Genomic DNA, 56220 nt, shown 5'->3' with positions numbered 1-56220 from the left:
AGCGCCTGGATCACCGCCTGGGGCCGCACGTTGCAGAACAGCGCGATCTTGCGCCGCTCGCTCTCGGGAAGCTCGCGATCGCAGCGGCACAGGAGGATATCGGGCTGGATGCCAAGGCCGGTCAGTTCGCGCACCGAGTGCTGCGTCGGCTTGGTTTTCAGCTCGCCCGCGGCGGCAATGTACGGCACCAGCGTCACGTGGACGAAGCAGGTCTGCTCGCGGCCCAACTCGTTGCGCAACTGGCGCATGGCCTCGACAAAGGGCAGGCCCTCGATGTCACCGACCGTACCGCCGATCTCGCAAAGCACGAAGTCGAGGTCTTCGGTCTCCGCAAGCGCGAAGTCCTTGATGGCGTCCGTGACGTGGGGGATCACCTGCACGGTGGCGCCCAGGTAATCGCCGCGGCGCTCCTTGGCGATGATGTCGCGGTAGATCCGGCCTGACGTGATGTTATCGGCCTGGCGCGCCGATACGCCTGTGAAGCGCTCGTAATGTCCCAGATCCAGGTCGGTCTCGGCGCCATCGTCGGTGACGAAGACCTCGCCGTGCTGGTACGGGCTCATCGTGCCCGGATCGACGTTCAGGTAAGGATCGAACTTGCGGATGCGGACCTTGTAGCCACGCGCCTGCAGCAAAGCCGCGAGGCTTGCCGCCATGAGACCCTTGCCCAGCGAGGAGACCACGCCGCCGGTGATGAAAATATGCCGCGCCATGGGAGTCGGGCCTTAAATTGCATGGGGGCCCTCAGGCAAGCGCCCGGAGCCTCATTCCACAGATCAAACACAAGGAAATGCCGTCTGACAGCGCCAGACGGCATTCCGGTTACGGTGAAGCGCTCGAGAGCGCTTGCGCGGGTTACTGCTTGGCAGCACCCGAAAGCGGGTCGGCCGGGACGTCGCCGCCGGCCGGAGCCGCGGGCGCAGGAGCCGGAGCAGCGGGATTCGCCGCGCCGCCAAGCGGGTCGACCGGCTGCGCCGGAGTTGCGGGCGCAGTATTGCGCTGCAGAGACGTGTCGATATCCCGGCCCGTGGTCTCGTTGACCGCCATGGCTGCGAGCACGATGCTCAACACCACGAAGAGAGTAGCCAGCACCGAGGTTGCCCGCGTGAGGAAATTGGCAGCGCCACGCGCGGACATCAGGCCCGAGGGGCTTCCCCCCACGCCCAGGCCGCCGCCCTCGGACTTCTGCACTAGGATGACGCCAACCAGCATGGCGGCGATTAGCGCCTGGACCACGGTCAGAAAAAGGAACATCTTCGTTTCAGCCTTCCAGCGGGGCGCCTGCCCCGCATCGTTCGCCGCGCAGATAGGCGCTCGAAGGCGAGCGCGCAACCCGGCAGGGCGGCGGCCGGTCCGGACAGCGGCCCTAGCCGCTGCCCTGCCGGCGCCAACTTGGTTTACTCGCCCAGCGAGGCAGCCGCGCCGACAATGGCGAGGAAGCTTTCTGCCGTGAGGCTGGCGCCGCCCACCAGGGCGCCGCCCACCTCGGGCACCGCCAGCAGCTCGGCCGCGTTCTCCGCCTTCACCGAGCCACCGTAGAGGATGCGCACCTCGCCCCCGCCTTCGCCGTACAACTCGACGAGCTTGCCCCGAATCGACGCGTGCATCGCCGCCACATCCTCGATCGAGGGTACGCGGCCAGTTCCGATGGCCCACACCGGCTCGTAGGCGACCGACAGCTTCTCGGGCGCGCCATCGGCTTTCGGGCAAGAGCCTTCGAGCTGCGCGCCCACTACGGCCTCGGCGTCGCCGGCATCCCGCTGGCTCTCGGTCTCGCCCACGCAAAGGATCACCGCCAGCCCAGCCGAGAGTGCCGCCTCGGCCTTGGCCTTCACATCGGCATCGCTCTCGCCGTGGTACTCGCGACGCTCGGAGTGGCCGACGATCGTGAAATCAGCGCCCGCGTCCTTGAGCATTGGCGCGGACACGTCGCCGGTGAAAGCGCCGCTGTCCTTGGCGTGACAGTCCTGCCCACCGACGCCGATCAGCTCGACCGCATCACGGACGCGGTAAAGCAGCGTCGCGGGCGGGGCGACGCCCACCTGCACCTTGGGAAAGCGCGCCGCTGCGCGATCGATGGCGCGCGCCTCGTTCAGCATGGCGCGCGTGCCGTTCATTTTCCAGTTCCCGACGATGTAAGGCAATCCGGCCATTTCAATCCCTTGATCAATGCTGGCGAACCCTCGGGAACGCCCCCGCGGCTCCCCTCGCAGACTCCCGCATCCGTTGCCGCGGACAGGGAATCAGGTCATCGCTGTTGCCCGGCAGCTAGGCCAGCCGGAGAGCAGTTGTCAAAATTCATCCATTGTTCAGGCGCAGGATTCCCACGCCTGTCGTCAGAATGCCACGGCCCTCGGATTTGCCCGAAGGTGGCGCGAGCGGCATTGCAGGAAGCGCCGGAGCCCCCTAAAGCCTGCGGCCGTTTACAGGCGAAGCTGCGGCTTCGCGAGGCAATCGCTGATCGGCACGGTTTCATGCTCAATTTCTTCCGTTCGTTCCTCAAGTCCAAGGTCGGCGCGATCGTCGGCCTGCTGGTGCTGGCCGTCATCGCCATTGCGTTCGCCAGCGGCGACATCGCCGGCCTGCGCAACTCCGGCGGCATCGGATCCGGCGGTGCGGTGGCGACCGTGGGCGACGAAAGCGTCACGCCCGACGCGCTCGACCAGGGCGCCAAGCGCGCGCTCGAACGGGTGAAGCAGCAGAGCCCCACCGCCACGATGAAGCAGCTTCTGGCAGAAGGCGGGCTCGAGCAGGTGCTGCGCGGGCTGATCGAGGGCAGCGCGTTTTCCGCCTTCGGCACCGCCCATGGCATCGCCGTCAGCGACCGCCTGGTGGATAGCGAGCTGACGCAGATCCCCGCCTTCCAGGGCGTGGACGGCAAGTTCGACCAGACCGTGTTCCGCCAGGCCCTGGCCCAACAGCGAATCTCCGAGCAGACCCTGCGCGATGACATCCGCAAGAACCTGGTGGCGCAGCAGCTGGTGGTGCCGGCGCAGATCGGGTCGTTGATGCCGCAGTTCGCGGCGCGGCGGTACGCGGCGTTGCTGGACGAGACACGCAGCGGCACCGTCGTGGCGCTGCCTTCGCTCCTGTTCGCGCCCGAAAAGCAGCCGACCGACGCGGAACTGAGCGCTTTCTACAAGAGCCACACGAGCGCTTTCGTCCGTCCCGAGCGCCGCACGATCCGCTATGCCCTGTTCAGCGACGACACGCTGAAGGCGCCCGCCGCGCCGACCCAGGCCGAAATAGCGGCGCGTTACGAGGCCAATAAGGAGGCCTTTGCGGCCAAGGACAACCGCCGCATCACCCAGCTGGTGGTGCCGACCGAGGCGGCCGCGCGCGCGATCGTGGCCGAAGTCGACAAGGGCAAGTCGTTCGAAGCCGCGGCACAGCAGAAGGGCCTGTCGGCCGCCCGGCTTGAGTTCTTTAGCCGCGAGCAGCTGTCGAGCCAGTTCTCCCCCGCCGTGGCCCAGGCCGTGTTCGCCGCGCCGCTCGGCAAGCTGACCGCACCGCAGAAAAGCGTGCTGGGCTGGCACGTCATCCGGGTGGACGAGGAGCAGAAGACCCCCGCGCGCACGCTGGACCAGGTGCGCGAGGAGATCTCCACGCAGCTCGCCGCCGAGAAGCGCCGCAAGGCGTTCACCGACACGCTCGCGAAGATCGATGAGCAGTTCGGCGACGGCGCCAACCTCAACGAAGTCGCCCAGTCGCTCGGCGGGCAGGTCCAGCGCACGCAGCCGCTGACCGCCGGCGGCGCGGTGTACATGAAGCCGGGCGAGACGATGCCGGCGGAGCTGCGGCCCGTGCTCGCCACCGCGTTCGGCATGGACCAGGAGCAGCCGCAGGTCGCCGAGCTGGAGCCGGGCAAGACCTTCGTCGTGTTCGACGTCACCGACATCCAGCCCTCCGCCCCCGCTCCGCTGGCGCAGATCCGCGACGACGTGCGTCTCGCCTGGTCCATCGACGCCGGCTCCAGGGCCGCCAAGGCCGCGGCGCTGAAGATGCAGGCCGAGATCCGCAAGGGCCGGACCATCGAGCAGGCGATCGCGGCGTCGGGCAAGAAGCTGCCCCCGCCTCAGCAGGTCTCGATGTCGCGGCCCACGCTCGCGGCGGCGCTGCAGGCGGGTCGTCCGGTCCCGCCGCCGGTCTCGCTGATGTTCCACATGTCCAAGGGCACCGTGAAGGTCCAGTCCGCGGCCGGAGAGCGCGGCTGGTTCGTGGTCCTCCTGCGCGACATCACCCCCGGCAAGGTCGAATCCGAAGCGATGATCCGCAGTGCGCAGACCGAGCTCGGCCAGCAGCTGGGCCAGGCCTACGCCACGGCCCTGGGCGCCGCCGTCCGCAAGGACGTGGGCGTGAAGCGCAACGAAGCCGCGATCAAGGCCGTGCGCGACCAGCTCGCCGGCACCGCCAACTGAGCCCGGCGCGGCAGGCAGGCATGGAGCGCCAGTCCGATCGGTCCGCGATTCTGGCCCAGCTCGCGAGCGGCGGGCCGGCGCTCGTCTGGCGCCGCCTGGTGGTGGACACCGAGACCCCGGTGGGCGTGGCCGCGAAGCTGATCGAGGACGGGCGCGGCGACTTCCTGCTCGAATCGGTCGAGGGCGGCGAGACGCGGGGGCGCTACAGCCTGCTGGGCCTCGACCCCGATCTGGTGTTCCGCGCCAGCGGGCGCGCCTGCGAGATCAACCGCAGCTGGCAATCCGACCGCGCCGCTTTCGCCCCGCTCGAGGGCGACCCGCTCACGCAGCTGCGCGCGCTGGTCAAGAGCTGCCGGTGCGATGTGCCCGAAGCCCTGCCCCGCGCGCTGGCCTGCATCGTCGGGTACTTCGGGTACGAGACCATCGGCCTGGTGGAGAAACTGCCGCGCGCACCGCAGAGCCGGCTCGAGCTGCCGGACATGCTGTTCGTGCGGCCCTCGCTGGTGCTGATCTTCGACCGGCTTTCGGACGAGCTGTTCTGCGTCGCGCCCGTGTGGCCCGGGAACGGCGACCCCGGGCAGGAGGCGGACCGTGCCGCCGAGCGGATCGACGAGGCGCTCCGCCGCCTTGCCGCACCCGCCCCGGTGCCCCTTGCCAGCCCCGTGCCCGCGATTGGGGCTGGCGCCGTGGACGCCCCCGACCTGCCGCAGCCGGTGCAGAGCGCCGTGGTGGCGCCCGACGACTATCGGGCGATGGTCCTGCGGGCCAAGGACTACATCGAGGCGGGAGACATCTTCCAGGTGGTGCTGGCGCAGCGCTTCACTTGCGCGTTCCCCCTGCCACCGCTGGCGCTCTACCGGGCGCTGCGCCGCGTGAACCCCTCGCCCTTCCTCTACTTCCTCGACCTGCCCGGCTTCGCGCTGATCGGATCCAGCCCCGAGATCCTGGTGCGCGTGCGCGAGGGCGAGGTGACCATCCGCCCGATCGCCGGCACCCGCCCGCGCGGGCGAACCGCGGCGCAGGACAAGGCGAACGAGGTCGAGCTGCTGGCCGATCCCAAGGAGCGGGCCGAGCACCTCATGCTGCTCGACCTCGGCCGCAACGACGTCGGCCGCGTCGCGGCAGCCGGGACGGTCGAGGTGACCGACAGCTACACCATCGAGCGCTACAGCCACGTCATGCACATCGTCTCCAACGTGGTCGGCCGGCTCGATACCGAGGCGCACGACGCCATCGACGCCGTGCTGGCCGGCTTCCCGGCGGGCACCGTTTCGGGCGCGCCCAAGGTCCGCGCCTGCGAGGTCATTGCCGAGCTCGAGCCCGAGACGCGCGGCCCTTACGCCGGCGGGGTGGGCTACTTCGCCCCCGACGGCTCGGTCGACAGCTGCATCGTCCTGCGCACCGGCCTGCTCAAGGACGGCGTGCTCCACGTCCAGGCCGGTGCCGGCATCGTCGCCGACAGCGATCCGGCGTACGAGCAGCGCGAGTGCGAAGCCAAGAGCGGCGCCCTCTTCGCCGCCGCCCGCGAAGCGATCCGTGTGGCGGGAGAAGCCGGGTTCGGGCAGTGAGCGGACAGTTCACGATCACCCTGGATTTCGACGAATACCTGGCCGCCAACTGGCTGATGGTGCGCCGGCGGATGCTCTGGCGAGGCGCTGCCAAGTTCGTGGCGACCACTTCCGTCCTCTATTCGCTCATGTTCATCGCCATCCGCTTCGTCGATGAGGGGCCGAGCCTGATCGGAGCGCTTTCGGAGATGGCGACCGGCGTCGCACTGGCGTTGGTCGTGATGGCGGTTCTGGGCGTCTACTGGCGCTGGTGCATTCCCAGGTCGGCACGCAAGACGTGGCCCCAGCTCCACCTCGACGGCCTGCCAACTCATCACGAGTTCGATAACCGGGGTATTCGCATCGCCAACGAGCTGGGCAGCTCGAATCTCGAATGGCAGATGCTGTCGAGCTGGACCGAAGACGAGCGGCTCTTGCTGATGTTCCGGACCAAGGCGATGTTCCATGCGGTGCCCAAGGCCCAGGTCCCGGCCGATCGCCTGGCCGCCTTGCGTGCGGAACTCGTCCGCGCCGGCGTGGCGACCCGGTGCTGAGGGCCGGCCTCGCGTGCGCGGGGGCCGCCCTCCTTCTCGCCGCCTGCTCCTCCGACGCCGCGCCGGACCGCACCGCGCCGCCCCCGCCGCCCTGCGAGGGTGCGACGTTCGAGGGCACGAGCTTCACCCACTGCACCGCCGTCCCCGGGCGCCACGCCATCCATGCGGTGCTCGGCCCCAAGGGCGGTGCGCCTTACCGCAGCCTGTCGCAGCTTGCGGTCGACCGCCCGGCCAGGAGCCCCGAGGTCGCCTTCGCCACCAATGGCGGCATGTTCGACGCCGAGGGCCTGCCCATCGGCTACTACGTCGAGGAAGGCCGCAAGCTCCACGCGCTCAACACCAAGGAAGGCTGGGGCAACTTCCACCTGCTCCCCAACGGCGTGTTCTACGGCGATGCCGGAGGAAGCTGGCACGTGCGCACCACGCAGGACTTCGCGAAGTCCGTGACCGACCGGCCGGACTTCGGCACCCAGTCCGGCCCGATGCTGGTGATTGGCGGGAAGCTGCACCCCGGGATCGACGCCAACGGCGCCTCGCTCAAGCTGCGCAACGGCGTCGGCGTCGACGCCAAGGGGCGGGCCCACTTCGTTATCTCGGACGAGCCGGTCTCGTTCGGCCGGCTCGCACGCTACTTCCGCGATCGCCTGCGCTGCCCCAACGCGCTGTTCCTCGACGGCAGCGTCTCCTCGCTCTGGGACCCGGAGCACGGACGGGTGGACGGCGGGCCGCCGCTCGGGCCCTTGATCGTCGTGGAGAAAACGGCAATGGGCGGGAAAACTGGGACGAAACCATGATCCTCGTCATCGACAACTACGACAGCTTCACCTGGAACCTGGTCCACTACCTGATGGAACTGGGCACGAAGGTGGAGGTGGTGCGCAACGATGCGCTCTCCGCCGGCCAGGCGATCGCCAGCGGCGCCAGCGGCTTCCTGCTCTCGCCCGGCCCTTGCACGCCCAACGAGGCCGGCATCAGCCTGGACCTGGTGGGCGCCGCGGCCGACGCGGGCAAGCCGCTGCTGGGCGTGTGCCTGGGCCATCAGTCGATCGGCCAGTACTTCGGCGGCAAGGTCGTTCGCGGGGGACTGATGCACGGCAAGACCTCGCCCGTGACGCACGACGGGTCCGGCGTCTTCGCCGGTCTGCCCTCGCCCTTCACCGCCACGCGCTACCACTCGCTGATCGTCGACGACATCCCGGAGCAGCTCGTCGTCAACGCGCGCTCCGACGACGGCCACGTGATGGGCTTCCGCCATGCGAGCCTGCCGATCCACGGCGTGCAGTTCCACCCCGAGAGCATCGCCACCGAGCACGGCCATGCGATGCTGGCGAACTTCCTGAACGCCTGCGGGCTCGAGGCGAAGCACCCCGAGCGGCCGGCGGCGGCATGATCCTTCCCGACCCGCAGCACCCCATCGCCGAGGACGAGGCGGAAGCCGCCTTCGGTGCCCTGCTGGACGGCGAAGTTCCCGAGGAGGAGGTCGCCGGCTTCCTCATCGCGCTGGCCGAGCGGGGGGAGACCGCGAGCGAGATCGCCGGCGCCGCCCGCGCGATGCGGACGCGCATGGTCGCGGTCCGGGCGCCCGAGAACGCCATCGACGTCTGCGGGACGGGCGGCGACGGCTACCACACGCTCAACGTCTCCACCGCGGTGTCGCTCGTCGTCGCCGCGGCGGGCGTGCCGGTCGCCAAGCACGGCAATCGCGCCGCCAGTTCCAAGTCGGGCGCGGCGGACACGCTGGAGGCGCTCGGCCTCGATCTCGACCGCGCGGTGGAGACCGCCGAATCGACGCTGTCCGAGATCGGCATCGGCTTCCTCTTCGCCGCGCGCCATCACCCGGCGATGGCGCGCCTGATGCCGCTGCGCCGGTCGCTGGGCCGTCGCACGATCTTCAACCTGATGGGACCGCTCGCCAATCCCGCGCAGGTGCGCCGCCAGCTGGTGGGCATCGCCCGGCCCGCCTACGTCCCGATCTATGCCGACGCGCTGCTGCGCCTGGGCACCGACCACTCGATGGTGGTCTCGGGCGACGAAGGACTGGACGAGCTGAGCCTGGCCGGCGGCAACGAGGTCGCCGACGTGCGCGGCGGCGAGCTGTCGATGCGGCGCGTGACCCCGCAGGAGGCGGGCCTGGCCGCCGCTCCGGTGGAGGCGATCCGCGGCGGCGATCCGGCGCACAACGCGCAGGCGCTCCATGCGCTGCTGATGGGCGAGCGCGGCGCGTACCGCGATGCCGTGCTGCTCAATGCCGCCGCTGCCCTGCTCGTCGCCGGAGAGGTCGCGAGCTGGGCCGAGGGGGTCGAGGAAGCGGCGGAGACGATCGACAAGGGCCTGGCCAAGGGCCTGCTCGACTGCTGGATCGCCGCGACCCGCGGCTGACGAGGAACCGATGTCCGACAAGCTGACCGAGATCTGTGACACCAAGCGCGCGGAAGTGGCCGACCGCAAGGGCTACGCCACGATCGCCGACCTCGACGCCCGCGCCGCCGTCCACGACGCGCCGCGCGGCTTCGAGGCGCGGCTGCGCGAAAGGGCAGCGGGCGGATTCGCGCTGATCGCGGAGATCAAGAAGGCGTCGCCCTCCAAGGGCCTGATCCGCGCCGATTTCCGCCCCGCCGAGCACGCGGTGGCCTACGCCCGCGGGGGCGCGGCTTGCCTGTCCGTGCTCACCGACGCCCCCTACTTCCAGGGGCACGAGGCGTTCCTGATGGACGCACGGGCCGCTTGCGCGCTCCCCGTGATCCGCAAGGACTTCATGGTCGATCCCTGGCAGGTGGCGGAGGCGCGCGCGATCGGCGCCGACGCCATTCTCATCATCGTCGCCGCGCTCGACGACGTGCTGATGGCGGAGATCGAGGCGGCGGCCCTGGAGCGGGGCATGGACTGCCTGGTCGAAGTCCACGACGAGGCCGAGATGGAGCGCGCCGCGCGGCTGCGCTCGCGGCTGATCGGGGTCAACAATCGCGACCTCAAGCGCTTCGTCACCGACATCGGCACCACCGAGCGCCTGGCCCCGCTGGCACCTGAAGGCACGCTGCTGGTCAGCGAGAGCGGCATTAACGGGCATGCGGACCTCCAGCGGCTGTCCGGCTGCGGCGCCCGCACCTTCCTGGTGGGCGAAAGCCTGATGCGCCAGGAGGACGTGGAGGCGGCCACCCGCGCCCTGCTCACCGGGGGCTGAGGCCGCGCCCCGAAAACTTGCGGCCTGGCTCTGTCCTACACGCGCCGAATCTGCCATCCCGGTGAACTGCACGCGCGGCCGTGCCGTTCGTACAACCTCTTCCGGGATCGCAAGCCACCCATGAGCAAGTCCCTCACCCACATCGATTCCGATGGCTCGGCACGGATGGTCGACGTCGGCGCCAAGGCCGAGACGCAGCGCCTGGCGGTCGCCTCGGGCCGCATCGCCATGTCGGCGAAGGCGCTGGCCGCGATCCGCGCCGGAGACGCACCCAAGGGCGACGTGCTGGGCACCGCCCGCATCGCCGGGATCATGGCCGCCAAGCGCACCGGCGAGCTCATCCCGATGTGCCACCCGCTGATGCTCGATGCCGTGAACCTCGACTTCGCGTTCGAGGCGGATGCGGTGCGTGCCACGGCCACGGCCTCGCTCACCGGCCGGACCGGCGTGGAGATGGAGGCGATGGTCGCCGCCTCGGTCGCGCTCCTGACGATCTACGACATGGCCAAGGCGCTCGACAAGGGCATGGTCATCGGCGAGGTCCGCCTTGTCGAGAAGCGCGGGGGCAAGTCCGGGCACTGGAAGGCGGAGGATCACCGCGCATGAGCCTGCCGCCGCCGATGCCGCTGGAGGACGCCCAGGCGCGCCTGCTCGCCCTCGCCGCGCCGCTCCCGATCGAGCGGGTCGACGTCGAGGGCGCGCTCGGGCGCTACCTCGCCGCGCCGCTGCATGCCCGCCGCACCCAGCCCGCGGCGGATCTGTCGGCGATGGACGGCTATGCCGTGGCGCACGGCGACCTCGCCGGGCCGTGGCGGATTGTCGGTGAAAGCGCGGCGGGGCACCCCTTCGCGGGCGCGGTGTCGGGCGGCACCGCAGTGCGGGTCTCGACCGGCGCGGTGCTGCCGCAAGGGACCGGCGCCGTGATCCTGCAGGAGGACGTGGCGCGCGACGCGGAGCGCCTGCACCTCTCGGGCGAAGCGCCGCATCCGGCGCACAAGCACATCCGGCCCTGCGGCATGGATTTCGCCGACTCGCACGAAGTCATTGCCCAGGGCACCCTCCTCGGCCCGGCGCAGGTCGCCCTCGCCCTCGCCGCAGGGCACAAGCACCTGCCCGTCTGCCGCCTGCCGCGCCTGGTGGTGATCGACAGCGGGGACGAGCTCGCCGCCGATCCCGAAGCTTGCGCCCCGCACCAGGTGCCGGCCAGCAACGGCGCCATGGTGCTCGCGCTCGCCCGCGCGCTCCCGGTCGACGCCCGGCGCCTCGGTCCGGTCGAGGACACGCTGGAGGCGATCACCGCGGCGCTGGAGGCCTCGGCCGAGGCGGACGTCATCGTTACCAGCGGCGGCGCTTCGGTGGGCGACCACGACCTGGTCCGCCCGGCGCTGGAGGCGTGGGGCGCCAGCCTCGATTTCTGGCGCGTGGCGATCAAGCCGGGCAAGCCGATCCTGGTCGCCACGCGCGAGCGCGCCGGGCGGCGGCAGATCATCCTCGGCCTCCCCGGCAATCCGGTGTCGAGCTTCGTCACCGCCTACCACTTCCTGATGCCGCTCCTGCGCGCGCTGCTGGGCGCGCGTGACGCGGTGGCGCGCCAGGTCACGACGCGCCTGGCGGCCCCGGTCCGCGCCAATGGGCCGCGCCGGGAGTTCCTGCGCGCGCAGTGGGACGGCGCCGCGGTGACGCCGCTGACGCTGCAGGACAGCGGCGCCCTGTCCTCGCTCTCGGCCAGCAACGTGCTGATCGACCGACCGGCCCTCGCCCCCGCCGCCGCGACCGGCGACGAGGTGCGCGTCTATCTGCTGGCAAGCGGCGGGATCGCTTGAAAAAATGCGCATCGTTGCTTGATTGTTCTCCCAATGTTCACTAGGAGAACATGGGTGGTCGGGGCGTCCCCGGCGCGGCGTTCATGAAAGGGCAGCGACAATGTTGACGCGCAAGCAGCACGAACTGCTCCGGTTCATCCAGACCCGGCTGGAGGAGAGCGGCATCTCCCCCAGTTTCGAAGAGATGAAGGAAGCGCTCGACCTCAAGTCGAAGTCCGGGGTGCACCGCCTGATCTCCGCGCTCGAGGAGCGCGGCTTCATCCGCCGCCTGCCCAACCGCGCCCGCGCGCTCGAAGTGCTGCGCCTGCCCGACGATACCGGCACCAAGGCGGTGCGTCCCGCCCCTGCCTCCGGCAGCGCTTCGGTGGCAGCGGCAGCGGCAGCAGCAACCGGGGCAGGCAAGGGCCGGTCGCCGCAGCGGACGCCGGCGCCCGCCAACGACGTCATAGAACTGCCGCTGCACGGCCGCATCGCCGCCGGCGTCCCGATCGAAGCTCTCGAAGGCCAGTCGACGCTGCCCGTCCCTGCCGCCCTGCTCGGGTCGGGCGAGCATTACGCGCTCGAGGTGTCCGGCGACTCGATGATCGAGGCCGGCATCCTCGACGGCGACTTCGCGCTGGTGAAGCGTACCAACACCGCGCGCGACGGAGAGATCGTCGTGGCCCTGGTGCGCGGCGAGGAAGCAACGCTCAAGTACCTGCGCCGGGAGGGCGGTCTCGTGCGCCTCGACCCCGCCAACGCCGCCTACGAGCCGCAGATCTACGGTCCCGACGAAGTGGAAGTCCAGGGCAAGCTGGCCGGCCTGCTCCGCCGCTACCACTGATCGCGCGCCGACTTCGCGGAAGCGGAGGCGGAGACGCGGCAGGGATTGGCGGCGCACTTCACGTTGCGTCTCCTTATCGCACCTCGCCGGCATCGTCCTGTCCGCCCATCCTTTGCGAAGGCCACTTCGACCAGCTTGAGGGCTGATCGCGGTCCTGTCCTGTGGCGGCGGCGGCCCCCTGCCCGCGCGCGCGCCGCAGCTTGCCTCTCGATCAACGCGGGCCGACTATAGCGCGGCCACCGGTTCGGGCAGGCGTTCACACAGGTTTCGCGGGACTGCGCAGACAGCCACGAGCCGCTCCACCGCTCTCCTGCGGGGCAGGGAAGCGCTGCGCAGGCAGCGAAGCGGCGCGGCGGCAGGGGGTCGGCTCGGCGGGACGCCACCAGCCATGCTCGCCCTGCCCAGCGGCCACCGTATGAATGCGCCGGGCGTCGACCCGGATCGCCAGTCCGCCGGTGCGGCCGAGCATGGTCCGGTCGACCTTCAGCCAGCGCGGATGGCAGCTTCGCGGCAGCCAGCGGTCCGAGATGACGATGTCCGCCCGGTCGCATGCGGCGGCGAGTGCGCGTTCGGGCACCGCATCGCGCCCGCGCGAGACGAGCACTTGCACCGTCCCTTTCCCCCGCTCCATCGCAAGCACGCAGAAGTCCCGATTGCAGCGTGCGCCCGGCCAGCGGTCGAGAGCGGCCGGTTCTCTCTCCAGCCCCGCCAGCTCCATCATGTTGTCCCGCGCGTAGCCTTCGCCGCCGTCCCGCAGCACGAAGACGCGGTCGCCTCCTTCGGTCACGATCCCCACGTGCCGCCCGTCTCCCGAGACCAGGATGTCCGGATGCGGGGCCAGCGCCAACAGGGCGGCGCCCGCCGCGGCCAGCGGGGCACCGAGCCAGCGTACCCGCCCGCTCCAGATCCCGATCCACAGGGCTCCAGCGACGAACGCCACGTAGGGCAGCGGACCCGCGGCCGGCAGCGTGGTGACCGCATGCGGCAGCGAGGCGAAGGCGTGCGCTATGCCGGTCAGCAGGTCGATCGCCCGGCCGGCGAGCCACCACAGCGGCCAGCCCGCGCCCACCACGTCGAGCAGGAGCGCGCCGGCGAGCAAGGGCATGACGGCGAAGGTCGTGAGCGGGATCGCCAGCATGTTCGCCAGCGCCCCGTAGACGCCGGCTCGGTGGAAGTGGTGCAGGCCGATGGGCATGAGCGCGAGGTCGATGACAACCCCGGTCAGCAAGAGCATGGCCAGGTGTCGCAAGGCCCGCGTGCCGACCGGCTCGTCGCGCGGGGCGAGCAACCGCCGCGCGGGTGCGGACGTGCTGACGGCGACGAGCGCCAGCACCGCGCCGAAGCTCATCTGGAAGCTCGGCCCCATCAGCGTCTCGGGCCAGAGCAGCAGGACGCACCATGCCGCCATCGCCAGCATCCGTAGCGACAGCGGCTCCCGCCCGAGCGCCAGGGCGGCCAGCACCAGCAGCGCCCCGATGCACGATCGCACCGTCGGCACCTCGGCGCCGGAGAGCAGCGTATAGCCCAGCCCCGCCAGGGCCCCGGCGCCGGCGGCCACGACCGGCAGCCGCACCCGCAGCGCCAGCCAGGGAAACAACGCGAGCACCCGCACCACCAGCAGGTACACCGCACCCACCACCGCGGACACGTGAAGCCCGCTGATCGAGAGCAGATGCGCCAGACCGGAATCGCGCATGGCCTCGGCGTCGGCTTCGGGGATGCCGCCCTGATCGCCCGTCACGAGAGCGATGGCGATGCCGGCGCCGCCCCCGGCCCCCACCTCGGGCCCGTTCCGGCCCGCGGCCCGGTCCTCCCCGCCGATGCCCTGCCGGATGTGATCGGCCAGCCCCTGCCGGAGCGCGGCGAGCCGTCCGCGCGAGCCGTCCCCCCTTTCGATCACCTCCAGCGGACCAAGGGCGGTACCGCTCGCAGCGATGCCCTTGAACCAGGCGGTCCGCGCGAAGTCGTAGGCGCCGGGCAGCATTGGCGCCGCGGGCGGCATCAGGCGCGCCCGGAACCGCACCAGGTCGCCAAGGGCCGGGCGGCTCGACAGCCCCTCGGCCGGCACGTTGATCCGCACTTTCAGCGCCCGTCCCGTGCCCGGCTCGCGCACCGCCATGACGAGGCGGTCGCGGGCGAGCGCAGGCTGCGGCTCGACGTCCAGGAGGCGCCCGACGAACACGCCGGAAATGGGCCGCGCGAGCGCCGACTCGCCCACCGCCGCGGACCGCGCCCAGACGGTTAGGCAACCCGCCGCGACCATCAGCGGCAGCACCGCCAGCGCGGCGGCGAGGTACGGCCACCGGTCGCGTCCGGACCACGGCGCGAGCGCCGCAGCGGCCACCAGGGCGCACCCCGCGCACAGGGCGATCCAGTGCGCCGCGGACGGCAGCGCGAACCACGCCGCGATGCCGCTGCCGAAGGCCACTACGAGCCACGGCGCACGATCGAATCCGGCCTGCGAAAGAAATCGCTCGAGGGCGGCCAAACCCCTCGACAAGTCGGCTCCGCTGTTCCATGGCCCCTGCTGCAGTGCAGCGGCACCCGCAGGAACCCGGGGCCGGTCAGAGAAAGTCGCCGCCTGGCTCGCCATGGCTGGCATAGGACAGGAAGGTTGGGTCGATGGCAAGCGGCAGTGCATCGGGCGGAGCGGCGGGCACGAAAGCCGTCGTCACGCGCTTTGCCCCCTCGCCCACGGGTTATCTCCATATCGGCGGCGCCCGCACCGCTCTGTTCAACTGGCTCTTCGCCCGCCACCACGGCGGCAAGTACCTCCTGCGGATCGAGGACACCGATCGCGCCCGTTCGACCGAGCCGGCCATCGAGGCCATCTTCGACGGCCTCTCGTGGCTCGGCCTCGGCGGGGACGAGGAGCCCGTCTTCCAGTTCGCGCGGTCCGACCGCCATGCGCAAGTGGCCGCGCAGATGCTCGACACGGGGCACGCCTATCGCTGCTACCTGACGCCCGAGGAGCTCGCCGAGCGCCGCCAGAAGGCGCAGGAAGAGCGTCGCCCGTTCCGGATCGACAGCGAGTGGCGCGATGCCGACCCGTCGACCTGGCCCGCGGACGCCCCGTGGGTGGTGCGCATGAAGGCGCCGCGCGCGGGCGAGACCACGATCGAGGACCTGGTCCAGGGCTCGGTGACGGTGAAGAACGAGGAAATCGACGACTTCGTCATCCTGCGCAGCGACGGCACGCCGACCTACATGCTGGCAGTGGTGGTGGACGACCACGACATGGGCGTCACCCACGTTCTGCGGGGCGACGACCACCTCAACAACGCCTTCCGCCAGCTCGTCATCATCGAGGCGATGGGCTGGGACGTGCCGGTCTATGGCCACGTTCCGCTGATCCATGGCTCGGACGGCGCGAAGCTGTCCAAGCGGCACGGCGCGCTCGGCGTGGACAGCTACCGCGACGAGCTCGGCATCCTGCCCGAGGCGCTGTTCAATTACCTGCTGCGGCTCGGCTGGGGCCACGGCGACGACGAGATCATCTCGCGCGAGCAGGCGGTCGCGTGGTTCGACATGGCCGATGTGGGCAAGTCGCCGTCGCGCTTCGACCTGGCCAAGCTGCAGAACCTCAACGGGCACTACCTGCGCGAGGCCGACGATGCGCGCCTGGCCGAGCTGGTGGCGGCCCGTCTCTCGGCTTCCGGGCAGGGCGTGGACGCAAGCGGCGCCGCGCTGCTGGCGCGCGCCATGCCCGTGCTCAAGGTCCGTGCCAAGGACCTCAACGAACTTGCAGAAGGCTCCGGCTTTCTGTTCGCCAAGCGCCCTCTCGCCATGAGCGAGAAGGCGTCGGCGCTCCTGACCGACGAGGCGCGCCAGCGGCTCGGCACGGTTCACGAGCGCCTGTCCGGTTCGGCTGACTGGACGCTCGAGGGACTGGAAGACAATCTGAAGGCATTGGCCGGGGAACTCGAAGTGGGTCTCGGCAAGCTCGCGCAACCCTTGCGGGCAGCCCTGACGGGTCAGACGACATCGCCGGGGATTTTCGACGTACTGGTATTGCTCGGACGGGAGGAAAGCCTGGCTCGCATCGGCGCGCAGGCGAACGTTTCCGCCGGGTCGCAGGCATAAGGAGAAAGTACTGGTGGGTGATCAGGCAAAATTGAGCGCTTCCGGCGCGGACTACGACTACCCGATCCTGAAGGGCAGCGTGGGACCCGACGTGATCGACATCCGCAAGCTCTACGGCCAGACCGGCAAGTTCACGTTCGACCCCGGGTTCACCTCGACGGCGAGCTGCGAGTCGGCGCTGACCTACATCGACGGCGACGAAGGCGTGCTGCTGCACCGCGGCTACCCGATCGGCCAGCTGGCCGAGAACTCGTCGTTCATGGAAGTGAGCTATCTGCTCCTCAACGGTGAACTGCCGAGCAAGGCGGAGCTCGAGAAGTTCGAGACCACCATCACCCGCCACACCATGGTGCACGAGCAGCTCGCCACCTTCTATCGCGGCTTCCGCCGTGACGCGCACCCGATGGCGATCATGTGCGGCGTGGTCGGCGCGCTCTCGGCGTTCTACCACGACTCGACCGACATCGCCGATCCCGAGCACCGCAAGATCAGCTCGCACCGCCTGATCGCCAAGATGCCGACGATCGCGGCGATGGCGTACAAGTACTCGGTTGGCCAGCCCTTCCTCTACCCGGACAACAAGCTCAGCTACACCGGCAACTTCCTGCGCATGACCTTCGGCGTGCCGGCGGAAGAGTACGAGGTGATCCCGGCGGTCGAGAAGGCGATGGACCGGATCTTCATCCTCCATGCCGACCACGAGCAGAACGCCTCGACCTCGACCGTGCGCCTGGCCGGCTCCTCGGGCGCCAACCCCTTCGCGTGCATCGCGGCGGGCATCGCCTGCCTGTGGGGCCCGGCGCATGGCGGCGCCAACGAGGCGGCGCTCAACATGCTGCGCGAGATCGGCACGCCCGACAAGATCCCGCACTACATCGAGCGCGCCAAGGACAAGAACGACCCGTTCCGCCTGATGGGCTTCGGCCACCGCGTCTACAAGAACTACGACCCGCGCGCGACGGTCATGCAGTCGACCGTGCGCGAGGTGTTCGAGGCGCTCAAGGTCGACGACCCGCTGTTCGAGACCGCGCTGCGGCTCGAGGAGATCGCGCTCAACGACCCGTACTTCGTCGAGAAGAAGCTGTTTCCGAACGTCGACTTCTACTCGGGCATCATCCTCTCCGCGATCGGCTTCCCGACCACGATGTTCACCGTCCTGTTCGCCCTGGCGCGCACGGTGGGCTGGGTCGCGCAGTGGAACGAGATGATCTCGGATCCAGGCCAGAAGATCGGCCGTCCGCGCCAGCTCTACACGGGCCCGACGCAGCGCGACTACGTGCCGCTCGACCAGCGCTGACGACAGGCCGCGCGCCGTCGCGGTCCTTAGGGAAAGCCCTCGCGCAAGCGGGGGCTTTTTCTTATGGCGCGGCCTTCGCCTTCCCGCCACAATCCCGCCGCATCCCGGGATCATCCTGTGGCAAACGGGGCGCGAAAACATGCTGTTCATTCGATTTCTGGCGATGATCCTGGGCCTGCTGGCGATAGCGCTGGGCCTCCTGTGGGTCGGCCAGGGCACCGGCGTCGTGCTGTGGCCCGAGGACAGCTTCATGCTGGCGGACCGCGGCTGGGCGGTTCGGGGCGCGGTTCTCGTGGTGGTCGGCGGGATCGTCGTCTGGCTGGCCCGCAAGGGCTGACGATCAAGCCTCGGCGTCGGCAGGAACCTCGAGGATGAAGCGCGCGCCCTCGCCGGGTGTGCTCTGGACGGTGAGGTCGCCCCCCATCGCCCGCGCCAGGCTGCGCGAGATGTAGAGGCCGAGCCCCGAGCCGCCGTCGCCGCTGCGGCCAAGCCGCTCGAACTTCTCGAACGCGCGGACCTGCTCTTCGGCGCTGAGGCCGGGACCCTCGTCCGCCACGATCACGCGGGCGCGATTCTCCGCAGGCTCCAGCGCGATGGCGACTCGCGAGTGCTCGGGCGCGTAGCGGATCGCATTGCCGACGAGGTTCAGCAGGACCTGCAGCACGCGCCGGAACTCGGCGGTCGCGGGAAGGGTCTGCTCGGGCGGGGGCGCGATCACCACGATGCCCTTCTCGCGCGCGCGGACGCCGAGGATGCCCGCCGCCTGGCGAGCCACCTCGGACAAGTCGATGCGGTCGGGCACGGTCGCGAACCCCTCCGCCTCCACCACTTCGAGGTCGGCCATGTCCTGGAGCAGAGCGAGCAGGAGCGCGCCGGCGCTGGCGATCTCGCCCGCATAGTCGGCATAGGCGTCAGGAAGGGGCCCGGCGAGCCGGGTGCGGATCGTCTCGGCATTGGCGACGATCCGCGCGATCGGCTGCTGGAGGACGGGGGCGAGATCCTGCCCGACAAGGCGGCGGGGCAAGGGCGCGATGCCGCCGACCGCCGCCGCAGGTGCAATCTCCGCCGGGGCCTGGTCGGACAGCAGGAGGAGCTCGAAGCCGGACGGCTCGAAGCCGGGGCGGCGGTGCGGGACCAGGGTGACCCGCCACTTGCGGCGCGATCCGGGCACGGCCACCGCCGATCCGTCGAGCAGGCGCCAGTGCAGCGGCTGCTGGTGGATCCCCTTCTCGGGCTGCAGGAAATCGGTCCAGTGCCGTCCGGTGCCTGCCGCCATCGCTGCCGTCACCTCACCCAGCTCCGGCACGTCGGAGAGCACCGCGATCAGGCGCTGCCCGGCGTCGAGCCAGGCGGAAAGCTCCGCCAGGTGGCGGTCGATCGACAGCCTGCGCCGCTCGGCCGCGGCGTCGTCGCCCAGCGGCAGCGGCGCCGCCTGCCAGCTGTGCACGCGGATGGCGCAGCCTGACCCGCCCTTGGCCGACCCGTCCTGGGCCGGCTCGACCTCGACCCAGGCGGAGATCGCGTCGCTGCCGTCGTGCGCGTGAATGGTCCGCGCCAGCCCCAGGCCCGAGCGGCGCACCTGGCGCACCAGCTGCAGGAGATCGGGAATGGCGATGGTGCCCGGCAGCTCGCCCCCGCAGCGCAAGTGGAGCCCGGCCAGAGGATCGTCCGCCGCCAGCAGCCGGTCGTCCCCGTCGCTGAGTCCCGATGCCAGGATGCTGCCGTTGGCCAGCATCACGTGTGCGCCGGAACGGGGGCCGCCGGGGCCAGGACGGGTGCGGCCGCGAGGAGCGCGCGCGCCTGCTCGGGTTGCAGCGGGTCGAGCGGTGGCAGCGGGACACCCGCGGGGTGAAGGGCGAGCAGCGCGCGGGTGATCGACGCGGAGGGCAGCCCCACGGCGCGCAGCATGAGGGCGAAGCGCGCCGCCTGCCGTTCGTGCGTCGCGCCGATCACCGCATCGCGCGTCGCGCCGCAACCGCCAGCCACGGCCGAGAGGAAGAGCGCGAGCCCGGCATGGGGGAGCGACAGTGCGGCACCCGCCGCTGCCAGCGCGGTCACCAGGCGGGCGGCCAGCGCCTCCCGCGACGGTTCCAGGCCAGACGGGCCTTCGGCGGCGTGCAGCCGATCGAGCCGGTCCGCAAGATCCCCGTCGCGGCCGACCAGCTTGCGCAAGATGGCGAAGACGCCCTCGCGCACCGCCTCCGGCAGATCGCGCAGGGGCAGGCTCATGCGCCGCTGCACCTGGCACCAGCGCCCCTGCGCCGCCAGGAAGGCCGAAGCGAGGTGCCGGACCGCGGGATCGACCGAGGCCATGCCCTCCTTCAGCAGGGGCGAGAACACCGGATCGAGGCCCAGGCGCAGCTGCAGCCGTTCGGTCAGCTGCCATTCCACCGCGAGGGCATGGACGTGCGAGAGCAGCGCCGCATCGTCCACGAAGGCGCGGGTCAGCACGTCGACGTCGCCTCCCACGTGGCCACAGGGGCGGGCCTCTCCGGCGAGGGCGTGCAGCACTTCTGCGGCGAGGTCGGCGATCATGCCGCGCACGCGGGCCAGGACATCCTCCCCGAACAGGCAGTCGTCCTCCAGCGAGACCAGGTAGCGCAGGATCGGCAGAGCGGTTCCGGCCACGGCATCCGCCCGCGCCAGTTCCTCGCGCAGTGCCGCTTCGACGCCCTCTGGGCCGGCCTTATGGACCGCTTCCTCGATCATGGGACGGGTCTAGGCGCCATATGGTTAAACCTGTGTTAGCCGTGACGCCGGGGTGGCAGCAGCAACGCCGCCGCCAGCAGCCCCACCGACAGCAAGCGCACCACCAGCAGGACCTGCCCGAAGCCCGAGGCCGCCGCAAGCACGGCGCCGAGCACCGCCCGGTCCGCGATCCACGCCGCGGCCGTGCCACCCGACACCCGCGGCACCAGGACCAGCAGCAGCATCAGGATCACCGGGGTGCAGAGCCAGGCAAGCACCGGCTCCCCCACGAAGCGGGAGGTATCGAGCAGCACCATCGCCGTGAACACGGCGTCCACCAGCCACACCAGTGCGTCCGCCCTCGGTATCGCGGGGGCCGGTTGCCCCAGCGCGTGCCGCTCGGCTGCGCGCAGCAGCCTACTGGCTTCGGTCAGCACCCAAGCGATCGCCACGAATGCGAAGCCCGCGGCCGCCAGCTCGAACCAGCCCAAACCCAGGGCGATCGCTAGCGCCGCAAGGACGGCGGCCGAAACGATGTTGCTGGCATTCCCGGCGTGAAGCAGCGAGGAGCCGAAGCTGAGCACCGCAAAGCGGGCCACCGCCCGGCCGGGAGGGCTGCCCCCCGGCTCGGCGAAGCGCGATCGCAGCCACTCGTTCTCCAGCGCATAAGCCTCGGCCTCGCTGCGGATCATGCGCCACCCCGAACCGGAGCGGATGTTCACCGGCACTTCGCGCATGGCCACGCCCGACTGGAGGGCGATCCGCGTCAGCGCGGAGGGCACGTCGCAATCGGCGGGCAGTTCGTGGAGCCGCTCCACCAGGTGTCCCGGCGCGCGCATGAGCCCCGCGCCGGCGCGATTGATGTCGATCCGCTCGAACCCGGCGGCCAGCGCTCCTTCCACCGGCTGGACCAGCACCACCGGCGCGCGGCCGTCCAGCAGCGCCACGGCGTCGGCCGGGTCGGCGAACAGCCCCTCCGAGATGACGACGAGTTCGTCGCCCGCCGTCACCAGCCCGGCGAGTTGCGAGGGACCGGTGGCGATGGTGAACTGGAGCCCGGCGTTCTCCGCGTCATGCTGGAGGGCGATCAGTTCGGGAGAGGTGCCGCGCGCCATGCACACGATGCGCTGGCAATCGAGCGCGAGCGCGAGGCCGAGCTGGTGCTGCGCGATGCTCGCACCCGCGACTCGCAGGAATGCACGCGAGAACGGCTGCCCCGCTCCCGCGGGCTCCGTCATGGCCAGCAACGCTATCCGCAAAATTCAACTCCAGCACCCTGCCCCGGTTTAGGCAAGGCCGGCGCGGGTGCCAAGCGAAAGGGGATGTCAGCCTCCGGAAAACGCCTGGAGATACGCCTTGAGCCTGCGCACCACCGTCGGCTCGCCGGGCGCAGCCTCCAGCGCGGCCTCCGCCAGTTCCAGCAGCTCGGCCGAATGGAAGCTGGCGGCAAGGCCCTTGAGCCGCATCGCGGCCATGTTCCAGTTGCCGTCGCAGCGCGCCCGGCCCAGCAGGTCGACCTGCCGTGCGACGCCTTCGCGGTAAGCGGCGCGCAGGTCCGCCGCAAGCGCGGGATCCCCGCCTGCCGCGGCAGCGAGCGTCGCTTCCAATGCGCCTGGTTCATAAGCCATTTCCCCAGGATAGTGGCGGGAGCGTTAAGCCGGGGTTTATTGATGCCCGGTCCGTGGTAACGTGGTTGGATGGTCGGGGAAAACAGGATCATCGCTTTCGGAGCCAACACTGGCGACACCGCCGGGGCCGAAGAGGACGCGCCGTCGTCTCCGACGCCCTCGGACTGGGACGACGCCTGGGTCGCCGCCGAAGACGGGGAGCCTGCGGCAGAGCCTGCCGCAGAGCCTGCCGCCCGCGCCTGGGTCCTGCCGACGCTGGCCGCGGTCAGCGTCGCGGGCTGGACGGTGCTGTTCGTGCTGGCCCAGCTTCCGGCACTGCGCGCCGGTCTCCCGCTCGCCCGAGTGCCCGAACTGGTGGCCCAGTGGAGCGCGCCCGTGCTGCTGATCGGCGTGGTCTGGCTCCTCGTGCTGCGGAACAGCACCCGCGAAGGCCGGCGCTTCGCCGACGCGGCAAGGCTGCTGTCGAACGAATCGACGCTGCTGGAGGCGCGGCTGACGACGGTGAACCGCGAGCTCAGCCTCGCTCGCGAGTTCGTGGCCGCGCAGTCGCGCGATCTGGAGGCGCTGGGCCGCATGGCGGCGGAGCGACTGTCGCAGAACGCAAGCCGGCTGCAGGAACTGGTGATCGACAACAGCGCGCGCGTCGAATCGATCAGCGCGGTGAGCACGGCGGCGCTGGACAACATGGAGAAGCTGCGCGGGCAGCTTCCGGTGATCGCGAGCTCGGCCAAGGACGTCAGCAACAACATCGTCCACGCCGGGCGCAACGCGCGTGCCGAGCTCGACGACATGATCCACGGCTTCAACCGGCTGAACGAGTTCGGCTCTGCCAGCACGCGGCAGGTCGCGCAGCTGCGCGACCAGGTGAACGAGACGTTGGATGGCTTCACGGCGCGGGGAGAGCAGCTCGAGCGTGTCGTCGCGGATCGCTTCCGCGACCTGCACCAGCGCAGCGAGGCATTCAGCGTCGAGCTCGACCGGCGCGAGGTCGACGCCCTCGCCGCCATTCGCAGCCGGGCCCAGGCACTGAACGGGGAAATCGAGGAGACCCGGCGGCAGCTGGACCGCGACGAGGCCGAGAGCCTCACCTCGCTGCGCGCGCGGCTGGTCGCCCTGCGCGACGAAAGCGACGTCGTTTCGCGCGCCCTGCACCGGGCCGAGGAGAATGCCGTCGAGGCTCTCAAGGGCACTCTCGCCGCCCTCGCCGAAGAGCAGTCCGCCACCGGCGCCGCGGTCCACCAGGCGCAGGAGGCCGCGGTCGAGGCGCTCGCCGCGCGTCTCGCCACCATCGCCGCCGAGGCGCGGCAGATGGACGAATCCATCGGCCTGCGCGCCGAACGCCTGGCGGCCGAGGCCGAGGAGCGGCAGGCGCGCCAGGTGGAGCAGGAGCGCCATGCCGTCGCGCGGATCGAGCACATGCTGGGCGATCTCGACGCCGCCATCGCCGAACGCCTGGAGCGTCACCGCATCCAGGCCGCGGCGCTGGCCGAACGCGCCGGCGCGGTGACGGGCGAACTGGCCCGCTACGACGCCCGGCTCGAGAGCATCGCCCACGGCGCGGCCCAGTCCGAAACGCGCCTCGCCGGCAGCCTGGGCGCGCTCACCGATCGGCTTGCCGCCGCGCGGGCGACGCTCGCCGCCACCGACCACGACGTCGCCAAGCTGACCGAGGACAGCGTTCGTCTTCTGGAGCTGATCCAGGCCAGCGCCCGGCACACGCACGAGGCCTTGCCCGAGGCGCTGGCGCTCTCCGAGGACCGCCTGCGACGGCTCCACGAGGGCCTGGGCGAACTCTCCGCCAAGCTGCGCGAGGCGGGCGAGCGCGGCGACGTGCTGGGCGCCGGCCTCGCGGCCTCCGGTGGCGTTCTGGACGCGCTGATCGCCGATCTGGCCAGCGCGCAGGACGCGATCGGCGCGCGGGGTGCCGACAACGCCGCCGTCCTCGACCGCCTGCTCGGCACGCTCGGCCGGATCGACGGCGCCCTGGACGCCACGCGCGGCAAGGCGGCGCAGGCGCTGGAGGGCGCGATCGCCGACCTCTCGGCGGGCCTGGTCACGACCGTCGCGGCGATCGAGGACGACAGCGCCGCGCGTATCGCCCGCGTCGCGCAGACGCTGGGGGCAGAGAGCGCGCAGGCCATCGACAAGGCCATGCGCGGCAAGGTCGCGGAGGTCACCGGGCAGCTCGAGCAGGCGGTCGCCCATGCCGCCGGGGTCACGCGCGAAGCCACGGTGCAGCTGCGCGACCAGCTCGCGAAAGTGGACGATCTCGTCGCCAGCCTGGAAGGTCGCGTGGCCGAAGCCCGCAACCGCGCCGAGGAGCAGGTGGACAACGACTTCGCCCGCCGCGCCGCGCTCATCACCGAGGCCCTCAACTCCAACGCGATCGACATCGCCTCGGTGCTGTCCAGCGACATCGCCGACACCGCCTGGGCCGCGTACTTGCGCGGCGACCGCGGCATCTTCACGCGCCGCGCGGTCAGCCTTCTGGACGCCAGCGAGACCAAGGCCATCCAGCAGATTTTCGAACGCGACGATGCCTTCCGGGCCAACGTCAGCCGGTACATCCACGATTTCGAATCGATCCTGCGCGAAGTCCTGTCCACGCGCGACGGTAATGCCCTAGGGGTGACGCTTCTCTCCTCAGACATGGGCAAGCTCTACGTGGCGCTGGCGCAAGGGATCGAGCGCCTGCGCAACTGAGCGTGAATTGGTCATGCCGCGGGACGGCGGGCGGGCCCCCGCGATGCTCATGCCGGGGGGTTACGGGCAGGCACCCTGCCACCGCGCGTAAGCAGCCGCACCGGTGGTTGGGGGGAAGGCCCTCCCACAAAGCAACGTCACATGCGGATAAGGCGGCTCAGGCAGGGAATGCCGGTAGAACCACCAATGTGCCGTCGCCTCCCCCCCGGAGGCCGATGTATATTGGGAAAATAGACTTGGTAAAGACCTGATAAGGATAAAACCCGATCAATATCCCAAGTCATCCACCGGTGGCTTTCCGAAGACGTTCAGGTCCTCCACGGTAATCCACTGATAGGCATAGTTGGCATAGTAGAGCCCGAAAAGGACAAGCGCGAGAACCGTGGCGCGGCGCGCGATCAGTCCCGGCCGGAAATTGACCGGCGCGCTGTCTGCATGCCCCTTCCCGACCTGATGGCCCTCCACCTGGTCGGGCGTGCGCAGTCCGAACGGCATCACGAGGAACGCGCTCAGCACCCAGAACAGCGCATAGATCGCCACGATCGAGGTCCATCTCATCGCCATAGGGCTCAGTCCTCCAGCAGCAGCACCTGGACCTGCGGCTTCTTGCCCGACCAGCGGGTGGCGGCGCGCCGAGCGGCCAGGCGGGCGGCTTCGATCCGCGCATCGCGATCCCCCCTTCGGGCGCGGTTCAGCGCCTCGGCGACGTCGCGCTTCGTCTCCGCGACGTAGTCGGCATAATCCTCGTCCAGTGGTAGCCCGATCGCCGACACCTCGACATGGCCGCGGCGGTCGGCCGCGACCGAGACGACGCCGTTCCAGGCGATCCGCCGGCGCATGACCATGGCATCGCCGTCAGCCGGAGCGATGATGTCCCCGTCGAGCACGAGCCGCCCTGCTCGAACTTCGCCGAACTTGCCGGGGTGTTCGGGAGCAAGGCGCACGAGATCGCCGTTCTTCTGGAAGATGGCCTTGGGGATGCCGCAGGACAGGCCGAGGCGCGCCTGCTCTTTCATGTGGCGGATCTCGCCGTGGACCGGCACCAGGATCTTCGGACGCACCCAGCTGTAGAGCGCCTGCAGCTCCGGCCGGCCCGGGTGCCCGGAGACGTGGATGGGGCTTTGGCGGTCGGTGACGACCACCACGCCGGCTTCCGCCAGGCGGTTCTGGATGCGGCCGATCTGGATCTCGTTGCCGGGGATCTGCCGGCTGGAGAACAGGACGACGTCGCCCTTGTCCAGCTTGATCGGATGGTTGCCTTCCGCGATGCGGGCCAGCGCCGCGCGCGGTTCTCCCTGCCCGCCGGTGGCGACGATCAGGACGTCGCCGCGCGACAGGTCCATCGCGGTCTCGGGGTCGATGAGTGCGGGCAGGTCCTGGAGGTAGCCGCAGGACTGGCCGGTCGCGATGATGCGGTCGAGCGATCGTCCGGCCACGCAGAGCTGCCGCCCCGTCCGGCGTGCCACTTCGCCCAGCGTCTGGAGCCGGGCGACGTTGGAGGCGAAGGTCGTGACCAGCACGCGGCGCCCTTCGTGGCGCTTCACCTCCTCCAGCAGCCCGCGATAGACCTCGCCTTCGGACCCGGACGCCTCGGGATTGAAGACGTTGGTCGAATCGCAGACCAGCGCGAGCACACCCTCGTCGCCGATGGCGGTGAGTTCCGCCTCCGTAGCGGGAGTGCCCACCTGCGGTTCGTCGTCGATCTTCCAGTCCCCAGTGTGGAAGATGCGGCCATAGGGCGTGTCTATCAGCAGCGCGTTACCCTCGGCGATCGAGTGCGCCAGCGGCACGTAGCGCACGCCGAAGGGACCGACCTGGAAGGTCTCGAGATCTTCGACGACGATCAGCTCGACCTCGCCCAGCAGGCCTGCTTCCTCCAGCTTGGCCGCGACCAGCTTGGCAGTGAACGGCGTCGCGTAGAGGGGGACGCCCAGCTCCTCGGCGAAGTAAGGGACCGCGCCGATGTGATCCTCGTGCGCGTGGGTCAGCACGATGCCGAGCAGGTTCTCCCGCTCCGTCTCGATGAAGTCGAGGTCGGCGAAGACGAGGTCCACGCCGGGGTACTCGTTGCCGGAGAAGGTCATGCCAAGATCGACCATGAGCCACTTGCCCTGGCATCCGTACAGATTGACGTTCATTCCAATCTCGCCCGAGCCACCCAGAGCGCAGAAGAGAAGTTCATTACCAGGAATCACTGAAACGTTGCCCTTTCGGCAAGAATGGCGAGGCCCTCGATGGTGAGGTCCGCATCGACGGCGTCGAAGATCTGCGTGGCTTCCTGGAACAGCACGGCCAGGCCGCCGGTGGCGATCACCTGGGCGGGGCGGCCGATCTCGGCGCGGATGCGGGCGATCAGGCCCTCCATCATCGCGACGTAACCCCAGAACACCCCGATCAGCATCTGGTCCTCGGTGTTGCGCCCGACCACGCTGGTGCTCTTGGGTGCCTCGATGGCGATGCGCGGCAGCTTGGCGGTGTTGCCGACCAGCGCATCGAGCGAGAGATTGATGCCGGGCGCGATGATGCCGCCCTTGTAGGCTCCGTTGAAATCGATCACGTCGAACGTGGTCGCGGTGCCGAAGTCCACCACGATGAGATCGCCCGGGTGCTTGGCATGGGCGGCGATGGCATTCACCGCGCGATCGGCGCCGAGCGAGCGCGGCTCGTCCACGTCGATGTCGATGGCGTACTCCGCAGCGCCCTGGCCCGCGATGAGCGGCTCCACGTGGAAATAATGACGCGCCAGTATCTCGAGGTTGTGCAGCGCGCGCGGCACCACCGTGGAGATGATGATCCGGTCGACCGCCTTGGCTTCTACCCCGCGGATGGCGAGCAGCTGCATCAGCCAGACGGCGTATTCGTCGCCGGTCCGCCGCGGATCGGTGGCGATGCGCCAACGCCCTCGGATGGTCCGCCCTTCCAGCAGAGCGAAGACGACGTTGGTGTTGCCGGCGTCAATGGCGAGCAGCATGGCTCTTCATGTTCCTCATACTAGCAGGACGTCGCCGGCATGGATCGTGCGCAGCGAGCCGTCCTCGAGGGTCAGCCGCAGGTTTCCGTCCTCGGCCAGTCCCGCGAAGGCTCCGTGCACTTCCCCCTCCCCGGACGGCAGCACCCGCAGCGGCGTTCCCAGCGGGTGCGCGGCACTTTGCCAGCGACGCAGGAGCGGAGCAAGGCCGGCCGAGCGCCAGCGCAGGAGTTCGCGCGCGAAGGTCTCGGCCAGCGCCCCGGCGAAACGGTCGCGACCGGGCGCCGCGCCGTGGTCCGCCAGCGCGGCGACGGACCGACCCGGCACGTCCGGAGCACTGGCCAGGTTCACGCCGATGCCGACGATCACCACTCCGCCGATCATCTCCAGCAGGATCCCGGCGACCTTGGCGCCCTCGCGCAGCAGGTCGTTGGGCCACTTCAGCCGCAGGTCGCGGACACCCAGCTCGCCGATCGCCTCATGGACGGCCAGCCCGGCCAGCAGCGCCAGCGTCGCGGGAGCGGGATCGCCGGTCCCGGGGCGCACCACGGTCGATCCCATGAAGTTGCCGGCACCGTCGTTCCAAACCCGGCCGAGCCGGCCCCTGCCCGCCGTCTGGCGATCGGCGACGAGCCAGGTGCCTTCGGGCAGGTACTCTCCGGTGGCGAGCCGGCTCGCCACATCCGCGTTGGTCGAGCCGGTCTCGTCTACGACTTCGATCAAAGCGCGTGGAACAAGGCGGTGGCGGCGGTGTCGGTCAGGCCCTGCAGCCATCCGCTGAGAAGGTAGCCCAGCGGCGAGATGAACAGGCAGGTGACCACCAGGATCGCCTTGTGCCACACGTCGCTCTCACCCTTCACCACGTCGGCCGGCTCGTCGAAGTACACGACCTTGACGACCTTGAGGTAATAGAAGGCGCCGATCACCGAGGCTGCGAAGCCGATGAACGCCAGCGCCATCATGTCGGCCTCGACGGCGGCCTGGAAGACCAGGAACTTGCCCCAGAAGCCGAACAGCGGCGGGATGCCGGCGAGGCTGAACATCACGATCGCGAGCGCCAGCGCCAGCCCCGGCCGGGTGCGCGACAGGCCGGCGAAGCTGGAGAGCTCCTCCACCGCGCGGCCGTCCGCGTCCTTGAGCATCAGGATGGTCACGAAGCCGGCGACAGTCATCGCCACGTAGATCACCATGTAGAACAGCATGGCGGAGGCGCCCTGCGCATTCGCGGTGGCCAGGCCGACCAGAATGAAGCCGACGTTGTTGATCGACGAATAGGCCATCAGGCGCTTGATGTTCTTCTGCCCGATCGCACCCAGCGCACCGACCACGATCGAGGCGAGCGCGATGAACACGATGATCTGGCGCCACGCCGCGGCCTGGTCTCCGAAGGCATCGAGCATGACGCGCATCGTCAACCCGACCGCGGCGACCTTGCCGGCCGTGGCGAAGAACTTCGTCACCGGCGTGGGGGCGCCTTCGTAGACGTCCGGCGTCCACATATGGAAGGGCACCGCGCTGATCTTGAAGGCGAGGCCGGCCAGCATGAACACCACGCCGAACAGCGCGCCGTTCGACAGGTTGTTCGACAGGGCGGCGTCGATGCCGCTGAACGCGGTGGTGCCGGTGAAGCCATAGGTCAGGCTCATGCCGAAGAGCAGGATGCCCGAAGCCAGCGCGCCCAGCACGAAGTACTTGAGGCCCGCTTCCGCCGAACGCCCGTCGGTCCGCATGAACGCCGCCAGCACGTAGGCGGCCAGCGAGTTCATCTCCAGGCCGATGTAGAGCGCCAGCAGGTCGCCCGCCGAAACCATCAGGCCGCTGCCGAGCGCCGCAAACACCACCAGGATCGGGAATTCCGCGCGCATCGCGCCGAGCCGGTCGAAGAAGGCCGGCGCGAGCACGAGCGTGGACGCCGCCGAAAGGTAGATCAGGATCTTGGCGAAGCTGGAGAAGGCATCAGCGCGGACCTGGCCGAAGAACGCGGAGGTGTCCGGTCCCATCGCGCCGTCGCACAGCGCCGGCGCGACGAGGAAGGTGGCCCCGACCAGCGCCGTGACGGCGAGGATCGAGATCAGGCGGCTTGCCTTGTCACCGCCCCAGGCGGCGATCAGGAGCAGGACGAGGCCTGCGATGCTCAGCGTTTCTTCCGGCGCGATCAGGCGCAGGGAGTGCGACCAGTCCATCAGTGTGACCCCCCGTGCGCAGCGGCTTCTTCGTGCGCAGGCTTAGCTTTTCCAGGTGTAGGCTTGCTGTCGCTGGCCGGCTTCGCACGGGCGAGGCGGGCGTCGAGCGCAGCAATGTCGGCGCGCATCGGCGCAATGAAGCTCTCCGGGTACACGCCCATCCACAGCACCGCGAGGCCGAGCGGAACCACCATCAGCAGTTCGCGCGCGTCGAGGTCCGGCATGGCGGCGGCATCGGCGTTCTTCTGTTCGCCGAAGACGACCCGGCGATAGAGATAGAGCATGTAGGCCGCGCCCAGGATGATGCCCGTCGTGCCGATCAGCGCCGCCGAGGTCGAAGCCTGGTAGATGCCGCCCAGGCTCAGGAACTCACCCACGAACCCGCTGGTGCCCGGAAGGCCGATCGAGGCCATCGTGAACAGCAGGAAGAACAGCGCGTAGCGCGGCATGTTTATGGCGAGGCCACCGTAGCGATTGATCTCGCGGGTGTGCAGCCGATCGTAGATGACGCCCACGCACAGGAACAGCGCGCCCGAGACAAGGCCATGGCTCAGCATCACCAGCATCGAGCCTTCCAGGCCCTGTACGTTGAACGCGAACAGGCCGAGCGTCACGATCGCCATGTGCGCGACCGAGGAGTAGGCGATCAGCTTCTTCATGTCGCTCTGCACCAGCGCGATGAGCGAGGTGATGACGACGGCCGCCATCGACAGGCCCCAGATCAGCGGCGCGAAGTACGCCGAAGCCTCGGGGAACATCGGCAGCGAGTAGCGGATGAAGCCGTAGCCGCCCATCTTCAGCAGCACGCCCGCCAGGATGACCGACCCGGCGGTCGGCGCCTGGACGTGCGCGGCGGGAAGCCAGGTGTGGACCGGCCACATCGGCATCTTCACCGCGAAGCTGGCGAAGAACGCGAGCCACAGCCAGGTCTGGACCTTCGGGTCGAAGTCGTAGGCCATCAGCGTCGGCACGTCGGTGGTGCCGGCGGTGTGGACCATCCACAGCATCGCCACCAGCATCAGCACCGAGCCGAGCAGCGTGTAGAGGAAGAACTTGTAGGAGGCGTAGATGCGGTCGGCGCCGCCCCAGATGCCGATGATGAGGTACATCGGGATCAGGCCGGCTTCGAAGAACATGTAGAACAGGAAGATGTCCTGCGCCATGAACACGCCGAGCATGAGCGTCTCGACGAGCAGGAACGCCGCCATGTACTCGCCCACCCGCTTCTCGATCGACTGGCTCGCGCCGATGCAGATCGGCATGAGGAAGACCGAGAGCATGATGAGCAGCAGCGCGATGCCGTCGATGCCGAGCGCCCAGGAGAAGCCCGAGAAGATCTCGAGCCGCTCGGTGAATTGCCACTGCGCGCCGCCGATGTCGTAGCTGGCCCAGAGGACGACGCCGAGCACCAGGTCGACGAGCGTGGCGGCGAGAGCGACGGTGCGCGCCGCCTTGGCTTCAAGGAAGAGGCAGGCCAGTGCGCCGAGCAGCGGCACGGCCAGCATCAGGCTGAGGATCGGAAAACCACTCATCATCTTATCCCGCGATCACCCAGCTGATGGCGCCGACGAGGCCCAGCAGCATGACAAGAGCGTAGCTGTACAGATAGCCCGACTGGACCTTCTGCGCGTAAGTCGAACCCCGCGCCACCACGGCGGCGGCACCGTCGGGGCCGAACCGGTCGATGATCCCGACGTCGAGCACCTTCCATAACACGCGGCCGAGCCAGAAGGCGGGCACCACGAAGACGTAGTGATAGAGCTCGTCGAACATCCACTTGCGGTACACGAAGGTGTAGACCGGGCCGAGCTGGTCGGCGACCGCCTTCGGGAAGTCGAGGTTGCGCAGATACCCGTACCATGCGGTCAGCAGACCAAGCGCCATCACCGTGAACGGCGCCCACTTCACCCAGGTCGGGACGCCATGCATGGCGTGGATCAGGTGCTCGTGGAACACCAGCGCACCCTTCCAGAAGGCGCCCTCGCCGTCCGACACGAACGCGTGCTCGAAGACGAAGCCGGCGAAGATCGCGCCCAGCGACAGGATCAGCAGCGGCAGCAGCATCACCAGCGGGCTCTCGTGGGGGTGGTAGCCGCCCGTGCCGTCGCCGTGCGTGGTGTAGATCGGACCGCCCGAACCCAGGTCGGCCGCGCCGTGGCCATGCGCGTCGTGGTGCTCGGTGCTTTCGCCCGCGTCTTCCTGCGCCGCAGGACCGTGGCCATGCGGATCCTGCGTCGGATCGCCGTGGCCGTGCGCGCTGTCGTGCGCATGCGCGTGATCGTCATGACCGTGGCCGTGGGCGTCGTGCACCGCGTGCTGGATGTGCTCCGACTGGATCCAGCGCGGCTTGCCGAAGAAGGTGAGGAACACCAGGCGCCACGAGTAGAAGCTCGTCATCAGCGCCGCCAGGATGCCCATCCAGAAGGCGAACTGGCCGACCGAGGTGCCCGAGCCGAACGCCGCCTCGAGGATAGCGTCCTTCGAATGGAAGCCCGCGAAGCCCGCGAAGCCGGCGATGCCGACGCCGGTGATGGCCAGCGTACCCGCCGTCATGGTCCAGAACGTAATGGGGATGTGCTTACGCAGGTTGCCGTAGAAGCGCATGTCCTGCTCGTGGTGCATCGCATGGATCACCGAACCGGCACCGAGGAACAGCAGCGCCTTGAAGAAGGCGTGGGTGAACAGGTGGAACATGGCCGCGCCATAGGCGCCCACGCCCGCGGCGAAGAACATGTAGCCCAGCTGCGAACAGGTCGAGTAGGCGATGACGCGCTTGATGTCCCACTGCGTGCAGCCGACGGTGGCGGCGAAGAAGCAGGTGGCGGCGCCGACGAAGGCGATGACGTGCATCGCCGTCTCGCTCGTCTCGAACATGGGCGACAGGCGGCAGACCATGAAGACGCCCGCGGTGACCATCGTCGCCGCGTGGATCAGCGCCGAAACGGGGGTCGGGCCTTCCATCGCGTCGGGAAGCCAGGTGTGCAGGCCCAGCTGCGCCGACTTGCCCATGGCACCCACGAACAGCAGGAGGCAGATCACCGTCATGGTGTCGATGCGCATGCCGAGGAACCCGATCGTCGAGCCGGCCATCGCCGGCGCGGCGGCGAGGATCTCGGGGATCGACACGGTCCCGAACACCAGGAAGGTGCCGAAGATGCCGAGCATGAAGCCGAGGTCACCGACGCGGTTGACCACGAAGGCCTTGATCGCGGCGGCGCCGGCGGACGGCTTGCGGAACCAGAAGCCGATCAGGAGGTACGAGGCCAGGCCCACGCCTTCCCAACCGAAGAACATCTGCACCAGGTTGTCCGCGGTCACCAGCATCAGCATGGCGAAGGTGAACAGCGAGAGGTACGCGAAGAAGCGAGGCTGGTCCGGCTCCTCGCTCATGTAGCCCCACGAGTAGAGGTGCACGAGCGCCGAGACCGAGGTGATGACCACCAGCATGACCGCCGTCAGCGAATCGACGCGCAGCGCCCAGTCGAACGTCATCGAGCCCGAGGCGACCCACTTGAGCACGGGGACCACGTGCGCCTCGGCGGTACCATTGAGGAAGCCGAGGAAGATCGGCCACGACAGCGCGCAGGCGACGAACAGCGCGCCGGTCGTCAGCACCTTGGGCACGAGGAACCCGAACGACTTGTTCGCGAACCCGGCCAGGATCGACGCCAGAAGCGGCAGGAAGACGATGAGGAGGATAGACAAGGCCTTATCCCTTCATCCGGTTGACGTCGTCGACGGCGATGGTGCCGCGGCCACGGAAGTAGATCACGAGGATAGCGAGCCCCACTGCGGCCTCGCCGGCGGCGACCGTCAGCACGAACATGGCGAAGATCTGGCCAGTCAGGTCGTGCAGGAAGGCGCTGAACGCGACGAGGTTGATGTTCACCGCAAGCAGGATCAGTTCGATCGCCATCAGGATGACGATCACGTTCTTGCGGTTCAGGAAGATGCCGAGGACACCGAGCACGAAGAGGATCGAGCTCACGACCAGGTAATGTTCGACGCCGATCACAGCTGGACCCCCTTGCCGATCTCCGGCTTCACGTTGAAGGTCGCGTCCTCGGGACGACGCTGGACCTGCTTGGCGATCTTCTGGCCCCGCGTGTCGCTGCGCTGACGGTGGGTCAGGACGATGGCACCGATCATGGCGACCAGCAGGATCACGCCGGCAGCCTCGAACAGGAACAGGTAGCGGCCGTAGAGCAGCGCTCCGATCGCCTCGATGTTGGAAGCGCCCGCAGGCGTAGCGGCGGTGCCGTCGGGCGTGCCCAGGTCCAGCGACCCGGCGCGGTAGGCGCCGATGCCCAGGACGATCTCGGCCAGCAGCACGATCGCGACCAGCGCCCCGAACGGGAAGTAGCGCACGAAGCCTGCCCGCAGTTCGGCGAAGTCGATGTCCAGCATCATGACGACGAACAGGAACAGCACCGCGACGGCACCGACGTAGACGATGACCAGCAGCATCGCGATGAACTCGGCGCCGGTCAGCACCATCAGGCCGGCGGCGTTGAAGAACGCCAGGATCAGCCAGAGCACCGAGTGCACCGGGTTGCGCGCGAGGATGGTGATCGCGCCGGAGGCGACGGTCATCACCGCGAAGAGGTAGAAGGCGATTACGTGTATCATGGAAGCCCGTTTCCTTGCGCGCGCCGGTTAACGGTACGGCGCGTCGGCTTCAAGGTTCGCGGCGATCGCCCGCTCCCACTTGTCCCCGTTCGCCAGCAGCTTGGCCTTGTCGTAGAGCAGTTCCTCGCGCGTCTCGGTCGCGTATTCGAAGTTCGGCCCCTCGACGATCGCGTCCACCGGGCAAGCCTCCTGGCAGAAGCCGCAGTAGATGCACTTCGTCATGTCGATGTCGTAGCGCGTGGTCCGGCGCGAACCGTCCTGCCGCGGCGCGGCCTCGATGGTGATCGCCTGCGCCGGGCAGATCGCCTCGCACAGCTTGCACGCGATGCAGCGCTCCTCACCGTTGGGATAACGGCGCAGGGCGTGCTCGCCGCGGAAGCGGGGCGAGAGCGGGTTCTTCTCGAACGGGTAGTTGATCGTCGCCTTGGGCTTGAAGAAATACTTCAAGGTCAGCCAGTGCGCCTTCACGAACTCCCAGAGCGTGAAGCTCTTGATGAGATGTGCGACGGTCATGCGAAGTGTCCGGTAGCCATGAGGTAGCCGCTGACGATCACGACGAAAGCCAGCGAGACGGGGAGGAAGACCTTCCAGCCCAGGCGCATCAGCTGATCGTAGCGGTAACGGGGAACCGTCGCCTTCACCCAGCTGAACACGAAGAAGAAGAAGAAGACCTTGAGGAGGAACCAGATGAAGCCCGGCACCAGGTAGAGCACGGGAATGTCCAGCGGCGGCAGCCATCCGCCCCAGAACAGCGTCGCGTTGAGCGCGCACATGAGGAGCACGTTGGCGTATTCACCCAGCCAGTAGGCGGCGAACGCCATCGACGAGTACTCGGTCTGGTAACCCGCGACGAGCTCGGATTCGGCCTCGGTGAGGTCGAACGGCGCGCGACCGGTTTCCGCCATGCCCGAGATCAGGAACATGATCGCCATCGGGAAGAGCAGAGGATTGAGGCCGAAGCCGTTGAAGATGCCCAGGATATGGCCCTTCTGCGCGGCGACGATGTCGTTGAGGTTGAAGGTCCCCGCCCACAGCACGACGCAGATCAGGATGAAGCCGATCGAGACTTCGTACGAGATCATCTGCGCCGAGGCGCGCATCGCCGAGAAGAACGGGTACTTCGAGTTGGAGGCCCAGCCCGCCATGACCGTGCCGTAGACGCCCAGCGAGCTGATCGCGAGCACGTAGAGCAGGCCGACGTTGATGTCCGCCAGCATCGCGCCCGAGTTGAACGGGATCACCGCCCAGGCCATCAGCGCGACCGTGAAGGTCACCACCGGCGCGATCAGGAACAGGCCCTTGTTCGCCGCCGAAGGCACGATGGTTTCCTGGAGGAACACCTTCAGGCCGTCCGCGAAGGACTGCAGCAGGCCGAACGGCCCGACGACGTTGGGCCCGCGGCGCAGCGCCATGGCGGCCCAGATCTTGCGGTCGACGTAGATGATCATCGCGACGGCGAGCATCAGCGGCAGCGCGATCAGCAGGATGCCGCAGATGGTCGCGACGAACCACGCCCACTCGAAGCTCATGCCCAGGGATTGGAAGAAGGACGTCATTCCGCGGCCTCCGCGAAGTCCTCGCCGTGCAGCAGCTCGGCCGAGCAGCGCTGCATCGTCGCGCTGGCGCGCGCGATGGGGTTGGTCATGTAGAAGTCCTTGATCGGATAGGCGATCACGCCCGAGGCCGAGCCGCCCCCGGCGGGAAGCGCAGCGCCGTAGTCGGCAAGCCCCTCTTCCCCGAGCGCCGGCACCGCAGCGACCATGGCGGCCCGCAGTTCGTCGAAGCTGTCGAACCCGACCGAGACGCCGAAGGCATCGGCCAGCGCACGCAGGATGGTCCAGTCCTCGCGCGCGTCGCCCGGCGCGAAGACGGCCTTGTCGGCCCACTGCACGCGGCCTTCGGTGTTGACGTAAGTCCCGGCCTTCTCGGTGAAGGCGGAACCGGGCAGAATGACGTCGGCCGCGTGGGCGCCCTTGTCACCGTGATGGCCGATGTACACGATCATCGAGCCGGCGAACTGGGTGTAGTCCACTTCGTCCGCGCCGAGCGAGATCAGCACCTTGGGCCTGGCCGCCACGATGTCGGCGATACCGCCCTTCTGTGCGTAGCCGAGCATCAGCCCGCCCATGCGCGAGGCCGCCATGTGCAGCACGTTGAAGCCGTTCCACGCGGTGCCGTCCTCGAGCGTGCGCACGAGGTTGAGCTGCCCTGCGACCGACAGCGCCGCCTCCAGCCCGCCGCGGCCGAGCGCCGCACCGCCGAGGATGACCGCCGGACGCTTCGCGCCCGACAGCGCGTCCCAGACGTGCTGCGGCAGACCGCCGAGCACCGACAGGTCCTCGCCCAGGAACTCGCCGCCGAAGGTGGTCTCCCACTCCGGGCCGATCAGGAACACCCGCGCGCCGCGCTTTACCGCCTTGCGCAGGCGGACGTTCACGAGCGGCGCCTCCCAGCGGACCATCGAGCCGACGATCAGGATCGCGTCGGCCGTTTCGATGCCGTTGAAGGTCGAGTTGAAGTTCACCGCCGCCAGGCTGGACGTGTCGTAGTCCATGCCGGTCTGGCGGCCTTCGAGCAGCGTCGAGCCGAGCGCACCGACGAGCGCCTTGGCCGCGAACATCGTCTCGCAGTCGACCAGGTCGCCCGCGATGGCGCCGATCGAGGCGCCCGGGTTCAGCGTGGCGATGGCGGCGAAGGCCTCGTTCCAGCTGGCCGGGACGAGCTTGCCGTCGCGGCGCAGGTAAGGCTTGTCGAGGCGGCGGCGCACGAGGCCGTCCACCTGGTAGCGGCCCTTGTCGCTCAGCCACTCCTCGTTGACGTCGTCGTTGTTGCGCGGAAGCACGCGCATGACCTCGCGGCCACGGCTGTCGATCCGGATGTTGGCGCCGGTCGCGTCCGAGACGTCGATGCCGAGCGTCTTCTTGAGCTCCCAGGGCCGCGCCTCGAAGGCGTAGGGCCGGCTGGTGAGCGCGCCCACGGGGCACAGGTCGATCACGTTTGCCGAGAGCTCATGCTTGGCGGCATGCTCCAGGTAGGTGGTGATCTGCATGGTCTCGCCGCGGTAGAGCGCGCCGATCTCGTCCACGCCCGCGATCTCTTCCGAGAAGCGGACGCAGCGCGTGCAATGGATGCAGCGCGTCATCTGCGTCTTGATGAGCGGGCCCATGTACTTCTCGGTCACCGCGCGCTTGTGCTCATGATAGCGCGAGCCGCCGCGGCCATAGGCGACTGACTGGTCCTGCAGGTCGCACTCGCCGCCCTGGTCGCAGATCGGGCAGTCCAGCGGGTGGTTGATGAGGAGGAACTCCATCACCCCTTCCCGCGCCTTCTTGACCATCTCGGAATCGGTGCGGATCTCCTGCCCCTCGGTCGCCGGGAGCGCGCAGGAGGCCTGCGGCTTGGGCGGTCCGGGCTTCACCTCGACCAGGCACATGCGGCAGTTGCCGGCGATGCTCAAGCGCTCGTGATAGCAGAAGCGCGGGATTTCCTTGCCGGCGAGCTCGGCGGCCTGCAGCACGGTGGCGCCTGCAGGGACCTCGATCTCGACGCCGTCTACTTTGACCTTGGGCATTATTCGGCAGCCTGTTGCAGCGATCCGAGGCGCTCTTCGATGCGCCGCTCGATCTCCGGACGGAAGTGGCGGATGAGGCCCTGGATCGGCCACGCGGCGGCGTCGCCGAGCGCGCAGATGGTGTGGCCCTCGACCTGCTTGGTGACCTGCTGGAGCATGTCGATCTCCTCGACGTGCGCCTCGCCGGTGCGCAGGCGCTCCATCATGCGCCACATCCAGCCCGTGCCTTCACGGCAGGGCGTGCACTGCCCGCAGGACTCGTGCTTGTAGAAGTACGAGAGGCGGCTGATGGCGCGCACGATGTCGGTGGACTTGTCCATCACGATCACCGCCGCGGTGCCGAGGCCAGAGCCGAGCGCCTTGAGCCCGTCGAAGTCCATCGGGGCGTCCATGATCTCGGCCGCGGGGACCAGCGGGACCGAGGACCCGCCCGGGATCACGGCCAGGAGGTTGTCCCAGCCCCCGGTGATGCCGCCGCAGTGGCGCTCGATCAGCTCGCGGAACGGGATCGACATCTCCTCCTCGACCACGCAGGGACGGTTCACGTGCCCGGAGATCTGGAAGAGCTTGGTGCCCTTGTTGTTCTCGCGCCCGAAGGAGGAGAACCACGAGGCACCCCGGCGCAGGATGGTGGGGGCGACGGCGATCGATTCCACGTTGTTGACCGTTGTCGGGCAGCCGTAGAGGCCCGCGCCGGCCGGGAACGGCGGCTTGAGGCGGGGCTGGCCCTTCTTGCCCTCCAGGCTCTCGATCATCGCGGTTTCTTCGCCGCAGATGTAGGCGCCCGCGCCGCGGTGGACGAAGACGTCGAAGTCGTAGCCCGACCCGGCGGCGTTCCGGCCCAGCAGGCCGGCGGCGTAGGCTTCATCGCGGGCCGCGAACAGCGTCTCGGCCTCGCGGATGTATTCGCCGCGGATGTAGATGTAGGCCGCGCGCGCGCCCATGGCGAAGCCCGCGACGAGCGCGCCTTCGAGCAGCTTGTGCGGATCGTGGCGGATGATCTCGCGGTCCTTGCAGGACCCGGGCTCGGATTCGTCCGCGTTGATGACGAGGAAGCTGGGCTTGGGGTTGCCGGCCTGGTCGAGCGGCGGCTGCTTGGGCATGAAGGACCACTTCATGCCGGTGGGGAAGCCCGCACCGCCGCGCCCGCGCAGCCCCGAGGCCTTCATCTCGTCGATGATGCCGTCGCGGCCGCGTTCCAGCAGCGCCTTGGTGTTGTCCCAGTCACCCCGCGCCTGAGCGGCGCTCAGGTTCCACGGCTGGAAGCCGTAGAGGTTGGTGAAGATGCGGTCCTTGTCCGCGAGCGCCATTACCACTCACTCCGGTAGTCATGGTTTTCGGTCATCATCGCCGCGAGGTTGGTCGGCTCCCCGACCGGCTCGACGGTGTGGCGCGCCGGGTCCTGCGTGCCGGCCTTCGGCGTCTCGCCGCGCGCGAGCGCATCGAGCACGGCGTCGAGCCGCTCGGGCGTCAGGTCCTCGTAGTTGTCGTCGTTGATCTGGACCATCGGGGCCGAGGCGCAGTTGCCCATGCACTCGACCTCGGTGAACGACCATAGGCCGTCCGCCGTGGTGTGGCCCTTCTTCATGCCGCGCTTCTTGCAGGCCTCGATGATCGAGTCCGAGCCGCGCAGCATGCACGGCGTCGTGCCGCACACCTGCACGTGGAAGCGGCCGATCGGCGCGATGTTGTACATCGTGTAGAACGTGGCCACCTCGACCACGCGGATGATCGGCATGTCGAGCTGCGCGGCGATGAATTCCATCACCGGGATCGGCAGCCAGCCCTGCGTGTTCAGCTCCGCGCCGACCTGCCGCTGGGCGAGGTCGAGCAGCGGCATCACCGCCGAGCGCTGACGCCCCTCGGGGTAGCGCGCGATGATGTCCTTCGCCTTGGCGGCGTTCGCCTCGGTCCAGGCAAAATTGCCCCAACGCGCCCGCAGCTCGGGCGTATCGGGTTCGATATAGCGGTCAGCCATGCTTACCCCTGCGCTTCAGCCACTGATCCTGGCCGAAAAAGAAAATCTCAAACCCGCCGATGGCGGTCGCGAGCATGGCGATCATCGGCGAAGGGGCGACCCCCAGCCAGAGGACGGCGAAGTACAGCGCGACGAGGAACAGCCCCGTCAGCGTCGCCCAGATCCGGATCATCTCGACAGTGTTGAACTTCGTCATAGGTCCCACCCCTTCACGATCAACGCCACATTCAACGGATAAACTCGACGCGCGAGCACTTCCCGCCTTCGAAACTGTAGACGGCCACCACGTCGAACGGTTCGACCTGATCCGAGCCATCGGTCGCCGGCCCACGCGTCACATGCTCCCGCATCAGCACGTAGTCGCCGATCGCCTGCGCCTCGACGATCTCGGCCCGGTTCTGCGGCCACTTGGCGAAGGCGGCGGCGAGGCCCGAGCGGGTCCCTTCCTTGCCTTCGCGCACGACGGCGCCGCGATAGTTCGCCTCGCAGGCCTCGTCGGTCATGTACGACACGTAGGTGTCGACGTCCTGCGCGTTGTAAGCGGCGATCATGGCCTTGGCGGTGTCGAGGTTGCTCACCGGTCGCACTCCCCGAACACGACGTCGATGGCGCCCAGGATGGCGGTCGCGTCCGGCAGCATGTGGCCCTTGGACATGAAGTCCATCGCCTGCAGGTGGCTGAACGCGGTGGGGCGGATCTTGCAGCGGTACGGCTTGTTGGTGCCGTCGGACACGAGATAGACGCCGAACTCGCCCTTGGGGCTTTCGGTGGCGACGTAGACTTCGCCGGCGGGCACGTGGAAGCCTTCGGTGTAGAGCTTGAAGTGATGGATCAGCGATTCCATCGAGCTCTTCATCTCGGCGCGCTTGGGCGGCACGACCTTGCGGTCCTCCGACGCGACCGGCCCTTCGGGCATCTGCGCGAGGCACTGCTTCATGATCCGGGCCGACTGACGCACTTCCTCGACGCGGACCATGAAGCGGTCGTAGCAGTCCGAGTTGGTGCCGACCGGGATCTCGAAGTCCATGCGGTCGTAGACGTCGTAGGGCTGGCTCTTGCGCAGGTCCCACGCGATGCCGGCGGCGCGGATCATCGGGCCGGAGAAGCCCCAGGCCAGTGCGTCCTCCTTCGAGACCAGCGCGATGTCGACGTTGCGCTGCTTGAAGATGCGGTTGTCCACGACTAAGCTCATCGCGTCCTCGAACAGGCGCGGCAGGCGCGTGTCGAGCCAGTCGGCGATGTCGGTCAGCAGCTTGAGGGGCACGTCCTGGTGGACGCCGCCGGGGCGGAACCACGCCGAGTGCATGCGCGCGCCCGACGCGCGCTCGAAGAAGTTCAGGCAGTCCTCGCGGATCTCGAACAGCCACAGGTTCGGCGTCATCGCGCCGACGTCCATGACGTGGCTGCCGATGTTGAGCATGTGGTTGCAGATGCGGGTCAGCTCGGCGAACAGCACGCGCAGGTACTGGGCGCGCAGCGGCACCTCGATGTTCAGCAGCTTCTCGATGGCGAGCACGTAGGAGTGCTCCATCGCCAGCGGCGAGCAGTAGTCAAGGCGGTCGAAGTACGGCAGCGCCTGGAGGTAGGTCTTGTGCTCGATCAGCTTCTCGGTGCCGCGGTGAAGCAGGCCCACGTGCGGGTCGATCCGCTCGATGATCTCGCCATCGAGTTCCATGACCATGCGCAGCACGCCGTGCGCCGCGGGGTGCTGGGGCCCGAAGTTGATGGTGTAGTTGGTGATGACCTCGTCGCCGGTGGTGGGCGACTGTTCAAGCTGCATGCTCATGTTCAGCTTCCCTCCGGCGCGGGGCCGGAACCTTCCTTGGCGGCGCTGCCGCCGGTGGGGCCGCGATCGGGGCGGGCACCCGTCGGATCGGGAGCGCCGGGCTCCTTGACGTCGCTCGTGATCGGGGCCGGATCGCCCTGCCCCTGGCCGGCCACGGTCGCGGTGGTCGCCGCCGGGGCGACCTTCTCGGCGGCCTTGGCATCGGTCTTCTCGCCCGATCCGGTCTGCTTCGGGCTTTCCGTCACCTTGGCCTCGGCGACGGGCGGCGTGCCCGGCTTCTCGGCCGCCTTCTCGTCGCCCGGCAGCACGTAGTCCGCGCCTTCCCAGGGGCTCATGAAGTCGAAGCTGCGCAGATCCTGCGCCAGCTTGACCGGCTCGTACACGACGCGCTTGTCCTCCTCGGAGTAGCGCAGCTCGGTGTAGCCGGTGAGCGGGAAGTCCTTGCGGAACGGATGCCCCTCGAAGCCGTAGTCGGTCAGGATGCGGCGCAGGTCGTTGTTGCCGGAGAAGATCACCCCGTACATGTCGAAGACCTCGCGCTCCAGCCAGCCGGCGACCGGCCACAGCGTGGTGACGGTCGGGACCGGCGTGTTCTCCGCGGCGGTCACCTTCACCAGCACCCGGTGGTTCTTGGTCACCGAGAGCAGCATGTAGACGACTTCGAAGCGCTCGGCCCGCGACGGGTAGTCGACGCCGGCGATCTCCATCAGCTGCTGGTACGCGAAGTCGTCCCGTAGCACGCGCAGGGCGTTCTCGATCTCGGCACGCGCGATGGTGAGCACGATCTCGCCGTGGTCCTCCTTCGCGGCCACGACCTTGGAGCCGAGCGCGTCGACAAGGGCGTCGAGCACGCCCTCGTTCGAGGCGATCTTCGGGGCGGAATGGAGGACGGTCATACGTTGCTCCAGGGCTTCGACAGGCGCAGCCTGAGCGGCCTTGGGTTGGAACCAGAAACAGACATCCGCTCATCCCGAGCGTGTCGCAGGATGGTCACGCCGATCACCTCTCGACGGTGCCCACGCGGCGGATCTTGCGCTGCAGCTGCATCACGCCGTAGAGCAGCGCCTCGGCGGTCGGCGGGCAGCCCGGCACGTAGATGTCGACGGGGACGATACGGTCGCAACCGCGCACCACCGAGTAGCTGTAGTGATAATAGCCGCCGCCGTTGGCGCAGCTGCCCATCGAGATGACGTACTTGGGCTCCGACATCTGGTCGTAGACCTTGCGCAGCGCCGGGGCCATCTTGTTGCACAGCGTGCCGGCCACGATCATCACGTCCGACTGGCGCGGGGACGCGCGCGGCGCGGCGCCGAAGCGCTCCATGTCGTAGCGCGGCATGTTGACGTGGATCATCTCGACCGCGCAGCAGGCGAGGCCGAAGGTCATCCACCACAGCGAGCCGGTGCGGGCCCACTGGAACAGCTCCTCGGTGCTGGTGACGAGGAAGCCCTTGTCGGACACCTCCTGGTTGAGGTCCTTGAAGAACGACTGGTCGGGCGCGACGATCTCGCCCGCCGGTCCCGGGTGGGCGGCGCGGGCCAGGGGCTGGCCGGCGGCGTTCACGAGAGTGGAAGTCATGGGCGTGCTCATTCCCAGTCCAGAGCCCCCTTCTTCCATGCGTAGGCAAGGCCGATGGCCAGCTCGCCCAGGAACACCATCATCGTCGTCCAGCCGGCCCAGCCGGTCAGGTTGAGCGAGACGGCCCATGGAAATAGGAACGCGGCTTCGAGGTCGAAGATGATGAAGAGGATGGCGACCAGGTAGAACCGGACGTCGAACTGGCTGCGCGGATCCTCGAAGGCGGGGAAGCCGCATTCGTATTCGCTGTTCTTGTCGGCGTTGGGCTGGTGCGTGCCGGTCAGCCGGGCGACGCCCAGCGGCAGGAACACGATCACGGAGGACAGCCCCAGCGCGACCACCAGGAATATGAGGATCGGCAGATATTGCGACAGGTCAGTCAATGGTCTTGCCTCTTACCGGGTGCGACGTTGACGGACTCGGAGATGTCATGGGGAGCCCGACAAGTTGGCGCGCTCTTAGGCCAGCGCTCGACCCGTCGCAAGGTGTTGGATCGGATTAATACGCCCGCCGTCACTGCATTGCAGCAAGGAGAGCGGCGGCAGCCCGGCAATTTCCGGGCAAACGATCCCGCAGCGCGCCAAACGCAATCGACAGGCCGGACGATGCAACCGCTTCTTGCGAATTGTTCGCGAAAATATCCGGCAACGACTTGGCAACGGGGCATCGGCTCCCATCTTGCAGATGCAGATGGAGCCGCGCTTCGATCTCGAATACGGCCGGGCGATGAACACGCCGCCCGGGGCGGCCGCGGATGTCGCATCATTGCAATTGACGCATCGCAACATTATCCGGTTCGCCAAACGATAAACAGTCATCCAGTGCGAAAGGCATGCTCATGGCCCAGATCTCCGCGTCCGACCCGATCGTCATCCTCTCCTACGCGCGCACGCCGATGGGTGGCCTCCAGGGCTCGCTCGCGGACGTCTCGGCGACCGACCTCGGTGCCACTGCGGTGAAGGCCGCGGTCGAGCGCGCCGGCGTGTCCGGAGAGGAGATCGAGCGCATCTACATGGGCTGCGTGCTTCCCGCCGGCCTCGGCCAGGCCCCGGCCCGCCAGGCCGCGATCAAGGCCGGGCTGCCCAAGTCGGTCCAGGCGACCACCGTCAACAAGGTCTGCGGCTCGGGGATGCAGACCGTCATCATGGGCGCCGAAGCGCTCGCCGCCGGCTCACTCGACCTCGTGATCGCGGGCGGCATGGAATCGATGACCAACGCGCCCTACCTGCTCAAGAAGCACCGCTCGGGCGCGCGCGCGGGCCACGACACCGCCTACGATCACATGTTCCTCGACGGGCTCGAGGACGCCTACGAAGGCGGCTCGATGGGCTCGTTCGCGCAGTGCACCGCCGACGAGTACCAGCTCACGCGCGAGAACCAGGACGACTACGCCATCGAGTCGCTGCGCCGCGCGCAGGAAGCGATCTCCAGCGGCGCCTTCGCGGAGGAGATCGTCCCCGTCACGGTGAAGACCCGCAAGGGCGAGGTCGTGATCGACTCGGACGAGCAGCCGCCCCGTGGCAATCCCGACAAGATCCGCACGCTCAAGGCCGCCTTCGCCAAGGAGGGCACCATCACCGCCGCGAGCTCGAGCTCGATCTCGGACGGCGCCGCGGCGGTCGTGCTGACGCGCAAGAGCGTGGCCGAGAGCAAGGGCCTCTCGCCGGTGGCCACCGTGGTGGGCGTCGCCGCCCACGCGCAGGAGCCGGCCAAGTTCACCACCGCACCGGTCGGCGCCATCACCAAGCTGATGGACAAGGTGGGCTGGAACCTCTCCGAGGTGGACCTGTTCGAGATCAACGAGGCCTTCGCCTGCGTCGCCATGTTCGCGATGCACGACCTCGGCATCCCGCACGACAAGATCAACATCCACGGCGGCGCCACCGCGCTCGGTCACCCGATCGGCGCCTCGGGCACCCGCATCATCGTGACGCTCATCAACGCGCTCAAGGAAAAGGGCCTCAAGAAGGGCGTGGCCAGCCTGTGCATCGGCGGTGGCGAGGCAACCGCGGTCGCGATCGAGCTCGCCTGACGGCCGCTCGACCGGAATCGTCCCCGGCCGGCGCGCCGGGGGCCTTCCACCACGCGCCGCGATCCTGAGCGCCGGTCAGGGCGCTCCGGTGCCCCAGACCTGGTCCTCGCGGACGAAGCCCTTGTGACCATCCGTGTCGAACGGGCACCAGCCGTCCTTGCACTCGCCCAGCAGCCCCACCACGCCCGGCTCCACCCGCCAGAGGGTCGGAGAGCCGCCGCGCGCTTCGGCGTGCATCGCGATCAGGCCGCCGTCCTTGACCATGGCGGCGCGCTGGCGGGACAGCAGCAGGTCGCGCATCCAGCCTTTCGCCCCGTCGGGATCCTGGATCAGCCGCCAGGGCCCTTCCCGGCGCAGCACCTTCACCGGCAGGTGCGGGCGGCGATAGACCCAGTCGATCTTGTACGAGTCGCCGGGGCCGACCCGCAGGTTGGCGATCTCCGCATCGATCGACGCCCAGTAGGGCACCTTGTCGTCGTCGGCAGCGGCGGGTGCGGCCATGGCGAGTCCCAGCGCGGCGGCAAGCGGCAGCAGAATGAGGCGGACGTTCATCGTCGGCTCCTTACCGCGGCGCGAGCAGCCGCTTCAAGGCTCCTTGACCGCGACCCTGTGGACGGCATAGCCACCCTTCGCCATGGCACCGCTGAGCGACTCCCCCCGCCCGCTTCCGCCCCGTCCGCGGGTGATCGTGACGCGCCGGCTGCTGCCCGTCGTCGAGGCGCGCATGGCCGAGCTTTTCGACCTCGTCCCCAACCCGTCCGACACGCCGATGGACCGCGCCGCGCTCGAGTCGGCGATGCGAGACTGCGACGTGCTGGTGCCCACCGTCACCGACACCATCGACGCGGCGATGATCGCGCAGGCGGGCGAGCGGCTCGGCATGATCGCGAGCTTCGGCGCCGGGACCGAGCACATCGACCTTGGCGCCGCGCGCGCCCGCCGCATCATGGTGACGAACACCCCGGGCGTGTTCACCGACGACACCGCCGACCTCACGCTGGCGCTCATCATCCTCGTCTCGCGCCGCTTCAGCGCGAACGCCCGGATCCTGCGCGAAGGCCGCTGGGAAGGCTGGGGGCCCTCGACGATGCTGGGCCGTTCGCTTTCCGGCAAGACGCTGGGCATCGTCGGCATGGGCCGGATCGGCCAGGCGGTGGCGTACCGGGCGCGCGCCTTCGGGCTGGAGATCCGCTACCACAACCGCCACCGCCTGCCCGCCGCGATCGAGAACGTCTGCGCCGCCCGCTACGAGCCCGAGCTCGACCGGCTGGTGGCGGAGGCGGACATCCTCACCCTCCACTGCCCCGCCGGCGCGGGAACCGTCCACCTCATGGACCGGCGCCGGCTGGCGCTGATGAAGCCGGACGCCTGCCTGGTGAACACCGGCCGCGGCCAGCTCGTAGACGAGGACGCCCTCATCGCCGCGTTGTCGCAAGAGCGGATCGGCGGCGCCGCGCTCGATGTCTTCGCCCGCGAGCCCGATGTCGACCCCCGCCTGCTGGCGCTGCCCAACCTTGTCGCCCTGCCCCACCTCGGCAGCGCCACGTACGAAGGCCGGGGCGCCGCGGGGGAGCGGATCATCGCCAACATCCGGTTCTGGGTGGACGGGCACCGCCCGCCCGACATGGTGGTGCCCGACCTGCCCTGACCGCGCGCCCGGCCGCGCTCCGGCCCCTGCGGTTCGCATCGGGGCGGCCTGCCCTTGTCCTCGACCGGCGGACTGGTTTAACCGCGCCCTGTTGATGTCACCGCCGGGCACCGGCGGTCTTCGGGGGGAATCGTGTGCGAATGACCAGGGCGCGACTGCTGCCTCTCGCCTGGCTTGCCGCTTCGCTGCCGGTGGCGGCGCAGGCGCAGGACGGGCGGCTCGACCTTGCCGATGGCGCCGACACCGCCTGGGTGTTGGCCGCGGCATGCCTGGGCATGCTGGCGCTGCCCGGGCTGGCGCTGCTCCATGCCGGGCAGGTGCGGCGCAAGAACGCGGTCTCGGCCATGCTGCAGACGCTGCTGATCGCCTTCGCCGCTTCGCTGCTGTGGATCGTCGCCGGCTACACCATCGCCTTCGGCGACGTGGGAGGCGGCTGGCTCGGCCGGGGCAACGCCTGGATGCTGATCGCGCTGGGCGCCCTGCGCGCGGGCACCGGTATCCCGGAAAGCGCCTACGCGTGGTTCCAGATGGCCTTCGCCGCGCTCGCCCCCGCGCTCATGGCGGGCGCCTGGGCCGAGCGCGCAAGGCTGGGCTGGGTCATCGCCTTCGCCGCGCTGTGGAGCCTGGTGGTCTATGCCCCCGTGGCGCATTGGGTCTGGGGCGGCGGCTGGCTGGCGGCGGGCGTGGGTACGCTCGACTGGGCCGGCGGCCTCGTCGTCCACACCACCGCGGGCGTCTCCGCGCTGGTCGTCGCGGTCATGCTCGGCCGCCGCAAGGGCGTGGCGCAAGGGGCCGTGACGCCTCACGCACCGCTGCTGTCGCTGGCCGGCGCCGGCCTGGTGTGGATCGGCGCGCTCGCGCTGGGCGGCGGCGCCGCGCTCACCGCCAACGACGATGCCGCCGCCGCGATCCTCGCCACCCACGCCGCCGCCGCCGGCGCGGCGCTCGCCTGGCTGGCGATCGAGCGGATCGCCGGCGGCAAGCCCACCTCCACCGCGTTCACGACGGGCCTGCTTGCGGGGCTCGCCGCCATCGCGCCCGCCGCCGGCTTCGTCTCGCCGGGCGGAGCGCTGGCGCTGGGCATCGCCGGCGCGCTCGTCTGTCGGCTCGTGCTGCCGCTGCTGCGCCGCAAGCTGATGATCGACGACGCGCTCGGCGTCTTCGCCGTCCACGGCGTCGGCGGCATCACCGGCGCGCTGCTGACCGCGCCGCTGCTGTCCGAGAGCCTCGGCGGGGTCGGCTACGCGCCGGGGATGAACGCCCTCGCGCAGGCCCTGGCGCAAGCCCTGGGCGTCGCGGTCGTGCTCGCCTGGACGGCGATGGCGAGCGTGGTGCTCGCGCTCATGGTCTCGCTGGTCGTCCCGATGCGCGTCTCCGAGGACGCCGAACGCGAGGGGCTCGACGCCGCGAGCCATGGCGAGCAGGCCTGGGACCACGACTGACCGCCCTTGCGCGAGAGAGGCCGCCCCTGCCCTGCGGCAAGGACGGCCTCCCATGGTCTCTCGAGGTCGAGCCGCGGCGTGACGCGGCGCCGGATCAATCCCCGGTCAGGATGCGGTCGACCAGTTGCTTCACGGTGGGCGTGAAGCCGTTGGAATAGAACGGGTCCTGCTTGAACTTGTAGGCCGCGTGGCCGGCGAACATCAGGTTCTGGTCGACCGGTCCGCCGTGGGCGATGTCCTGCAGGGTCTTCTGGATGCAGAAGCTGCGCGGGTCGGCGAGGCGGCCGGTGGTGTAGTCGTCGTGGTCCTTCCACGAGGAGAACCCGCAGTGTGACAGGCAGCCCATGCAGTCGGCCTGGTCCTTGCGGATCTCGTCGCGTTCCAGCGGATTGACGAAGATGATCGTGTCGTCGGGAGTGCGCAGACCCTCGGTGAAGCCCTGGCCGGACCACAGGCGCGCCCGGTCGAGGTCGCGGGGGGCGACCCAGAAGTTCTTGCCCTTGACGCCGACGTCGAGCCGCACGGTGTGCTCGCCGGCCTCGACCTTGGAATAGGGGATCTGGCGATCGGAGCGGGCTTCGAGGTTGCGCAGGAACGGGTTGCGCACGGCCGAGGAGTAGAAGCCCGTCGGCGAGAAGCGGTGCAGCAGCACGTCGCCCGGCTCCAGCTCGCGCAGCGCGTCCTTCCACGGCTGCGGGATCGGGCTCTCGTGCGTGAGCAGCGGGCGCGTGCCGTACTGGAAGGCGATCGTGCCGAGCTCCGGATTGTCGATCCAGTCGTTCCAGTCGCGCAAGTACCAGACGCCGCCGGCCATCACGATCGGCACGTCGTCCGAGATGCCCTCGGCGCGCATGGTGTCGCGCAGCGCTTTCACGCGCGGGTACGGGTTCTCCGGCTTGAGCGGATCCTCGGCGTTGGACAGGCCATTGTGGCCGCCCGCCAGCCAGGGGTCCTCGTAGACCACCGCGGCCATCAGCTCCGAGACCTTGTGGTAGGCGCGCTTCCACAGCGCGCGGAAGGCGCGCGCGGAGCTGACGATCGGCAGGTAGTTGACGTTGAACCGTGCGGCGATCTCGGACAGCTTGTAGGGCATGCCCGCGCCGCAGGTGACGCCCGCGACCATGCCGCGGGTCTTCTCCAGCACGCCTTCGAGCACCGATTGCGCGCCGCCCATCTCCCACAGCACGTTGATGTTGATCGCGCCCTTGCCGCTGGCGATGTCGTAGGCGCGGCGCACCTGCTCGACCGCACCGTCGATGGCGTAGCGGATCAGCTCCTCGTGCCGCTCCTTGCGGGTGAGCGCGTGGTAGAGCTGCGGGATGATCTTGCCTTCGGCATCGTAGCTGTCGGCGTTGACCGCGCTGACGGTGCCGATACCGCCCGCCGCCGCCCAGGCGCCCGAGCTCATGTGGTTGGTGGCCGCGACGCCCTTGCCACCCTCGACGAGCGGCCACACTTCGCGGCCGCCGTACAGTATCGGCTTGAGACCCTTGAAACTCATCTCTCTTCGTCTTCCCTCAGGCCTTGCGCTCAGCCCTGCGAACCGTTCGTCTTGGGCGGCGCTTCGCCCGATATTCGGCACGGCGCGATGTTCGCCGGCGCCGGTCGTGTCCCTATGGCCTCGAACTGCGCATAATAGCCCTGCAGTTCCGGCTTGCGAACAAATTCCGTCAAGCGGAAGCCGACCGAGGCGAATTCGCAGAACAGCAGCGCCGGCGCAATGCCGTGCGCATCCGCAGGCCGGTCCCGGTCGACCACGATGACCCGCCCGCCGGGACGCAGCGCCGGGCGCATGCGCCACAGGAAGGCGTAGGGCTCGGTCACCTCGTGGTACATGTGGACCATGAAGATGCGGTCGAAGCTGTTGTCCGGCAGCCGCGGGTCGTCCTCGGTGCCGAGCTTGATGGAGACGTTCTCCAGCTCCTCGCGCAGCACGCGGCTGCCGAGCCGCTCGTTGGCGGCGGGATTGATGTCCTCGGCCAGGACCCGCCCCTTGCGGCCCACCCGCTGGGCCAGGCGCAGGGTGTAGTACCCGTCGCCGGCGCCGAGGTCGGCCACGCTCATGCCCGGCGCGATCCGCGCCAGGTCCATGACGGTGTTCGCCTCGTTCACGCTGTCGCGTTGCACTTCGGAGGAGAAGGTGCTGGCCCCCGCCGCGGAGATCGGCCGATCGGGCGTGGGAAACGCCCGCGCGCTCTCGGCACGCCCGTCCTCGGCCGGCGGCGGCTGGCAGGCTGCCAGTGCCAGGACGGCGGGAACGAGGGCGAGGGCGCGAACCATGCGGCCCCTTAGCGACTCAGCGCCCGATTGGCAAAATGCTTGGCAGGTCATCGTCGTGCCGCGTCCCCGGCGAGACGCTGGCCTTCCTTTCAGTCGACGTCCTCGACCTCGACCTTCTCGCCGGTGACGCGCTGCGAGAGCGCCGCGGCCATGAACGGGTCGAGCTCGCCGTCGAGCACGTCGTCGGGCGAGGTCGAGACGACGCCGGTGCGCAGGTCCTTCACCTGCTGGTACGGCTGCAGCACGTAGGAGCGGATCTGGTGTCCCCAGCCGATGTCGCTCTTGCTCGCATGCTCGGCGCTGGCGGCTTCCTCGCGCTTGCGCATCTCTTCCTCGAACAGCCGCGCCTTGAGCATGCCCATGGCGATCTCGCGATTCTTGTGCTGCGAGCGGTCGATCTGGCTGGCCACCACGATGCCCGAGGGCTGGTGGGTGATGCGCACGGCCGAATCGGTGGTGTTGACGTGCTGCCCGCCGGCGCCCGAGGCGCGGTAGGTGTCGATCTTCAGGTCGGCCGGGTTGATCTCGATCTCGAAGCTATCGTCGATCACCGGATAGACCCAGACGGACGAGAAGCTGGTGTGGCGGCGCGCCGAGCTGTCATAGGGGCTGATGCGGACCAGCCGGTGGACGCCGCTCTCGGTCTTGGCATAGCCGTAGGCGTTCTCGCCCTTGATGAGCAGCGTGCAGCTCTTGATGCCGGCGGCTTCGCCCGCGTGGTAGTCGACCAGCTCGACCTTGTAGCCCTTGCGCTCCGCCCAGCGGGTGTACATGCGCTGGAGCATCTCGGCCCAGTCCTGGCTCTCGGTGCCGCCGGCGCCGGCGTGGACTTCGAGATAGGTGTCGTTCGCGTCCGCCTCGCCGCCGAGCAGCGCCTGGATCTTGTCGGCATCGGCGCGGTCCGCCAGCGCGGCCAGCGTCGCCAGCCCTTCCCGGACGGTGTCCTCGTCGTCCTCCATCTCGCCCAGCTCGACGAACTCGACGGCGTCGGCCATCTCGCGGCTGATCTGGTTGACGGCGCCGATCGCGGCCTCGAGCCGGCGACGCTCCTTCATCACCGCCTCGGCTTCCTTGGGCTTGTCCCAGAGAGTCGGATCCTCGACGCGGGCGTTCAGCTCGTCGAACCGGCGCAGCGCGCGATCCCAGTCGAGGAACTTGCGGACCAGCGCGAGGGCCTTTTCGATACGCGCTATGTGGGCCTGCCCTTCGGCACGCATGACCAGAAACTCCCGTGAGCCGGCGAAACGGCCGGCCTAGATCCATCGAGCCGCACCGCTTAGCGCAGTGCGCGCGATTGTAAAGTGGCGCAATTCAGCCGTCTTCGCCGCGGACCGCCCGCTCGCGCCGCGATCCGGACGACGGCGCGATCCCGCCTCTACCCGGCCAGGATCAGCGCCGGCGCCTCGATCAGCTTCCGGAGATCCTGCGCGAAGCTCGCCGCGTCCCAGCCGTCCACCACCCGGTGGTCGCAGCTCATCGAGATGTTCATCAGCTTGCGCTTCTCGACCCGCTCGGCGCCGTCCGCGCCCTTCACGAACATCGGCCGCTCGACGATGCGGTTGGGACCGATGATGGCGACTTCGGGGCGATTGATGACAGGCGTGGTCGCGACGCCGCCCATCGGCCCCAGCGAGGTGAGCGTGATCGTCGAGCCCGAGAGCTCGGCGGACTTGGCCGAGCCGTCCCGGGCCGCGGCGGCGAGGCGCGTGATCTCGGCGGCGAGCTGCCACAGGTTGCGGTCCTGCGCGTCGCGGATCACCGGCACCATCAGCCCCGCCGGCGTCTGCGCCGCCATGCCCAGGTGGACCGAGCCGTAGCGCGTCACCACCCCCGCCTCGTCGTCGTAGTGGGCGTTGAGCATCGGATAGCGCGGCAGCAGCTTGCAGATGGCGGTGATGAGGAAAGGCAGCATGGTCAGCTTGGGCCGGTCGCCACGCCCTTCGTTCAGCTGCGCGCGGGTCTCCTCCAGCGCGGTGACGTCGTACTCCTCGACATAGGCGAAATGCGGGATGTTGCGCTTCGATGCGGCCATGTTCTCGGCGATGCGGCGCCTCAGGCCGATGACGCGGACCTGCTCGTCGGCACCCCTGCGCCCGGCCGGCTGGAACCCGCCGCCCGCGTTGTAGGAGAGGAACGCGTCGAGGTCGCCATGGCGCACGCGGCCGTCCTCGGCCGGGCGAACTTCGGACAGGTCGATGCCCAGGTCGCGGGCCCGCTGGCGCACCGCCGGACTGGCGAGCACCTTGCCGCCGGGCGCGGCCTTGGCAGCGGGCGCCGTCGCGGGCTTGGGCGCGGGAGTCGGCTTGCGGGGCTCGACGGGCTCGGCCTGCGCGGTCTCGGACGCCGGGACCGATTCAAGCTCGGCCGCGGCTCCGGCCTCCGCTTGTGCCGAGCCGGCCGCAGCAGCGGCCGCCGCACGCTCGACCCGCTCCGCATCCCCGGCATCGGGGTTCTCGACCGCGATCCGCTCCTCGACCACCGCGGCCTTGGGGGCAGGCGCGCGGCCTTCCTCGTTGCCGGCGCCCGCGATCTCGATCACCACCAGCGGCGAGCCGATGGCGATCACGTCGCCCTCCCCGCCGGCCACCTCGACGACGGTGCCGGACACCGGGCTTTCCATCTCGACGGTGGCCTTGTCGGTCATCATGTCGGCCAGCCGGCCGTCCTCCTCGACCGTGTCGCCGACCTTGACGTGCCAGGCGACGATCTCGGCCTCGGCGATGCCTTCGCCGATGTCGGGGAGCCTGAAGATGTAGCGTCCCATTGCGATCAATCCTTCATCAGCCGGTCCACCGCCTCGCCGATGCGGACGGGACCGGGGAAATAGGCCCATTCGAGGCTGTGCGGGTACGGCGTGTCGAACCCGGTCACGCGCTCCACCGGCGCTTCCAGGTGGTAGAAGCAGCGCTCCTGCACCAGCGCCGAGAGTTCCGCGCCGAAGCCCGAGGTGCGGGTCGCCTCGTGTATCACCAGGCATCTGCCGGTCTTCTCCACCGACTTTTCCACAGTCGCCAGGTCGAGCGGGACGAGCGTGCGCAAGTCGATGATCTCGGCGTCCACGCCCTTCTCGGCCAGCACCGCCTCGGCGACGTGGATCATCGTGCCGTAGGCGAGCACCGTCAGCGCCGCCCCTTCGCGCACGATCCGCGCCTTGCCGAGCGGGATCTTGTAGTACCCCTCCGGCACCGCGCCCCCTGGGTGCCCCTTCCAGGTCCGCGAGGGCTTGTCGTAGTAGCCGTCGAACGGGCCGTTGTAGATGCGCTTGGGCTCGAAGAAGATGACCGGGTCGTTGTCCTCGATCGCGGCGATCAGCAGGCCCTTGGCGTCCTGCGGGGTGGAGGGGATCACCGTCTTGAGCCCGGCCACGTGGGTGAACAGCGCCTCCGGGCTCTGGCTGTGGGTCTGCCCCCCGAAGATGCCGCCGCCGAAGGGCGAGCGGATGGTGATCGGCGCGGTGAACTCGCCCGCCGAGCGGTAGCGCAGGCGCGCTGCCTCGGACACCAGCTGGTCGAGCCCGGGATAGATGTAGTCGGCGAACTGGATCTCGGGCACCGGGCGCAGGCCGTAGGCGGCCATGCCCACCGCCGCGCCGACGATGCCGCACTCGTTGATCGGCGAATCGAACACGCGGTTGCGGCCGTACTTCTTCTGCAGCCCCGCCGTCGCGCGGAACACGCCGCCGAAGTAGCCGACGTCCTCGCCCAGGATGACGATGTCGGGATCGCGCGCCATCGTAATGTCGAGCGCGTCGTTGATCGCCTCGATCATGTTCATGGGCCGGGTCGGCGCGTCGCGCAGGCTGACCGATTTCTCCTCAAGCATGGTCGCCCTCCTCCTTGCCGTTCCATTCGGGCCACTTCGCCTCGCGCTCGCGGATGGCCTGCGCCGCCTGCTCCTCTAGGTGCCAGGGGAGTTCCTCGAAGACGTCCTCGAACATGGTGTGGAACGGGTGGTGCAGGCCGTGGCCGAGCACGCCGTTCTTCTCCGCCTCCTTGGTTGCGACCTTGACCTGCTCGACGAGCGCGCGGTCCATCGCCTCCTGCTGCTCCTCGGACCATTCGCCGAGCGCGATCAGGTGCTTCTTGAGGCGCATGACCGGATCGCCGAGCGGCCATTCCTCACGCTCCTGCGCGGAGCGATAGGCGCTGGGATCGTCCGAGGTGGAGTGCCCCTCGGCCCGATAGGTGAAGTGCTCGATGAGCGTCGGCCCCTGGTTGGCGCGGGCGCGGTCGGCGGCCCATTGCGAGGCGGCGTAGACCGCCAGCGCGTCGTTGCCGTCGACGCGCAGCCCGGCGATCCCGTACCCTGCCGCGCGCGCCGCGAAGGTCGTGCGCTCGGCCCCCGCGAAGCCCGAGAAGCTGGAGATCGCCCACTGGTTGTTGACCACGTTGAGCACCACCGGCGCGTTGTAGACGGCCGCGAAGGTCATCGCCGCGTGGAAGTCGCCCTCGGCGCTGGAGCCCTCGCCCACGAAGGCGCTGGCGATGCGGGTGTCGCCCTTGATCGCGCTGGCCATCGCCCAGCCCACCGCCTGGGGGAACTGCGTGGCGAGATTGCCCGAGATGGTGAAGAACCCGTAGTCGCGCGCCGAATACATGACCGGCAGCTGGCGCCCCTTCAGCTTGTCGGCCCGGTTCGAGTAGATCTGGTTGACCATCTCGACCAGCGGGTAGCCGCGCGCGATGAGGATGCCCTGCTGGCGATACGTGGGGAACACCATGTCGTCGTGCGCCAGCGCCTGGGCATGGGCGATCGAGATCGCCTCCTCGCCGGTCGACTTCATGTAGAAGCTGGTCTTGCCCTGCCGCTGGCCGCGGTACATGCGATCGTCGAAGGCGCGGGTCAGCGCCATCGTGCGCAGCATCCGCCGCAGCGTCTCGGGGTCGAGGCCGGGATCCCAGGGGCCGACCGCGCGGTCGTCCTCGTCCAGCACGCGGATCATGTCGGTGGTCATCGGCCAGGTCTCGCTGGCCGGGCAGCCCTCGTCCGGACGCGCCAGCTGTCCCGCGGGCGGCACCGGGAGGTGCGAGTAGTCGACGACGTCGCCGGGCCGGTATCGCGGCTCGGGGACGTAGAGTTCCAGCGGCGGCAGATTGCCCCGCGGCTTGCCTGATCTAACCGGGCCTTCGGCCATGTCCATGCTCTCCCGCCAAGGTCGGCCGAGCCGAACCTTGAGACGCAAAATTCTACGCTTGGGTCATAATATTTCGTCCCTCGGCAATGTCAATCAGACCGCCACCGGTGCGGCGATATGCGCTTGGGGCGCATAGCCGCTCACTTCGAAGTCCTCGATCCGGTAGTCGAAGATCGAATCCGGACGCCGCAGGATCGCCATCCGCGCCTCGCCCGCGGGCTGGCGCGAGAGCTGCTCCTCCACCAG

The 56220-nt window shown here is 69.2% G+C and carries 54 protein-coding genes (2 of these 54 running past the window's edge); 18 read left to right on the top strand and 36 right to left on the bottom strand.

Annotated features, from left to right (window positions below; all coding sequences use genetic code 11):
- The 3 genes from pyrG to tpiA all read right to left on the bottom strand — a co-directional run.
- Positions 1 to 713 carry the 5' end (the start) of a CTP synthase gene (gene pyrG / locus ACFFJC_RS06465; protein WP_379486673.1) on the bottom strand. The gene continues 922 nt to the left of window position 1, outside the view, so the window shows 713 of its 1635 coding nt (coding positions 1-713); it begins with the start codon at positions 711 to 713; its stop codon lies off the left edge, out of view.
- A gap of 142 nt (positions 714 to 855) precedes the next feature.
- Positions 856 to 1254, bottom strand: a complete 399-nt coding sequence (gene secG, locus ACFFJC_RS06460; RefSeq protein WP_379486672.1) for a preprotein translocase subunit SecG — start codon at positions 1252 to 1254, stop codon at positions 856 to 858.
- Between the two features lie 143 nt (positions 1255 to 1397).
- Positions 1398 to 2153, bottom strand: coding sequence for a triose-phosphate isomerase (gene tpiA / locus ACFFJC_RS06455; protein WP_379486671.1), 756 nt, complete (start codon positions 2151 to 2153; stop codon positions 1398 to 1400).
- A gap of 321 nt (positions 2154 to 2474) precedes the next feature.
- On the opposite strand from tpiA, the gene ACFFJC_RS06450 reads away from it, so the two are divergent.
- The 10 genes from ACFFJC_RS06450 (at position 2475) to lexA (ending at position 12346) form a co-directional block, all read left to right on the top strand.
- A complete protein-coding gene (locus ACFFJC_RS06450; protein WP_379486670.1) occupies positions 2475 to 4418 on the top strand; it encodes a peptidylprolyl isomerase in 1944 nt (647 codons plus the stop codon).
- A 20-nt stretch (positions 4419 to 4438) separates the two neighbouring features.
- Positions 4439 to 5986 carry an anthranilate synthase component I family protein gene (locus tag ACFFJC_RS06445; RefSeq protein ID WP_379486669.1) on the top strand — a complete coding sequence of 516 codons (1548 nt, stop codon included), beginning with the start codon at positions 4439 to 4441 and terminating at the stop codon, positions 5984 to 5986.
- Positions 5983 to 6519, top strand: a complete 537-nt coding sequence (locus tag ACFFJC_RS06440) for a YcxB family protein (RefSeq protein WP_379486668.1) — start codon at positions 5983 to 5985, stop codon at positions 6517 to 6519. The genes ACFFJC_RS06445 and ACFFJC_RS06440 overlap by 4 nt, the downstream gene beginning before the upstream one ends.
- Positions 6513 to 7313: a phosphodiester glycosidase family protein gene (locus ACFFJC_RS06435; RefSeq protein WP_379486667.1), complete on the top strand. Its 801-nt coding sequence runs from the start codon at positions 6513 to 6515 to the stop codon at positions 7311 to 7313. Before ACFFJC_RS06440 ends, ACFFJC_RS06435 begins: the two co-directional genes overlap by 7 nt.
- Positions 7310 to 7909 carry an anthranilate synthase component II gene (locus tag ACFFJC_RS06430; protein WP_379486666.1) on the top strand — a complete coding sequence of 200 codons (600 nt, stop codon included), beginning with the start codon at positions 7310 to 7312 and terminating at the stop codon, positions 7907 to 7909. Before ACFFJC_RS06435 ends, ACFFJC_RS06430 begins: the two co-directional genes overlap by 4 nt.
- A complete protein-coding gene (gene trpD, locus ACFFJC_RS06425) occupies positions 7906 to 8898 on the top strand; it encodes an anthranilate phosphoribosyltransferase (RefSeq protein WP_379486665.1) in 993 nt (330 codons plus the stop codon). Before ACFFJC_RS06430 ends, trpD begins: the two co-directional genes overlap by 4 nt.
- 10 nt (positions 8899 to 8908) lie before the next feature.
- Positions 8909 to 9700 (top strand): indole-3-glycerol phosphate synthase TrpC, encoded by a 792-nt coding sequence (gene trpC, locus ACFFJC_RS06420; RefSeq protein WP_379486664.1) that lies wholly within the window; start codon positions 8909 to 8911, stop codon positions 9698 to 9700.
- 120 nt (positions 9701 to 9820) lie between these two features.
- On the top strand, positions 9821 to 10306 hold the full coding sequence (gene moaC / locus ACFFJC_RS06415) for a cyclic pyranopterin monophosphate synthase MoaC (protein WP_379486663.1): 486 nt from the start codon (positions 9821 to 9823) through the stop codon (positions 10304 to 10306).
- A complete protein-coding gene (locus ACFFJC_RS06410) occupies positions 10303 to 11523 on the top strand; it encodes a molybdopterin molybdotransferase MoeA (protein WP_379486662.1) in 1221 nt (406 codons plus the stop codon). Before moaC ends, ACFFJC_RS06410 begins: the two co-directional genes overlap by 4 nt.
- Positions 11524 to 11623: 100 nt before the next feature.
- Complete coding sequence (gene lexA, locus ACFFJC_RS06405) at positions 11624 to 12346, top strand: transcriptional repressor LexA (protein WP_379486661.1); 723 nt, start codon at positions 11624 to 11626, stop codon at positions 12344 to 12346.
- 256 nt (positions 12347 to 12602) lie between these two features.
- Here lexA and ACFFJC_RS06400 read toward each other — a convergent pair whose 3' ends face one another.
- Entirely contained in the window at positions 12603 to 14774 is a 2172-nt protein-coding gene (locus ACFFJC_RS06400; RefSeq protein ID WP_379486660.1) for a ComEC/Rec2 family competence protein, read from the bottom strand.
- 194 nt (positions 14775 to 14968) lie between these two features.
- Between ACFFJC_RS06400 and gltX the strand changes: the two genes are divergently transcribed.
- From gltX to ACFFJC_RS06385, 3 genes are all read left to right on the top strand, one after another.
- Complete coding sequence (gene gltX / locus ACFFJC_RS06395; RefSeq protein WP_379486659.1) at positions 14969 to 16429, top strand: glutamate--tRNA ligase; 1461 nt, start codon at positions 14969 to 14971, stop codon at positions 16427 to 16429.
- A gap of 13 nt (positions 16430 to 16442) precedes the next feature.
- Positions 16443 to 17726 carry a citrate synthase gene (locus tag ACFFJC_RS06390; protein ID WP_379486658.1) on the top strand — a complete coding sequence of 428 codons (1284 nt, stop codon included), beginning with the start codon at positions 16443 to 16445 and terminating at the stop codon, positions 17724 to 17726.
- A 139-nt stretch (positions 17727 to 17865) separates the two neighbouring features.
- Positions 17866 to 18063, top strand: a complete 198-nt coding sequence (locus tag ACFFJC_RS06385) for a hypothetical protein (RefSeq protein ID WP_379486657.1) — start codon at positions 17866 to 17868, stop codon at positions 18061 to 18063.
- 3 nt (positions 18064 to 18066) lie between these two features.
- Here the strand turns inward: ACFFJC_RS06385 and ACFFJC_RS06380 are convergent, their stop codons facing one another.
- The 4 genes from ACFFJC_RS06380 to ACFFJC_RS06365 form a co-directional block, all read right to left on the bottom strand.
- Entirely contained in the window at positions 18067 to 19461 is a 1395-nt protein-coding gene (locus ACFFJC_RS06380; RefSeq protein WP_379486705.1) for a sensor histidine kinase, read from the bottom strand.
- Positions 19461 to 20435: a hypothetical protein gene (locus ACFFJC_RS06375; RefSeq protein WP_379486656.1), complete on the bottom strand. Its 975-nt coding sequence runs from the start codon at positions 20433 to 20435 to the stop codon at positions 19461 to 19463. The genes ACFFJC_RS06380 and ACFFJC_RS06375 overlap by 1 nt, the downstream gene beginning before the upstream one ends.
- Before the next feature lie 35 nt (positions 20436 to 20470).
- Positions 20471 to 21652, bottom strand: a complete 1182-nt coding sequence (locus ACFFJC_RS06370; protein ID WP_379486655.1) for a hypothetical protein — start codon at positions 21650 to 21652, stop codon at positions 20471 to 20473.
- Between the two features lie 87 nt (positions 21653 to 21739).
- Positions 21740 to 22042 carry an Hpt domain-containing protein gene (locus tag ACFFJC_RS06365; RefSeq protein ID WP_379486654.1) on the bottom strand — a complete coding sequence of 101 codons (303 nt, stop codon included), beginning with the start codon at positions 22040 to 22042 and terminating at the stop codon, positions 21740 to 21742.
- A gap of 69 nt (positions 22043 to 22111) precedes the next feature.
- Between ACFFJC_RS06365 and ACFFJC_RS06360 the strand changes: the two genes are divergently transcribed.
- Positions 22112 to 24745 (top strand): coiled-coil domain-containing protein, encoded by a 2634-nt coding sequence (locus ACFFJC_RS06360; RefSeq protein ID WP_379486653.1) that lies wholly within the window; start codon positions 22112 to 22114, stop codon positions 24743 to 24745.
- A 267-nt stretch (positions 24746 to 25012) separates the two neighbouring features.
- Here the strand turns inward: ACFFJC_RS06360 and ACFFJC_RS06355 are convergent, their stop codons facing one another.
- The 20 genes from ACFFJC_RS06355 to ACFFJC_RS06260 all read right to left on the bottom strand — a co-directional run bounded on the left by ACFFJC_RS06355 (position 25013) and on the right by ACFFJC_RS06260 (position 43821).
- Positions 25013 to 25303 carry a DUF1467 family protein gene (locus ACFFJC_RS06355; RefSeq protein ID WP_379486704.1) on the bottom strand — a complete coding sequence of 97 codons (291 nt, stop codon included), beginning with the start codon at positions 25301 to 25303 and terminating at the stop codon, positions 25013 to 25015.
- 11 nt (positions 25304 to 25314) lie between these two features.
- The gene (locus ACFFJC_RS06350) at positions 25315 to 26940 is read right to left on the bottom strand and encodes a ribonuclease J (RefSeq protein WP_379486652.1); all 1626 of its coding nucleotides are present in this window, start codon (positions 26938 to 26940) and stop codon (positions 25315 to 25317) included.
- The gene (locus tag ACFFJC_RS06345; RefSeq protein ID WP_379486651.1) at positions 26937 to 27716 is read right to left on the bottom strand and encodes a type III pantothenate kinase; all 780 of its coding nucleotides are present in this window, start codon (positions 27714 to 27716) and stop codon (positions 26937 to 26939) included. The genes ACFFJC_RS06350 and ACFFJC_RS06345 overlap by 4 nt, the downstream gene beginning before the upstream one ends.
- A 15-nt stretch (positions 27717 to 27731) precedes the next feature.
- Positions 27732 to 28436 (bottom strand): biotin--[acetyl-CoA-carboxylase] ligase, encoded by a 705-nt coding sequence (locus ACFFJC_RS06340; protein WP_379486650.1) that lies wholly within the window; start codon positions 28434 to 28436, stop codon positions 27732 to 27734.
- On the bottom strand, positions 28433 to 29896 hold the full coding sequence (gene nuoN / locus ACFFJC_RS06335; RefSeq protein WP_379486649.1) for an NADH-quinone oxidoreductase subunit NuoN: 1464 nt from the start codon (positions 29894 to 29896) through the stop codon (positions 28433 to 28435). Before nuoN ends, ACFFJC_RS06340 begins: the two co-directional genes overlap by 4 nt.
- Positions 29896 to 31428, bottom strand: coding sequence for an NADH-quinone oxidoreductase subunit M (locus tag ACFFJC_RS06330; protein ID WP_379486648.1), 1533 nt, complete (start codon positions 31426 to 31428; stop codon positions 29896 to 29898). The genes nuoN and ACFFJC_RS06330 overlap by 1 nt, the downstream gene beginning before the upstream one ends.
- Before the next feature lie 4 nt (positions 31429 to 31432).
- Entirely contained in the window at positions 31433 to 33601 is a 2169-nt protein-coding gene (nuoL, locus tag ACFFJC_RS06325; RefSeq protein WP_379486647.1) for an NADH-quinone oxidoreductase subunit L, read from the bottom strand.
- 4 nt (positions 33602 to 33605) lie between these two features.
- Entirely contained in the window at positions 33606 to 33911 is a 306-nt protein-coding gene (nuoK, locus tag ACFFJC_RS06320; protein WP_379486646.1) for an NADH-quinone oxidoreductase subunit NuoK, read from the bottom strand.
- On the bottom strand, positions 33908 to 34525 hold the full coding sequence (locus tag ACFFJC_RS06315) for an NADH-quinone oxidoreductase subunit J (protein WP_379486645.1): 618 nt from the start codon (positions 34523 to 34525) through the stop codon (positions 33908 to 33910). The genes nuoK and ACFFJC_RS06315 overlap by 4 nt, the downstream gene beginning before the upstream one ends.
- Positions 34526 to 34552: 27 nt before the next feature.
- Complete coding sequence (gene nuoI, locus ACFFJC_RS06310; RefSeq protein WP_379486644.1) at positions 34553 to 35038, bottom strand: NADH-quinone oxidoreductase subunit NuoI; 486 nt, start codon at positions 35036 to 35038, stop codon at positions 34553 to 34555.
- Positions 35035 to 36081 carry an NADH-quinone oxidoreductase subunit NuoH gene (nuoH, locus tag ACFFJC_RS06305; protein ID WP_379486643.1) on the bottom strand — a complete coding sequence of 349 codons (1047 nt, stop codon included), beginning with the start codon at positions 36079 to 36081 and terminating at the stop codon, positions 35035 to 35037. Before nuoH ends, nuoI begins: the two co-directional genes overlap by 4 nt.
- Positions 36078 to 38096 (bottom strand): NADH-quinone oxidoreductase subunit NuoG, encoded by a 2019-nt coding sequence (gene nuoG / locus ACFFJC_RS06300; RefSeq protein ID WP_379486642.1) that lies wholly within the window; start codon positions 38094 to 38096, stop codon positions 36078 to 36080. The genes nuoH and nuoG overlap by 4 nt, the downstream gene beginning before the upstream one ends.
- Positions 38096 to 39406, bottom strand: coding sequence for an NADH-quinone oxidoreductase subunit NuoF (gene nuoF, locus ACFFJC_RS06295; RefSeq protein ID WP_379486641.1), 1311 nt, complete (start codon positions 39404 to 39406; stop codon positions 38096 to 38098). Before nuoF ends, nuoG begins: the two co-directional genes overlap by 1 nt.
- Complete coding sequence (locus ACFFJC_RS06290; protein WP_379486640.1) at positions 39406 to 40074, bottom strand: complex I 24 kDa subunit family protein; 669 nt, start codon at positions 40072 to 40074, stop codon at positions 39406 to 39408. Before ACFFJC_RS06290 ends, nuoF begins: the two co-directional genes overlap by 1 nt.
- Positions 40067 to 40270, bottom strand: coding sequence for a hypothetical protein (locus tag ACFFJC_RS06285; RefSeq protein WP_379486639.1), 204 nt, complete (start codon positions 40268 to 40270; stop codon positions 40067 to 40069). Before ACFFJC_RS06285 ends, ACFFJC_RS06290 begins: the two co-directional genes overlap by 8 nt.
- 31 nt (positions 40271 to 40301) lie before the next feature.
- On the bottom strand, positions 40302 to 40652 hold the full coding sequence (locus tag ACFFJC_RS06280; RefSeq protein ID WP_379486638.1) for a nuclear transport factor 2 family protein: 351 nt from the start codon (positions 40650 to 40652) through the stop codon (positions 40302 to 40304).
- A complete protein-coding gene (locus ACFFJC_RS06275) occupies positions 40649 to 41860 on the bottom strand; it encodes an NADH-quinone oxidoreductase subunit D (RefSeq protein ID WP_379486637.1) in 1212 nt (403 codons plus the stop codon). Before ACFFJC_RS06275 ends, ACFFJC_RS06280 begins: the two co-directional genes overlap by 4 nt.
- A gap of 2 nt (positions 41861 to 41862) precedes the next feature.
- Positions 41863 to 42756, bottom strand: a complete 894-nt coding sequence (locus ACFFJC_RS06270) for an NADH-quinone oxidoreductase subunit C (protein ID WP_379486636.1) — start codon at positions 42754 to 42756, stop codon at positions 41863 to 41865.
- Between the two features lie 103 nt (positions 42757 to 42859).
- A complete protein-coding gene (locus ACFFJC_RS06265; RefSeq protein WP_379486635.1) occupies positions 42860 to 43438 on the bottom strand; it encodes a NuoB/complex I 20 kDa subunit family protein in 579 nt (192 codons plus the stop codon).
- Positions 43439 to 43446: 8 nt separating this feature from the next.
- Positions 43447 to 43821, bottom strand: coding sequence for an NADH-quinone oxidoreductase subunit A (locus tag ACFFJC_RS06260; RefSeq protein WP_379486634.1), 375 nt, complete (start codon positions 43819 to 43821; stop codon positions 43447 to 43449).
- A 301-nt stretch (positions 43822 to 44122) separates the two neighbouring features.
- Between ACFFJC_RS06260 and ACFFJC_RS06255 the strand changes: the two genes are divergently transcribed.
- Both ACFFJC_RS06255 and ACFFJC_RS06250 read left to right on the top strand, forming a co-directional pair.
- Entirely contained in the window at positions 44123 to 44248 is a 126-nt protein-coding gene (locus ACFFJC_RS06255) for a hypothetical protein (protein WP_379486633.1), read from the top strand.
- Positions 44249 to 44276: 28 nt separating this feature from the next.
- Complete coding sequence (locus ACFFJC_RS06250) at positions 44277 to 45470, top strand: acetyl-CoA C-acyltransferase (RefSeq protein WP_379486703.1); 1194 nt, start codon at positions 44277 to 44279, stop codon at positions 45468 to 45470.
- Positions 45471 to 45545: 75 nt separating this feature from the next.
- On the opposite strand, the gene ACFFJC_RS06245 is transcribed toward ACFFJC_RS06250, so the two are convergent.
- Positions 45546 to 46022, bottom strand: coding sequence for an SH3 domain-containing protein (locus ACFFJC_RS06245; RefSeq protein ID WP_379486632.1), 477 nt, complete (start codon positions 46020 to 46022; stop codon positions 45546 to 45548).
- Positions 46023 to 46104: 82 nt separating this feature from the next.
- Here ACFFJC_RS06245 and ACFFJC_RS06240 point away from each other — a divergent pair, with 82 nt between their 5' ends.
- The gene (locus ACFFJC_RS06240) at positions 46105 to 47118 is read left to right on the top strand and encodes a 2-hydroxyacid dehydrogenase (RefSeq protein ID WP_379486631.1); all 1014 of its coding nucleotides are present in this window, start codon (positions 46105 to 46107) and stop codon (positions 47116 to 47118) included.
- 140 nt (positions 47119 to 47258) lie between these two features.
- Positions 47259 to 48560 carry an ammonium transporter gene (locus tag ACFFJC_RS06235; protein WP_379486630.1) on the top strand — a complete coding sequence of 434 codons (1302 nt, stop codon included), beginning with the start codon at positions 47259 to 47261 and terminating at the stop codon, positions 48558 to 48560.
- 94 nt (positions 48561 to 48654) lie between these two features.
- Here ACFFJC_RS06235 and ACFFJC_RS06230 read toward each other — a convergent pair whose 3' ends face one another.
- From ACFFJC_RS06230 to thyA, 7 genes are all read right to left on the bottom strand, one after another.
- A complete protein-coding gene (locus ACFFJC_RS06230; protein ID WP_379486629.1) occupies positions 48655 to 50061 on the bottom strand; it encodes an NAD(P)H-dependent flavin oxidoreductase in 1407 nt (468 codons plus the stop codon).
- A 29-nt stretch (positions 50062 to 50090) separates the two neighbouring features.
- Entirely contained in the window at positions 50091 to 50840 is a 750-nt protein-coding gene (locus ACFFJC_RS06225; RefSeq protein WP_379486628.1) for a class I SAM-dependent methyltransferase, read from the bottom strand.
- A gap of 89 nt (positions 50841 to 50929) precedes the next feature.
- Positions 50930 to 52057 (bottom strand): peptide chain release factor 2, encoded by a 1128-nt coding sequence (prfB, locus tag ACFFJC_RS06220; RefSeq protein WP_379486627.1) that lies wholly within the window; start codon positions 52055 to 52057, stop codon positions 50930 to 50932.
- Between the two features lie 158 nt (positions 52058 to 52215).
- Positions 52216 to 53604 (bottom strand): dihydrolipoamide acetyltransferase family protein, encoded by a 1389-nt coding sequence (locus ACFFJC_RS06215; RefSeq protein ID WP_379486626.1) that lies wholly within the window; start codon positions 53602 to 53604, stop codon positions 52216 to 52218.
- A 5-nt stretch (positions 53605 to 53609) separates the two neighbouring features.
- Positions 53610 to 54662, bottom strand: a complete 1053-nt coding sequence (locus tag ACFFJC_RS06210) for an alpha-ketoacid dehydrogenase subunit beta (protein WP_379486625.1) — start codon at positions 54660 to 54662, stop codon at positions 53610 to 53612.
- The gene (locus ACFFJC_RS06205; RefSeq protein WP_379486624.1) at positions 54655 to 55974 is read right to left on the bottom strand and encodes a 3-methyl-2-oxobutanoate dehydrogenase (2-methylpropanoyl-transferring) subunit alpha; all 1320 of its coding nucleotides are present in this window, start codon (positions 55972 to 55974) and stop codon (positions 54655 to 54657) included. Before ACFFJC_RS06205 ends, ACFFJC_RS06210 begins: the two co-directional genes overlap by 8 nt.
- A 93-nt stretch (positions 55975 to 56067) precedes the next feature.
- Positions 56068 to 56220, bottom strand: partial view of a thymidylate synthase gene (gene thyA, locus ACFFJC_RS06200; RefSeq protein ID WP_379486623.1) — the end only. Its footprint extends 813 nt past the window's final position; 153 of the gene's 966 nt are visible here — the last part of the coding sequence; its start codon lies off the right edge, out of view — the gene reads right to left on this strand; its stop codon occupies positions 56068 to 56070.

The organism is Novosphingobium soli, assembly GCF_042432915.1.
Classification (GTDB): Bacteria; Pseudomonadota; Alphaproteobacteria; order Sphingomonadales; family Sphingomonadaceae; genus Novosphingobium; species Novosphingobium soli.
Note: the sequence above shows the minus strand (reverse complement) of the source record. Positions and strands in the feature narration are given on the sequence as shown.

Bases quoted from the DNA above. Each gene is read 5' to 3' on its own strand.
- trpD (WP_379486665.1), top strand. From the start codon at position 7,906: ATGATCCTTCCCGACCCGCAGCACCCCATCGCCGAGGACGAGGCGGAA.
- ACFFJC_RS06275 (WP_379486637.1), bottom strand. From the start codon at position 41,860: ATGAGCATGCAGCTTGAACAGTCGCCCACCACCGGCGACGAGGTCATC.
- ACFFJC_RS06265 (WP_379486635.1), bottom strand. From the start codon at position 43,438: ATGACTTCCACTCTCGTGAACGCCGCCGGCCAGCCCCTGGCCCGCGCC.
- ACFFJC_RS06380 (WP_379486705.1), bottom strand. From the start codon at position 19,461: ATGCTGGCCAACGGCAGCATCCTGGCATCGGGACTCAGCGACGGGGAC.
- ACFFJC_RS06365 (WP_379486654.1), bottom strand. From the start codon at position 22,042: ATGGCTTATGAACCAGGCGCATTGGAAGCGACGCTCGCTGCCGCGGCA.
- ACFFJC_RS06250 (WP_379486703.1), top strand. From the start codon at position 44,277: ATGGCCCAGATCTCCGCGTCCGACCCGATCGTCATCCTCTCCTACGCG.
- ACFFJC_RS06385 (WP_379486657.1), top strand. From the start codon at position 17,866: ATGCTGTTCATTCGATTTCTGGCGATGATCCTGGGCCTGCTGGCGATA.
- ACFFJC_RS06360 (WP_379486653.1), top strand. From the start codon at position 22,112: ATGGTCGGGGAAAACAGGATCATCGCTTTCGGAGCCAACACTGGCGAC.
- nuoG (WP_379486642.1), bottom strand. From the start codon at position 38,096: ATGCCCAAGGTCAAAGTAGACGGCGTCGAGATCGAGGTCCCTGCAGGC.
- ACFFJC_RS06445 (WP_379486669.1), top strand. From the start codon at position 4,439: ATGGAGCGCCAGTCCGATCGGTCCGCGATTCTGGCCCAGCTCGCGAGC.
- ACFFJC_RS06375 (WP_379486656.1), bottom strand. From the start codon at position 20,435: ATGATCGAGGAAGCGGTCCATAAGGCCGGCCCAGAGGGCGTCGAAGCG.
- ACFFJC_RS06355 (WP_379486704.1), bottom strand. From the start codon at position 25,303: ATGAGATGGACCTCGATCGTGGCGATCTATGCGCTGTTCTGGGTGCTG.
- ACFFJC_RS06235 (WP_379486630.1), top strand. From the start codon at position 47,259: ATGACCAGGGCGCGACTGCTGCCTCTCGCCTGGCTTGCCGCTTCGCTG.
- ACFFJC_RS06205 (WP_379486624.1), bottom strand. From the start codon at position 55,974: ATGGCCGAAGGCCCGGTTAGATCAGGCAAGCCGCGGGGCAATCTGCCG.
- ACFFJC_RS06225 (WP_379486628.1), bottom strand. From the start codon at position 50,840: ATGGTTCGCGCCCTCGCCCTCGTTCCCGCCGTCCTGGCACTGGCAGCC.
- ACFFJC_RS06370 (WP_379486655.1), bottom strand. From the start codon at position 21,652: ATGACGGAGCCCGCGGGAGCGGGGCAGCCGTTCTCGCGTGCATTCCTG.
- ACFFJC_RS06315 (WP_379486645.1), bottom strand. From the start codon at position 34,525: ATGATACACGTAATCGCCTTCTACCTCTTCGCGGTGATGACCGTCGCC.
- gltX (WP_379486659.1), top strand. From the start codon at position 14,969: ATGGCAAGCGGCAGTGCATCGGGCGGAGCGGCGGGCACGAAAGCCGTC.
- ACFFJC_RS06330 (WP_379486648.1), bottom strand. From the start codon at position 31,428: ATGAGTGGTTTTCCGATCCTCAGCCTGATGCTGGCCGTGCCGCTGCTC.
- ACFFJC_RS06245 (WP_379486632.1), bottom strand. From the start codon at position 46,022: ATGAACGTCCGCCTCATTCTGCTGCCGCTTGCCGCCGCGCTGGGACTC.
- ACFFJC_RS06450 (WP_379486670.1), top strand. From the start codon at position 2,475: ATGCTCAATTTCTTCCGTTCGTTCCTCAAGTCCAAGGTCGGCGCGATC.
- ACFFJC_RS06230 (WP_379486629.1), bottom strand. From the start codon at position 50,061: ATGAGTTTCAAGGGTCTCAAGCCGATACTGTACGGCGGCCGCGAAGTG.
- nuoN (WP_379486649.1), bottom strand. From the start codon at position 29,896: ATGGACTGGTCGCACTCCCTGCGCCTGATCGCGCCGGAAGAAACGCTG.
- ACFFJC_RS06240 (WP_379486631.1), top strand. From the start codon at position 46,105: ATGGCACCGCTGAGCGACTCCCCCCGCCCGCTTCCGCCCCGTCCGCGG.
- ACFFJC_RS06210 (WP_379486625.1), bottom strand. From the start codon at position 54,662: ATGCTTGAGGAGAAATCGGTCAGCCTGCGCGACGCGCCGACCCGGCCC.
- nuoH (WP_379486643.1), bottom strand. From the start codon at position 36,081: ATGACGTCCTTCTTCCAATCCCTGGGCATGAGCTTCGAGTGGGCGTGG.
- trpC (WP_379486664.1), top strand. From the start codon at position 8,909: ATGTCCGACAAGCTGACCGAGATCTGTGACACCAAGCGCGCGGAAGTG.
- ACFFJC_RS06345 (WP_379486651.1), bottom strand. From the start codon at position 27,716: ATGCTGCTCGCCATTGACGCCGGCAACACCAACGTCGTCTTCGCTCTG.
- ACFFJC_RS06430 (WP_379486666.1), top strand. From the start codon at position 7,310: ATGATCCTCGTCATCGACAACTACGACAGCTTCACCTGGAACCTGGTC.
- secG (WP_379486672.1), bottom strand. From the start codon at position 1,254: ATGTTCCTTTTTCTGACCGTGGTCCAGGCGCTAATCGCCGCCATGCTG.
- moaC (WP_379486663.1), top strand. From the start codon at position 9,821: ATGAGCAAGTCCCTCACCCACATCGATTCCGATGGCTCGGCACGGATG.
- ACFFJC_RS06285 (WP_379486639.1), bottom strand. From the start codon at position 40,270: ATGACGAAGTTCAACACTGTCGAGATGATCCGGATCTGGGCGACGCTG.
- ACFFJC_RS06270 (WP_379486636.1), bottom strand. From the start codon at position 42,756: ATGACCGTCCTCCATTCCGCCCCGAAGATCGCCTCGAACGAGGGCGTG.
- prfB (WP_379486627.1), bottom strand. From the start codon at position 52,057: ATGCGTGCCGAAGGGCAGGCCCACATAGCGCGTATCGAAAAGGCCCTC.
- nuoF (WP_379486641.1), bottom strand. From the start codon at position 39,406: ATGGCGCTCGCGGACAAGGACCGCATCTTCACCAACCTCTACGGCTTC.
- ACFFJC_RS06290 (WP_379486640.1), bottom strand. From the start codon at position 40,074: ATGGCTGACCGCTATATCGAACCCGATACGCCCGAGCTGCGGGCGCGT.
- ACFFJC_RS06255 (WP_379486633.1), top strand. From the start codon at position 44,123: ATGCAGATGGAGCCGCGCTTCGATCTCGAATACGGCCGGGCGATGAAC.
- lexA (WP_379486661.1), top strand. From the start codon at position 11,624: ATGTTGACGCGCAAGCAGCACGAACTGCTCCGGTTCATCCAGACCCGG.
- tpiA (WP_379486671.1), bottom strand. From the start codon at position 2,153: ATGGCCGGATTGCCTTACATCGTCGGGAACTGGAAAATGAACGGCACG.
- ACFFJC_RS06215 (WP_379486626.1), bottom strand. From the start codon at position 53,604: ATGGGACGCTACATCTTCAGGCTCCCCGACATCGGCGAAGGCATCGCC.
- nuoI (WP_379486644.1), bottom strand. From the start codon at position 35,038: ATGACCGTCGCACATCTCATCAAGAGCTTCACGCTCTGGGAGTTCGTG.
- ACFFJC_RS06410 (WP_379486662.1), top strand. From the start codon at position 10,303: ATGAGCCTGCCGCCGCCGATGCCGCTGGAGGACGCCCAGGCGCGCCTG.